The 57,671-nt window shown below is 37.1% G+C and carries 46 protein-coding genes (2 of these 46 cut by a window edge); 24 read left to right on the top strand and 22 right to left on the bottom strand.

The window, feature by feature from the left end:
* Positions 1-713, top strand: partial view of a PAS domain S-box protein gene (locus tag FNN09_RS01285; protein ID WP_143299656.1) — the final stretch only. It extends 2,272 nt beyond the left edge of the window; 713 of the gene's 2,985 nt are visible here — the last part of the coding sequence; its start codon lies off the left edge, out of view; the stop codon is at positions 711-713.
* Between the two features lie 56 nt (positions 714-769).
* Here FNN09_RS01285 and FNN09_RS01280 read toward each other — a convergent pair whose 3' ends face one another.
* On the bottom strand, positions 770-1,291 hold the full coding sequence (locus FNN09_RS01280; protein WP_143299655.1) for a CvpA family protein: 522 nt from the start codon (positions 1,289-1,291) through the stop codon (positions 770-772).
* Positions 1,292-1,436: 145 nt separating this feature from the next.
* Positions 1,437-2,105, bottom strand: a complete 669-nt coding sequence (locus FNN09_RS01275; RefSeq protein ID WP_143299654.1) for a Crp/Fnr family transcriptional regulator — start codon at positions 2,103-2,105, stop codon at positions 1,437-1,439.
* A gap of 224 nt (positions 2,106-2,329) precedes the next feature.
* On the opposite strand from FNN09_RS01275, the gene FNN09_RS01270 reads away from it, so the two are divergent.
* From FNN09_RS01270 to FNN09_RS01250, 5 genes are all read left to right on the top strand, one after another.
* Positions 2,330-3,742 carry an alginate export family protein gene (locus FNN09_RS01270; RefSeq protein ID WP_143299653.1) on the top strand — a complete coding sequence of 471 codons (1,413 nt, stop codon included), beginning with the start codon at positions 2,330-2,332 and terminating at the stop codon, positions 3,740-3,742.
* Between the two features lie 91 nt (positions 3,743-3,833).
* A complete protein-coding gene (locus FNN09_RS01265) occupies positions 3,834-5,321 on the top strand; it encodes a 4Fe-4S binding protein (protein ID WP_143299652.1) in 1,488 nt (495 codons plus the stop codon).
* A gap of 826 nt (positions 5,322-6,147) precedes the next feature.
* A complete protein-coding gene (locus FNN09_RS01260) occupies positions 6,148-6,618 on the top strand; it encodes a T9SS type A sorting domain-containing protein (protein WP_143299651.1) in 471 nt (156 codons plus the stop codon).
* Positions 6,619-6,782: 164 nt separating this feature from the next.
* Entirely contained in the window at positions 6,783-7,406 is a 624-nt protein-coding gene (locus tag FNN09_RS01255) for an outer membrane beta-barrel protein (protein ID WP_143299650.1), read from the top strand.
* Between the two features lie 114 nt (positions 7,407-7,520).
* Positions 7,521-8,735, top strand: coding sequence for a hypothetical protein (locus FNN09_RS01250; protein ID WP_143299649.1), 1,215 nt, complete (start codon positions 7,521-7,523; stop codon positions 8,733-8,735).
* A gap of 265 nt (positions 8,736-9,000) precedes the next feature.
* Here FNN09_RS01250 and FNN09_RS01245 read toward each other — a convergent pair whose 3' ends face one another.
* The gene (locus tag FNN09_RS01245; protein ID WP_143299648.1) at positions 9,001-9,492 is read right to left on the bottom strand and encodes a hypothetical protein; all 492 of its coding nucleotides are present in this window, start codon (positions 9,490-9,492) and stop codon (positions 9,001-9,003) included.
* A 459-nt stretch (positions 9,493-9,951) separates the two neighbouring features.
* On the opposite strand from FNN09_RS01245, the gene FNN09_RS01240 reads away from it, so the two are divergent.
* The gene (locus FNN09_RS01240) at positions 9,952-10,680 is read left to right on the top strand and encodes a TetR/AcrR family transcriptional regulator (RefSeq protein WP_143299647.1); all 729 of its coding nucleotides are present in this window, start codon (positions 9,952-9,954) and stop codon (positions 10,678-10,680) included.
* 244 nt (positions 10,681-10,924) lie between these two features.
* Here the strand turns inward: FNN09_RS01240 and FNN09_RS01235 are convergent, their stop codons facing one another.
* The gene (locus tag FNN09_RS01235) at positions 10,925-11,629 is read right to left on the bottom strand and encodes a DUF6261 family protein (RefSeq protein WP_143299646.1); all 705 of its coding nucleotides are present in this window, start codon (positions 11,627-11,629) and stop codon (positions 10,925-10,927) included.
* 886 nt (positions 11,630-12,515) lie between these two features.
* Between FNN09_RS01235 and FNN09_RS01230 the strand changes: the two genes are divergently transcribed.
* The 12 genes from FNN09_RS01230 (at position 12,516) to FNN09_RS01175 (ending at position 24,582) form a co-directional block, all read left to right on the top strand.
* Positions 12,516-12,710 (top strand): hypothetical protein, encoded by a 195-nt coding sequence (locus FNN09_RS01230; RefSeq protein WP_143299645.1) that lies wholly within the window; start codon positions 12,516-12,518, stop codon positions 12,708-12,710.
* 38 nt (positions 12,711-12,748) lie between these two features.
* Positions 12,749-14,317, top strand: a complete 1,569-nt coding sequence (locus FNN09_RS01225; RefSeq protein ID WP_185968809.1) for an NACHT domain-containing NTPase — start codon at positions 12,749-12,751, stop codon at positions 14,315-14,317.
* A 269-nt stretch (positions 14,318-14,586) separates the two neighbouring features.
* On the top strand, positions 14,587-14,988 hold the full coding sequence (locus FNN09_RS01220; RefSeq protein WP_143299643.1) for a hypothetical protein: 402 nt from the start codon (positions 14,587-14,589) through the stop codon (positions 14,986-14,988).
* Between the two features lie 302 nt (positions 14,989-15,290).
* A complete protein-coding gene (locus FNN09_RS01215) occupies positions 15,291-16,547 on the top strand; it encodes a phage integrase SAM-like domain-containing protein (protein ID WP_143299642.1) in 1,257 nt (418 codons plus the stop codon).
* A 741-nt stretch (positions 16,548-17,288) separates the two neighbouring features.
* On the top strand, positions 17,289-18,158 hold the full coding sequence (locus FNN09_RS01210; protein ID WP_143299641.1) for an FRG domain-containing protein: 870 nt from the start codon (positions 17,289-17,291) through the stop codon (positions 18,156-18,158).
* Positions 18,159-18,434: 276 nt separating this feature from the next.
* On the top strand, positions 18,435-19,661 hold the full coding sequence (locus FNN09_RS01205; RefSeq protein WP_143299640.1) for a site-specific integrase: 1,227 nt from the start codon (positions 18,435-18,437) through the stop codon (positions 19,659-19,661).
* Positions 19,661-20,110 carry a hypothetical protein gene (locus FNN09_RS01200; protein WP_143299639.1) on the top strand — a complete coding sequence of 150 codons (450 nt, stop codon included), beginning with the start codon at positions 19,661-19,663 and terminating at the stop codon, positions 20,108-20,110. Before FNN09_RS01205 ends, FNN09_RS01200 begins: the two co-directional genes overlap by 1 nt.
* Before the next feature lie 281 nt (positions 20,111-20,391).
* Positions 20,392-20,679 carry a helix-turn-helix domain-containing protein gene (locus FNN09_RS01195; protein WP_143299638.1) on the top strand — a complete coding sequence of 96 codons (288 nt, stop codon included), beginning with the start codon at positions 20,392-20,394 and terminating at the stop codon, positions 20,677-20,679.
* A 128-nt stretch (positions 20,680-20,807) separates the two neighbouring features.
* Entirely contained in the window at positions 20,808-22,328 is a 1,521-nt protein-coding gene (locus FNN09_RS01190; protein WP_185968808.1) for a phage/plasmid replication protein, read from the top strand.
* A gap of 130 nt (positions 22,329-22,458) precedes the next feature.
* Positions 22,459-23,127 (top strand): serine protease, encoded by a 669-nt coding sequence (locus FNN09_RS01185; protein ID WP_143299636.1) that lies wholly within the window; start codon positions 22,459-22,461, stop codon positions 23,125-23,127.
* Between the two features lie 6 nt (positions 23,128-23,133).
* Positions 23,134-23,577 (top strand): hypothetical protein, encoded by a 444-nt coding sequence (locus tag FNN09_RS01180; protein ID WP_143299635.1) that lies wholly within the window; start codon positions 23,134-23,136, stop codon positions 23,575-23,577.
* Positions 23,578-23,682: 105 nt separating this feature from the next.
* A complete protein-coding gene (locus FNN09_RS01175) occupies positions 23,683-24,582 on the top strand; it encodes a DUF4062 domain-containing protein (protein ID WP_143299634.1) in 900 nt (299 codons plus the stop codon).
* A 513-nt stretch (positions 24,583-25,095) separates the two neighbouring features.
* Here the strand turns inward: FNN09_RS01175 and FNN09_RS01170 are convergent.
* Positions 25,096-25,293 (bottom strand): hypothetical protein, encoded by a 198-nt coding sequence (locus tag FNN09_RS01170; RefSeq protein WP_143299760.1) that lies wholly within the window; start codon positions 25,291-25,293, stop codon positions 25,096-25,098.
* A 195-nt stretch (positions 25,294-25,488) separates the two neighbouring features.
* Here FNN09_RS01170 and FNN09_RS01165 point away from each other — a divergent pair, with 195 nt between their 5' ends.
* The 4 genes from FNN09_RS01165 (at position 25,489) to FNN09_RS01150 (ending at position 27,939) form a co-directional block, all read left to right on the top strand.
* On the top strand, positions 25,489-26,244 hold the full coding sequence (locus FNN09_RS01165) for a hypothetical protein (RefSeq protein WP_143299633.1): 756 nt from the start codon (positions 25,489-25,491) through the stop codon (positions 26,242-26,244).
* 155 nt (positions 26,245-26,399) lie between these two features.
* On the top strand, positions 26,400-26,594 hold the full coding sequence (locus tag FNN09_RS01160) for a hypothetical protein (RefSeq protein ID WP_143299632.1): 195 nt from the start codon (positions 26,400-26,402) through the stop codon (positions 26,592-26,594).
* Between the two features lie 120 nt (positions 26,595-26,714).
* Positions 26,715-27,197, top strand: a complete 483-nt coding sequence (locus FNN09_RS01155) for a hypothetical protein (RefSeq protein ID WP_143299631.1) — start codon at positions 26,715-26,717, stop codon at positions 27,195-27,197.
* Between the two features lie 271 nt (positions 27,198-27,468).
* On the top strand, positions 27,469-27,939 hold the full coding sequence (locus FNN09_RS01150) for a DUF5675 family protein (RefSeq protein WP_143299630.1): 471 nt from the start codon (positions 27,469-27,471) through the stop codon (positions 27,937-27,939).
* A 46-nt stretch (positions 27,940-27,985) separates the two neighbouring features.
* Here the strand turns inward: FNN09_RS01150 and FNN09_RS01145 are convergent, their stop codons facing one another.
* The 10 genes from FNN09_RS01145 to FNN09_RS01100 all read right to left on the bottom strand — a co-directional run bounded on the left by FNN09_RS01145 (position 27,986) and on the right by FNN09_RS01100 (position 45,960).
* A complete protein-coding gene (locus FNN09_RS01145) occupies positions 27,986-29,056 on the bottom strand; it encodes a Fic family protein (protein WP_143299629.1) in 1,071 nt (356 codons plus the stop codon).
* 849 nt (positions 29,057-29,905) lie between these two features.
* Positions 29,906-30,094, bottom strand: a complete 189-nt coding sequence (locus tag FNN09_RS01140) for a cold-shock protein (RefSeq protein WP_143299628.1) — start codon at positions 30,092-30,094, stop codon at positions 29,906-29,908.
* Between the two features lie 1,068 nt (positions 30,095-31,162).
* On the bottom strand, positions 31,163-31,390 hold the full coding sequence (locus FNN09_RS01135; RefSeq protein WP_143299627.1) for a hypothetical protein: 228 nt from the start codon (positions 31,388-31,390) through the stop codon (positions 31,163-31,165).
* 86 nt (positions 31,391-31,476) lie between these two features.
* Positions 31,477-33,291: a family 43 glycosylhydrolase gene (locus tag FNN09_RS01130; protein WP_143299626.1), complete on the bottom strand. Its 1,815-nt coding sequence runs from the start codon at positions 33,289-33,291 to the stop codon at positions 31,477-31,479.
* On the bottom strand, positions 33,288-34,667 hold the full coding sequence (locus FNN09_RS01125; protein ID WP_255433924.1) for a glucoamylase family protein: 1,380 nt from the start codon (positions 34,665-34,667) through the stop codon (positions 33,288-33,290). The genes FNN09_RS01130 and FNN09_RS01125 overlap by 4 nt, the downstream gene beginning before the upstream one ends.
* A 62-nt stretch (positions 34,668-34,729) precedes the next feature.
* Entirely contained in the window at positions 34,730-37,105 is a 2,376-nt protein-coding gene (locus FNN09_RS01120; protein ID WP_143299625.1) for a glucoamylase family protein, read from the bottom strand.
* A gap of 82 nt (positions 37,106-37,187) precedes the next feature.
* A complete protein-coding gene (locus FNN09_RS01115) occupies positions 37,188-38,918 on the bottom strand; it encodes a LamG domain-containing protein (RefSeq protein ID WP_143299624.1) in 1,731 nt (576 codons plus the stop codon).
* A 51-nt stretch (positions 38,919-38,969) separates the two neighbouring features.
* Positions 38,970-40,511 carry a RagB/SusD family nutrient uptake outer membrane protein gene (locus tag FNN09_RS01110; protein ID WP_143299623.1) on the bottom strand — a complete coding sequence of 514 codons (1,542 nt, stop codon included), beginning with the start codon at positions 40,509-40,511 and terminating at the stop codon, positions 38,970-38,972.
* A 44-nt stretch (positions 40,512-40,555) separates the two neighbouring features.
* Complete coding sequence (locus FNN09_RS01105) at positions 40,556-43,639, bottom strand: TonB-dependent receptor (RefSeq protein WP_255433923.1); 3,084 nt, start codon at positions 43,637-43,639, stop codon at positions 40,556-40,558.
* Between the two features lie 68 nt (positions 43,640-43,707).
* Entirely contained in the window at positions 43,708-45,960 is a 2,253-nt protein-coding gene (locus tag FNN09_RS01100; RefSeq protein WP_255433946.1) for a glycoside hydrolase family 3 N-terminal domain-containing protein, read from the bottom strand.
* A gap of 833 nt (positions 45,961-46,793) precedes the next feature.
* Between FNN09_RS01100 and FNN09_RS01095 the strand changes: the two genes are divergently transcribed.
* A complete protein-coding gene (locus tag FNN09_RS01095; protein ID WP_143299621.1) occupies positions 46,794-49,640 on the top strand; it encodes a triple tyrosine motif-containing protein in 2,847 nt (948 codons plus the stop codon).
* 49 nt (positions 49,641-49,689) lie between these two features.
* Here FNN09_RS01095 and FNN09_RS21540 read toward each other — a convergent pair whose 3' ends face one another.
* The 7 genes from FNN09_RS21540 to FNN09_RS01065 all read right to left on the bottom strand — a co-directional run.
* Positions 49,690-49,914 (bottom strand): hypothetical protein, encoded by a 225-nt coding sequence (locus FNN09_RS21540; protein ID WP_185968807.1) that lies wholly within the window; start codon positions 49,912-49,914, stop codon positions 49,690-49,692.
* Positions 49,915-49,988: 74 nt separating this feature from the next.
* Positions 49,989-51,515 (bottom strand): class I SAM-dependent DNA methyltransferase, encoded by a 1,527-nt coding sequence (locus tag FNN09_RS01090; protein WP_143299620.1) that lies wholly within the window; start codon positions 51,513-51,515, stop codon positions 49,989-49,991.
* A 97-nt stretch (positions 51,516-51,612) separates the two neighbouring features.
* Entirely contained in the window at positions 51,613-52,668 is a 1,056-nt protein-coding gene (locus FNN09_RS01085) for a hypothetical protein (protein WP_143299619.1), read from the bottom strand.
* Entirely contained in the window at positions 52,658-53,368 is a 711-nt protein-coding gene (locus FNN09_RS01080; protein ID WP_143299618.1) for a hypothetical protein, read from the bottom strand. Before FNN09_RS01080 ends, FNN09_RS01085 begins: the two co-directional genes overlap by 11 nt.
* A gap of 2 nt (positions 53,369-53,370) precedes the next feature.
* Complete coding sequence (locus tag FNN09_RS01075) at positions 53,371-54,939, bottom strand: restriction endonuclease subunit S (protein ID WP_143299617.1); 1,569 nt, start codon at positions 54,937-54,939, stop codon at positions 53,371-53,373.
* A gap of 4 nt (positions 54,940-54,943) precedes the next feature.
* On the bottom strand, positions 54,944-55,294 hold the full coding sequence (locus FNN09_RS21425) for a helix-turn-helix transcriptional regulator (protein ID WP_143299616.1): 351 nt from the start codon (positions 55,292-55,294) through the stop codon (positions 54,944-54,946).
* Positions 55,295-55,460: 166 nt separating this feature from the next.
* Positions 55,461-57,671: the 3' portion of a DEAD/DEAH box helicase family protein gene (locus tag FNN09_RS01065; protein WP_143299615.1), read on the bottom strand. It continues 603 nt past the right edge of the window; only the last 2,211 of its 2,814 coding nucleotides appear in the window; the start codon falls outside the window, past its right edge — the gene reads right to left on this strand; its stop codon occupies positions 55,461-55,463.

The following is a 57,671-nucleotide window of genomic DNA, read 5'->3' as shown; positions in this document are numbered from 1 at the left end:
TGCAGGCAGAGAGCATACGCTTTTTTGTGCGCGATACGGGCATTGGCATACCAGCCGATAAGCAATCATTTATTTTTGAGCCTTTCAGACAGGCAGATGAAAGCACTTCGAAAAATTACGGTGGAACAGGCTTGGGATTATCCATTTGCAAACGTTTGGTAGCTGCTTTGGGTGGTGATATGGGTTTGAAATCAGAACAAACAACTGGCTCTGAATTTTATTTCAACATACCACTTACTTCAAAAATTGCATCAAACAATAACGTTAATGGCAATGGGGCCAGTAAAAAACTTTCCAGTGCTAAAGTAGAGATGTCGGCAAATTACACCTGGCCTAATAAAATGATGTTGCTGATTGATGCGACCAGCACAGCACAGCTTCAAATGCGCAAGGTATTGGACCGAACCAAAATAACACTGATATCGGCACGAACACAAAAATCAGCTCGTGAATTACTGCTTAAGCGTAACGATATTCATATTGTGTTGCTCGATTTGGAAATGCCTGGCTTGGAATTGGATGAATTCATCCCAAGCATTCGACAAATGGGAATATATGTGCCATTTATTGGGCAAACCAGTCAAAAGCTGACGGATGCCGATAAAGAAAAGTACCGCAAAATGGGCTTTAGCAACATCTTTGAGAAACCAGTTAATAACAACGAGCTACTGCATGCTTTCAATGATTCACTCAATGGCGTTTCGGTTGAATAACGACGATACATATCCCTTTACCAAAAAATGATAAAAAGATATAAACCAGATCAGGATTAGATATCAATACCTTTCTTAGCCTCATCTATTTGCCCTCGAAGCTCATCAAACTGCAAATAAGGAAAAATAGCTGGAGCAATGGATTTGAGTGGTTCATACAAGTGAGACGACTCTTTCTGATCCTCGGGAATTACACTGTAGGTACGTTCAAAACTACCCAAAATAGCAATGATAACACTGATGATAAAGGCGTATTTCAGCAAACTAAAAATTGCTCCCAGTACGCGATTTATCATACCAAGTGCTATGGCCGATACCAGCTTATCAACGGCTTTAGCCACCAAATGAACTCCAACAACAATGAGGGCAAACGTGGCAATAAAAGCAACAATGCCAATATACGATGAATCGATATACTCAATCAGATAAGATTCGGTTATACTACTGAATTCAATAGCGCCATACAGACCTAACACAAGAGCTGCCAGCGATGCGAGCTCAATGATTAATCCATTTTTAAAACCTTTTATAATGGCCAGTACTAAAAGTATACCCGTAACAATGTCGAAATAATTCATAGTGATGTGCTTGGCAGAGCTCCCCTTGATGTTCTGCTTTTGAGTTTGTCAAAAATAGAAAAAGAATTGAGTATAGCGAAGACAATTGCTTTTTCGATTTTGGATAGCTGTGCTTTTTCAATCAATGTGCATTGTAAAACTAACACTAACCAACCCTGCTTACCTCTTCCAATCCTTTAGTGCTCTTTATTACAATTTTCTTATTCTCGATACTTAGCAGGTTTTCCTTTTCAAACTCCTTAATAAACTTGATGGCACTTTCTATGGTGATGGAGGCAAAATCAGCAATCTCCTGACGCGTGAGGTATTCAAACACATCTTCATCGTGAAACTGCTCTGAGGATAAATACAATAAAGCAGAAGCCAACTTACCACGCATCTGTTTATAGGTCAGATCATAAATTATATCCAGGTAACGGTGCTCTCTTTTATAATTGCGCGAGGTCATCTCAAGGGCAAACAAAGGATTTCGAACCAACAACTCCTTAAACGTAAGCTTATCAATCATGCACACCTTTGTTTCTTTCAAGGCAACAACAGAATAGGGATAAATATTTTCACCGAAAATGGTAAAATAGGCCAGAAAATCACCTTTTTTAATCAGGCGTAAGTTAATTTGTTTTTGTAAGCCCTTTTGATTGTACTTTCGGGCAAGACCATCGTTAACAAAAATAACATAATCGGCAAAGGCTCCTTGCTTTATAATGGTTTCGCCCTTGTAATAAGTTACCTGTGTTTTCTGATCATTAAAAAGTTTAATGTCTTCTTCCGACAGGTTTTTAAAACACTCGTATGAATTAAAAAAATCTTCCATTGCTATTTGCTGTATGACTGCAAAAGTATGCATTTCAATTAAAACCACCCATTGTGCTACTGACTCGTTTCCATGCTAATAGATGCATATGCACCAAGAGCGTTATTATTTTTTGTGTGAAAATTCATATAAAATTATACAATTATATAGGTTTTATCACAACTCTTTTTGTTTTCTGGGGATAAGAGTACAATCTACTTTTGTAACCTCATAAAACAGACGACATGAACAAAAGAATTCTGACCATTGCACTGCTCCTTAGCAGTATAGTTACCATAAGCACTGCACAACTAAACATTAGTGGCGAATTAAGAAGCAGAGGCATAGTTGATCATGGCTTTAAAGTGCCAGTTTTGAAAGACACAGATGCCAAAGCTTATTTCGATCAACGCACACGCATTAAGTTTGACTACAGCAAAGACAGATATTCAACATGCATTACCTTGCAAGATGCCCGAATGTGGGGCGGCGACGACATTGTCAACAAGGTTGGAGCCTTTGGTAATTCAAGTTCTTTCGGGCTATACGAAGCATGGGTTAAACTAAATATAAACGACCAGTCATCACTTAAAGTAGGGCGTCAGGAGTGGAACTACGACGACATGCGCATTTTAAGTTTTCGCGATTGGTTAACAGCAGGACAGAGTTACGATGGATTACTGTATGAATTGAAGAGCGGCAAAAGCAAGCTGGAAATTGGCTTGTCGTACAACAACGATGGTAACCGACAAGGCATACCCGATAACTCGGACTGGGACCCACTGAAGCTAAAAACTATGAACTTTGTTCGTTGGCACCGCATGCTTGGACAAAAAACCAATATAGCGGCAATTGCTACTTTATCGGGCAAAATGGATACCACTAAAGACAATCTGTTAGCAACAGGCACACACGGCATCAACCTATTACATAACTATGGTAAAAAAGGCACGGACGGCTTTTTAATGCGTGCATCGGCCTATTACCAGCACGGAACAGATGTTAACCGCGGTTCGGATAATTCATACAAAAGTATTTCGGCCTACCTTATTTCGTTTGAAGCAGGACTGCGCACCTTAAATAAAAAGCTGGAGTTAAAAGCTGGAGCTGAAATAATATCAGGACACGATTACAAAAATACCGATGGCGATTACAACAATACGCGCCACACTTTTGACATGCAATATAGTGCCATACTTCCGTATTATGGTGGTAACATGAATCATTTTGTTTTTCAGGAGAGTTACAAGTTAGGAACAAAAAGCGGCGCATATTTCGATCCTTACATCAAGGCAAAATACCGTTACAGCAAAAAAGGCTTTGTTGAAGCAGCTTTCTTTCTGCCCTACTTAACAAGCGATGTTAGAGCACATACCGCTATTGACCCAGTAACGAAAAAGCCCACAGGTGGCGAAGTAGACGAAAATGGCAATCCTGTATTCTGGAAAGGTAACTTAGGTCAGTATTTCGATGTGAAAACTGTATATCAATTATCGCCCGATATTAACCTAAAGGCTGGTTTTAGCTATGGCGCTATTACCGACATTAAAAACCAAATGGTATATGGTTATAAAGATGCAGCCAACAAAGAGTTGTACGAAGCAGGACACAACTATTTTGGCTGGATTATGCTAACGGTAAAACCTAAATTTTTATAAGCAAGTAACTACTTGCAGTATCCTCATCATCTGAAAAATCGCAAGGCTCCTGCTTTAAAAATTTTATAACATTTAAGTCAATCGATTCATTATGGCACCAACAATTAATTATTCAACACTAAAGCCAGCATACAACATAAAAGCGAAGAGAACTTTTACTGTTGTAAGAAAATACTCCTTTATTTTTACGCTGGTAGTGGCTCTTGCAGGGCAGTTTGAGCCAAAACTGGGTTTACTGGTCATCCCAATTATGATTGGATTATTGATCGCCTCCTTTTTTAAAGGACGTTATTGGTGTGGTAACATTTGTTCGCATGGCTCCTATTACGATTCCTTGCTTTTGCCTTTTAGTCGCAACAGTAAAATTCCAAAATTTATGCAATGGACAGCCCTTTCGCTAATTGTATTGGCATGGTTTGGCTTTCGCATGGGATCGGGACTAATGCACGCCGCCGAATCGTATGGCACAGCCAATTTTTGGGACAAAACAGGTGTTGTATTTGTAAATGCTTACATGATGGTGGTAATAGTAGGCACCACGCTCAGCCTGTTGTTTAGCCCACGCATGTGGTGTAACGTATGTCCAATGGGTTTGATGCAAAAGATGTCGCACTATGCAGGTAAAAAAGCAAAAGTGACTCGAAGCACCGAAGAAAAAGTAACCATCTCTGATGAAAACCAATGCCATAAATGCGCCAAGTGCGCGCGCGTGTGCCCCATGCAGCTAACGCCTTATAATAGCTTTAACGACAAGAACCAGCTCGACAGTAACAACTGTATTAAATGCTCCACTTGTGTGGGCAACTGCCCAGCTGGCATCCTTACTTTTTCAAATGAAAACACGGCTCAATTTATCACGAAGCATGTGAAAAAAGAAGCAGGCGAAAATCGTCAGCGATACATCACAAAAGTTCATCGTATTACGGCACTTAAAGAAGATGTGAAAGAGTTTATTTTTCAGCTGCCCGATGAAGCAATAACCTTTAAAGCTGGTCAGTTTATTCTTGTTAAAATACAAGATGAACCTGAAATGTTCAGAGCCTTTTCTGTGTCGCATTACGATGAAGCGAACAAGCGCATAGGTGTTACCGTAAAAAAAGCACCGAACGGTTATGGTTCCGAAATTTTGTTTAACGATTTTAAAGAAGATATGACCGTGGTACTTGAAGGACCACTTGGCGATGAGATTGTGATTGACGAAAAATCGAAAAAAGCCATTTTTGTTGGTGGAGGAATTGGCATTACCCCTTTTGTTCCGCTTGTTGAAGATGCCATTAAGCGTGAGCAAATAGAAGAAGTGAAACTTATTTACGGCGTAAATAAAGAAAGCGAGCTTATATACATCGATAAATTTAAAGCCCTGGCAAAAGAACATGCCAAATTTGACTTTATCCCTGTTATTGCCTTTGACGATAACTGGCAGGGCGAAAAAGGCTTTGTGACCAATGTACTTGAGAAGCTAGACCTAAGAGACAACACCATTTATATGTGTGGGCCTAAGCCGATGATTGATGCCTCGCTATCGACCCTTAATAAGTTGGGCGTTGATGACAAGACCATCCGTTACGAGAGTGCTTAACAGCGGGCATATTATTACAGAATAAGTATTTGGCTGGTGAATGGGCCTTATACTTTTACTATTTGAATTTCGAGTGGTAGTGTTTGTTTATAAGTTGAATGAGAAAAAACCTGAGTTGGTAGGCCTCAGGTTTTTTTTGCGTTAAAAAGGATGCACCAAAAGCATGACTTGTAAGAATTAAAAAGACATCGAGAACAAGGCATGCATTGACTCCAAAGCTGTGCGAATGCAATATTCATAATATTAATTAGCGTTATGCGCAAGCAGAGTAATCATCTGCATCTCAATTATCACACTCGAAGTTTAGGTATAATAGTTAGATCATTTTCTTGCTAACAGCAAATAAAACAACAAAATTAGCTTTTCAAGTACTTCAGAGCTGAAAAATAGTCAACTTACCTTGTAATCGATGTTGCTTTGATAAGAATAATGTAAATGTTATTGCAATATTTAGTACACGTTAAAAAAGAGATGTATTAAATAAGTTAGCATAATTGACTTATGCATGCCTAAGGGCGGAACTTGGCTTAAATAGTGCGAATTATATAACTCAAGTAGCAACTTACGTTATACGCAAACCAGTTAATACGCAGAACCACAAGTTAAGAGGAATAGTCAACTGCATAACAGTTGATATATTTGACTTTTTTATTTCAGCTGTGTCTATCAACTAAAAAATAAGGCTGAAAAAACAAATGTTAGTTGTGCGCCTTGTCTCATAAAGGCTTGCGGCTTCCTTGTCTCATGCCAAAATTGAGAAAACATATGTAACCCAATGTACGATACTGCGTAATAATGGCATTATAAATTACCTAAACATCACAACATGTTAAAAGTATCATTTTTTATTATTGCATTTATCATGATGCATAATCTTGGCTTTGCCCAAACAGTTGTACGACAATCCATCGGCACAATTGGCAAATCGATAAATACGGATGAGATTAGCGTGCAACAATCCATCGGATTGCCATACAGTACATCCAGAACATCAGGTGTAAAGCCAGGCTTTATTCAATCCTCACAATTCGAAGTAGAAAAGTTGTCATCAACATTTAAAATGGAGCTTCAGGTATATCCAAATCCGGTTGGTCAGGAGTTGAATATCAAAGCGGGTACATCATTAAAAAATGCCCATATTAAAGTAATTGACATGAGTGGTTTGCTGATTTACAGCAACACTCAATCGTTATTGAATAAATACCAGTTAAACTGCAGCAATTGGCCTGCAGGGATTTATTTTGTCATCGTTTCCGATGGTAAAAACACACATAAATCAAAAGTTGTAAAGAAGTAAGCACAGAGGGGTATGGCAATCCATTAATGTCGTATTTATAATGGATACAACCTTGGTGTGGTATAGCTTAATAAGCAGAAGTCACCAACCTGAATATTCAGTTGTGTTATGACTAATCTGGTTATTAGCTTGACTCATTTATTTATCTAATAATTAAATTAACAATGAAATTAATTAATAAAATACTTGTTGGCATTTGTTTACTGGCAGGTGTATCAACAGCATCGTTGGCACAACATAGTGTTACAGTCGATGTTTCTCAAAACATTACTAACTTCAGCTTTACTAATAGTGCAGGTGAAGCCATTAAGGATTATAATCCTGCCTATTCAGGTAGTTATGCATTGGGCTATCGTTACTCAATGGAAAACGGATTGTTTTTCCCTGCAAAACTAGGTATGCGTAAAGCAGGTGCTTCTTATATTTATGATACATCAAATTATATATGGGATTTACGATATGCCGATGCCCGTTTGGGAGTAGGATACAATTATTCGTTTGGCGAGTTTGCAGTTCATGCATCTGTTAGTGGGTATTATGCCTTTCTGTTAAAAGCTAATCAGGTAATTAACAATGAACATTACGACATCAAAGAATCCGGACAGATTAGTAATAATGACTTTGGTGTATTTATCAGCCCAGGTGTCAACTATTCGGTGAGCGAACACATCTCGCTATTCCTCGATTTAAATTACATGATGGGCTTGCAAAATCTGGAGACCAGTGGTGAACAAGAATCTGCCAATAAATTATTTGGTGCTTCTGTTGGAGTGGCCTTTACATTGTAATTGGCGAGCTTAAAAAAAGGTAGGACACCAATGTGTTTTGATTCTTCTGCATGGACAAGAGCGACAAAAAACCATTGCGTGTTACACGAAACAAACGAAAATAAATTTGAAGAGATGAATAAATATATAGTTTTAATAGCAGTTTTCTTATTAGCCGGATTAGCTGTAAAGGCACAGGATAAAGTGGCTAACCTGGAGGGAATTAATTATCAGGCGGTTGCCTTTGATGATGAAAACCATGAAATAGTTGGTGCTGATGTGGTTAATAAGCCATTATTTGAGCGTGAAATTGGCATTCGCTTTACAATTACAGATGGTCCTTCGGGGGTGGTGACCTACTACGAAGAGGAGCATATAACTACCACAGATAAATATGGAATGTTTGGAGCGACGATAGGTCTTGGAACAGCAGTGGGTGGCGACTATGTCAAGTTATTGGATATTCCATGGATTAACGGCGATCAGTGGTTAATGGTTGAGGTATCTAAAAATAACGATGGCTCGTATAAGCAGGTTAACTACGACAAATTAATGGCCGTTCCGTTTGCTTTTTATACCGATGATATTGCAGATAACTCCATTACTACTCATAAGATTGTAGATGAGGCAATTCTAGCACAGGACATCAATACGGGTGCCGTTGAAACGTCAGAGATACTTGACGAAACAATTCAAGCCCAAGATATTGCGACCGGTGCTGTTGAATCATCAGAGATTTTAGATGAGACTATTGTGGCTGGTGATATTGCAACAGGAGCTATCGAAAGTGCAGAGATTTTAGATGGAACAATTTTAAATGAAGACATCGCAAATGCTACTGTTGATTTAACATCAAAGGTGACTAATATTTTACCAGTGGCAAATGGTGGTACCGGTTCTGATGGTTCCAATGTAGTGGATGGTCAGATATTAATTGGGGATGCAGCCAGCGGTCGTTTTGTGCCTACTAAGATTACACCGGGTGATGGCATTCTAATTACTGAGACGGCAGGACAAATAACCATTGCATCGCCACCTATTTCTGCCAGTGTGGATTCAGATGGTACTTTTACAATTCCTGTAGGAAGTAATGGTGATATATCGGCGGGTCAATCGTGGGAATCACCGGCGAGTCTTCAGATTCCTCCTATAGAAGGAAAGCCTTTCGAAATGGGCGACCTTTTTCTGGCATCAGCAAATGTTGACCTAAAGGGTTGTTTGCTGTCTGTTTACCTTCAAAGCGTTGCCGGCGGAGGAGATGCCAAATTAAAGGTTATTCTTTTTAACCCAACAAACAATACAGTAACACTGCAAACGCCTGTTACCTTTAAATTCTTATTAGTTAAGTAAGTTTTGGTGTTTGGCACATTTGTGTCATTTTTTACATATGAAGAGCTGCAGATATAAACCTGTGGCTCTTTTTTCATTAAGTAAATATGTAGTTAGCCACTATTCATTCGTTAATCCAAATAATAACGGCTTTAAAATCACCAAAAAAGTCCATAAGAAACATTTCTTATGGACTTTTTACTGTGGGAATATAGAGGGATCGGGAATCTATATTTCTATTTATGATTTCAAGGATCTGCATCGCCTGCATCCCTTTGAAAATCATTTAGTCAATTTGACGAGTAAAAACCTGTGGTTCTTCGCCTTCGAAAGTAACAGTCATCTCATCGCCACTTACCTTATAAGCAGCTGTAACAGACTCTGCCATTTCAACCTCTTCCAAAGCCATAGCCCAGTTCTCATCACCTTTATTCACATATGTTAGTAAACCATTTTCTCCCTGATAACCAATAACGGTTGGGCTTAGTGTTAGTTCGCCATTATTTACCGATAAAGCTCCAGTGATATCACTTACTGTTGTGCCTCCCTGTATGTTCGACAACAACTCAAATGTAGCTAGATCTAAACCTAAAGTCGTTTCAATAGTAATGTTTGTATTTTCATTTATTGGAATAACACTTTCTGTATTCCAGTAACCAATATGCCCAACGGCATCGTTCACTTCGTCTTCAATTTTATCAGCTATTCCGCAAGAACTAAACGTCATAGAAACACTTGCAACAAATAATAAACCGATTAAAAAATAATTCTTCTTCATTTTTAATTTAATATAAATTGTTAATCATCAGTTATCGATAAAGATCACACATAACAATACACTTCATCAATAACTAGGTTAATATGAATAGGAATTAGGAGGGGTTAATACGGGAAATTATTGCTTGATATCACTCTTTAAAATCCGCGACAAATGTAATTCATATTTCCAATAAAGCACCATTCAGTTCGATATAATTATTACTCAAACACATCCTCAACTCACTATCTATCTTAATATCTGCTCTTTATATTCTAATAAAAATCTTTAAAACACCATATAGTACAAAACAAAACCGATAACTCACTTATACAAGAAATAAAATAATTATTACTTTCGCACAATAGCAATTTCTAACCTTTGAGAGCTAAGCATATAAAATTTCAATCATTTAGTCCCAAATTGCCACATAAAACACATTTGAATTACCTTTATACCTCGTAAAATATTTTTTCAGACATGATAAGTTCAAGAGAGAAAAAGGCCATTGCATCAAAAATGGCCTTAATGAAAACAATTGGTAATGTACTTAAAGAAAAGAGCTTCTCTAAGTTAAGCATCAATGTTATATCAGAAGAGTCAGGGGTTGATAAGGCTTTTATCTACCGACACTTTACCGACTTTGAAGGCCTCTTGAAAGCATACATCGAAAAACGGGATCATTGGTTGATCAACCTGAAAGAGATTTCGAAGCATCCAATTTCTGATCATCGAAATTTTATGAAAGAGCTCTTAAGCGCTCAGTTTAAAGAAATTTATGCCAATGAAGAGTTCCAACAGTTTCTGGTTTGGGAATTGGGCGATAAAGTTGGATTTACATCTAAAGTATCGATAGAACGCGAAATACTGGCGCAACCTATATTTGAACAATGCAAAGATGTATTTTCCAGCTATCGCATTGACCTCAACGTTATATACGCCTGGTTTGCAGCAGGCATTTACTACCTTATTTTACACAAGGATGTATCTACTTTTTGTGAATATGACTTTACACAAAAACAAGATGTTGATGAATTTTTAAAAACCCTTAATTGGGTTGTTGATGTGCTATTTGATAAACTTGAAGCTGACGAAAAGCTTGATCAAATAGCCATTAAAGCACACGCCAAAGGCCTTAGTGTTGACGACGTAGCAGAAATAACAGGACTCTCTAAAAACAGAATAAACGCCTTAGTTCATTCCTTTTAATAAACTGACATTAAAAGAACAAAGGTGCAATACCATTTAGAATACATCAGATAATTAATCAAAACCTACAAACTCACAATCAATTCTTTACAAACACACCTCCATCTGTACAAATAAACCTTTTGGTACGCTTAGCCATAGATACCAAAACAGGAACCTATTTTTTTACGAATTAACACGAGGCAAAAAAGTCCATAAGGAACTTCCCTATGGACTTCTGAAAACAAACATTGTGGACAATTATTTACTCAGCTTTATTTGAGCGTTTCTTTACATTAATATTATTGACTTCTATTATTTGAGCCATGGTATCGAACAAATCACGATACCTTGCCTCGTCTACCTGTATCATGGCACGCAAATACACCACCAACTTATCGTTAATGTTGTTTAGTAGCTCCTTCTTAAGTTCGGTGGCATTGGCCTGGTTCTCATCACTGGCCTTATTGGCCAGGTAGGTAAGGTTGGCCTTCTTAACAACCGCTTGCGAATCTTCGAGGCGCGCTATTAACACACTCAGGCCCGAAAGAGCATCAACAGATGCTTGGACATCTGTTGTCTTCAGGTCTTTTAATAAAGACTCAGTCAACGACGACTGTATCGCATTACTTTTTCTCACCATTTCAAGCGTGTACTTGTCAAGCACCGCCTGCACCGTCTGAGCAGCTTGCTGTGTGGCTTCGTCAGGATGATGCAAAAAGCCCCTGGTGAAGTAAAACACATCTCTGGTATCTGTGTCGCGCTTGTCGTCGTTACTGTCCAGTTCTGATTCTGACTTATCGCGTTTTATGGCCGTATTCAAAGCCTCTGAATTTTGGCTAAGTTCCACCTGCAAGCTACTCAGGTGAGTGTCGGCCGACCAGTCGCCTTTTTTTATGGCATCCAGTATTTGTCTGCCTACACTGTCCACCTCGGTGGTACGGCTCGATGATCTTAATTTTTCAAGCATAATTTGAGTTTTTAAAGGTTTAATATGAATAGTACAATGTTTGTGGCATTACAAGTTGGTATCACCATGATACTGGCACAAATCGTTTTTCTCAGAATCATGGTGACGTTTGGTGAAACAGCAGCGCGAAGGCAAATGTCATGATGACATTGGGCCGCGCGTCGTCGTTTCTTCAAATGTCATGATGACGTTTGAAGAAACGGTGCGTTTTTAACATTTGTCACCATGACAAAGCATAAAACGCGACCGTTCGGCCATTTGTCACCATAACGATGCTTCAAACGCTATGAAATTGCTATAAATCTCTTTGTGAATCAACCAGAAAGCTGCTGTACTGGCCCCAATGGGCTTATATAAACGTGGCTGATGAGTAGTGATGCACCGATAAGCACTGGCGCTATAGTGGGTTTAGGGGAAGTGCAATAATACATGATTAGGTTAAGCTGTTATGTGTTTAGTTGTTTGATTTCAATTGACTAATGTAAATATAGTATGAATGATAATAATTATTGATAATAACAAGTGATTTTTTAACGGAAAGTGGGTAATAGTTGGGTTGGTGTTATTGATTATGCTTAGGAAAGGATACTAAAGAAGACAAAACACGCATATCTGAAACCTACATAAACTCTATTCTTATGTTGTTGCAAACTCATTCATTTGATGAATTGATACAAATAAAAATAATATCAGCACGCACTAAGTATAATTATATTAAGGGGCTCTATAAGATAGGATTAAGTAAAAATCATTTGGCTGTTGATAGTGTGGAAATTGAGAAGAGTGAGGATTTTGGGATGTATCATAACATAATATCATAATTTTGTATAAAACGAAAAAAAAATGATTATTTTTCAAAAAATAGAAATTGCAGAAATAATTATCTATGAACGAATCTACAAATACTGATTTTGATATTAATAAAGTTGCGGCTGAGTTTGTTAGCCTTAATTTAAAAGAGATTTTTGAGTTATCAGCAGATGTTTATATGGGTGCTAAAAAAGGTATGCAACAAAAGCTGAAGACCATATATAAAGGATACCTAATGAACGTTATGGAAAGTCAAAAACATTCTTCATAAGAGATGAGCCCCAAAGGCTTGATACATTTTATGTACCAGTGGGAATAAGTACAAGTAAGATAAATATAAACACTGTTAACCTTAGAGCGATACTTAGTCACAACAATAAGTCAGTTATTACTGGTACCGCAGGTGCAGGGAAATCAATACTTCTTAAATATTTATTAATTGATGCACTTAAAGAAAAAAAACAAGTTCCTGTTTTTATTGAACTTCGTCATGAAGATGGCACTGAAATGTCATTGATGGATAGTGTTTCTTCTAATTTGGAATGTTTTGGTCTTAATCTTGGGCAAAAATATATTGAAAAGGCATTTAGAACTGGCCAATTTATTTTGTTCCTAGATGGATTGGATGAGGTGAATTCCGAAAAAAGGGAACAGATAGTTAATGAATTAGATGAAATTTGTAAAGAATATCCACTAACAAGTGTTTTGATTACATCACGTCCCGATGGATATCTTGCTGAGCTTCAAAATTTCACCATCTATAAAACTCAGCCTCTGTCAAAAGACCAGAGTATGTTGCTTGTTGATAAATTACCAGCAGATGAACTGATAAAAACTAAGTTCGTAGGAGATTTAGAAAGTGGGCTTTACGAAGAGCATACATCTTTTCTCTCAAATCCACTGCTTCTTACGATTATGTTATTAACATATGGTTATAGTACAGAGATTCCAAACAAACGTACTGTATTTTATAATCAAGCCTTTGAGGCATTGTTCCAAAGGCACGATACAATGAAAGGAGCTTACAAGCGCAGACGTGAAACCTCGCTTGATATTCAGGATTTTGGAAAGATTTTGAGCGTTTTTTGTATACAGACCTATGATGATGGAAAGGTGCAATTTTCAAAGCAAGAAGCCTTGAAATATCTAGATAAGGCCAAAGAACTGATTAATATTGATTTCGATAGTGATAATTATCTTAATGATTTAGTACAGTCGGTTTGTATAATTGTTGAAGATGGATTGTTTTTGACTTTTTCACACCGTTCTTTTCAAGAGTACTTCACAGCATTATTTATTACCAATGCAGATTCGAAAATGAAACAGAGACTCTTAGAGAAATATCGTGCTGAGATCATTGATGACAATGTTTATGAATTGTGTCACGAGATGGACGCAGAATTCATAGAGTATGATGTAATATATCCTTTTCTTTTAAAGTTATTTGAAGATTTAAAAATTAAGAAAAATATTGGTATCACTCATTATGCTAGGTATATCAAGCTTATGTGGACTAGGATATATTTTAGGGACAGTCTCGTATTCGGAACGATTAATCGAAGTGGTGATACGAATAGAGTTATCAGATATATCTATAATTACATTGCCAAAGATAGTGATAGAGAAGGTAGTGCGAGAGGTACTGGAAAGTCTCATTACTTAGAGGAGCTTAAAAAAGAATCTAAAGAGCTAAAGACTGAAATTATATTTCCTATCAATGAATTAAACTCTAAACATCCCTTAGTAATAGAATTGTACAAAGGTGGTAATTATTTGTCAGTAAAAACATTGAGGATAATGATGAAGGTTAAGAAGGAACTTGAGCTTAAGAAGTTGAACAGAACGCAAAAGCTAGAAGAGTTTCTTTTTAACAAATGACCTATAAATTGACACCACATTTGACACCTCAAAAATACAAAAGCCTGCTAATCGAATGATTGCAGGCTTTTTAGTAGTCCCAACCAGCCTAATGCCTGTAGTTTCAATCGAATGTATCGTAAAGCATTACAAAAACTCTCTAATGAGTTTATTAAATAGTACCTGTATTGTATTTTCAGACCACCCCTGACTGTGCCCTTTCACAAAGAACTGAACAAACACACATAAACTGGGTTCTATATAGAGTTCTAACTCTAAATCAATTAAGCATGAAACTATTGCTATTTATTATTGCATCGGCCTTATTAAGGGGATGTGCTGGATCTAATTTTGATGTGATTGTTGAAGATACTCCTTTGGTGGGTTTTGAACACCAGTATAAAAGCGAAGAACATGGCTTACTGCTCAATTTGTATAGCGGCAGTAGAGACGAATTAATATTGTTTCAGAAAGGACTTACTTTCAATGCTAAAATAGAAAGTATTAAGGGTAAACTTGAATCTCACCCACTCCAGAAACTAAATGGCAAACGGATGCACTATCCCTCCTTTAATGTATTTCAATCGGATAGTATCAGCATCATCTTTGAACGGCGGCAAATGAATGATAAAATGTACGTTGTAAATGAGCAGCGTGTTGTAGATTATTTTGAGCAAAATCAGCTTGAATAATATTGGAAACGTGTATGAGTGCCTTGTCGCATAGAGAGACTGAACAAGACGAACAAAAATACAAAAACCTGCAAATCAATTGACTGCAGGCTTTTTAGTAGTCCCTACGGGAAGACGAATGCCATTTTAGTAACTTTCTCATCCACTTATATTTCCAAAAATAAATCGTCACTAAGCCCTGTTTTACTGTACATTAACAACGTCTACTTACGACAAGAGAAGACATTAAATGTCAAAGTACGACAACTTTTCAGGACAAATACAGACCATTTTTTTGTATATTGTTGGAAAATCTTAATGCGATGGCCACATTCAAAAATTTAATTAGAGCAAAGGGAAGTGCTGTTAATATTTATATCCGAGTTACCGATTCATCAAAAGGCGTTGACCTAAAGAGAAAAACAGGATTTGTTATTAATTCAGATCATTGGAGCAATAGCAAAAAGGTCGTTAAAGCACTTATGGTTGAAAAAAACAATGAATTGCAGAAGGATTTACGCAGGCAAAAAAGCTACATAATTAATGAGTATAATAAACTTACTGCAAGTGGCAGGGTCGCTTCCAATGAATGGTTGGAAAAGACTATTCGTTCATTTCTTGGGAATCCTCAAAAAGACACTGATTTATTCCTTAATTACTTTGAGTATTACATTAAGTCTATAATGCCATCAAAACTCAATCTATCAGGCTCTAAGGGCTTAAAACAGGGCACTGTTAAGCAATACAAAACCGTATATGCAAAGTTTAAATTATTTGAGAAACAATCTGGGACAAATCTAAGAGTTATTGATGTAGATGCTAGTAAGATAAAACAATTTGAAGGCTTCTTACTCAATAGTGAAAGGCTATCTAATGGAACAACTGGTAGGTATCTAAAGTATATTCTTACAATTATTCGAGCTGCAAGAAATGAGGGCAGAAGAGTCTCTAATGATATCAACTCCGTAAAGGGCTATAATGAGAAAAAACAATACATTATTACGCTGTCATTATTAGAACAAAAGAAAATCCATTATACACCAATGCCATCAAAGCAATTACAAGAGGCAAAACACTGGCTAATAATAGGTTGTAACCTAGGACAAAGAGTCTCTGATTTGCTATTGCTTACAAGTAAAAATATTTATCATGACAAAGGCAAGTCCTATTTACAATTAACGCAAATGAAAACTGGTAAAACAATCGCTATACCGCTTTTTAAGCCTGTTTTAAGCGTTTTACAAAGTAATGATGGATGCTTTCCTAGCAGCATGAATTCTGTGACCTATAACAAGCTCATAAAAGAGGTTTGCCAAGTTGCAGGCCTTACACATTTAGTAAGAGGTAGCAAAATAGTAGATAAGAGAAAAACTATTGGTTATTACCCTAAAAACGAACTTATTGCCTCTCACGTGTGCAGAAGGTCATTCGCAACAAATTTTTATGGTCAAATACCAACTGCTTACTTGAAGGATATAACTGCTCACAGCACAGAAAAACAATTTCTAGAGTACGTCGGAAAGGCACCTACAGATTCTGCTGTTGAGGTCGCTAAAATGATGGAAACAATAGATTACTAGCTAGTTATACCACTTTCAAAACCACTACAATTACTACTTGACATATAAAAGAATTGAAGAATGTTCGTTAAGCAGAATGATTCTAGATAACACTAGGGTTTTTCTGCTTTTTTGTACGATATAAATCAACGCTATTCACTAATTAAATTAACCCTAAAATCTATTTATTTAACACTATGACTACCAAGCACTTTGATTAAGGTGTAAAATCCTATTTATTACTTTGATGATAGATATGCTAGAAATATAAAAATACACAACCAACACTTAATAACTGATTTTGAATACTTTACGGAAAATGTGCCTAATGTTTATAAACTCTTGTTTTATGGATATATATGGTGCTTTACCCCTCATCATCAATTATCGTAGTGAGATAAAAATCAACTGTGGGAGGCAGGCCAGATGAGTCTGTCTAATCGATTGAAGTTTTACATGTTGTATGCTATTTTTTTAAATCCTTGCTCTGACTACGCCGTCAACTAGGTAACCGACTAGGTATACAAAATGTGTCAAAACGTAATGCAGAAGTGCATATACTACCCAAATGGGTCGGGAGGACTTTCAAAACTAACAATCAGTAAAAGTAATTTGCTTTTAAAACTCTTAATTTAGTTCTCTAAGTCGGGAGTAAAGGGCGAACTATGCCTAGCTGTTTTCTTTCTTTTAGTGTAGCATAAATTAGTAATGTTTCAGCCTTTTATTAAATTTATGATCAATTAAACTTATAACCATTTGATTATGCCATTATTGCGTATTGAATCAGTGTCTCATGCATTAGAATTTCGTTATGAACTAGGATTGACAAACTCAAATTTTCGTTTTAGGGGACAAGCGGATTATTCTTGGACATTGATGCCATCTATTTACCGATATTCTAACTTTAACCGTTTTCAGACAGTCGTATTCGAGCATAATCTACTTAACTCAAAACCAAACCATCCTATTCCGCCAATTACTAATACCAATTATGATATTGAATGGATTATGCTATGTCAACATTATGGAGTACCAACAAGACTATTGGATTGGTCACAAGACATTCATATCGCTCTATATTTCGCTTGTTGTGAGAAAAAGTTCAAACACAAAGATGCTGCACTATACATCTGCAATAATGATGACTATAATGCTTACGGTAGTTATGAACAGGATTTAATGGATGTACAAGAACTGTGTTTTTTAGATACTTGCATTAAGAATCCTCGGATGAGGACGCAATCTGGTAGTTTTATGCTTTGGGGACACTCTCCACTTCAAACTGATGTCACTGAAAGTTATGATTTATGGGATTTTTATAAACAAGGCAAAACTGAATCGTACATCAAAAAAATCACTATCCCAAGACAATTTAAAACTAAAATATTAAAAGAACTGAGTAATGATTATGGGATTGACTACAACTCACTATATCTTAAAAGCACTACATTTGATAAAAGAATAGAATTCAGCAAGTTAAAAGATCGCATTCAATTACAAACTCTTTTTACCACTGATTCGAGTAGACTTAGTATAGTTGACAAAAGAAAAGCACGATCATATTTTAATGCTAATGTAGAAGATGCTTATAAGGGTTGCATTAGACTAAGCTCTATAAAAGGTAGGATTTAATGTACAAATGAAAAATACATAAAAAAGTCCATATTCAGACCAAAAAGAAAGTCAACCTCATCTAAGAAGCTGACTATCAGGTGTTTTGATTTTGCCAATGTAGTCCCGACGGGAATAATATTAAACCTACAATAAAAATTAATTAAATTTTAAAAGCATCTCAAAAGCCCTATTAATAAAGGAATAGCTATATTTGAGTTTCAATGTCATTTATTGCAATTCAAATGAATTAAGTAATATTTGCCACCACATTTGCCACCACTTTAAATATGGGCTATGAAATATAAAACTAACTCACTTGTAAAATTCAACCTTAAAAAGGTGCCTAATTCAACAAAGCCATGTCAAATATTCTTAGTTGTCGTATATAAGGGCAAAAGATTACGTCATTACATAGGTAAACGTATTGAGGAAAAAAACTGGTTACCTTTGAAGCAAAGAGCAAAAAGCCAATATTCCAATGCTACCACTTTTAACGCATTCCTTGATAAGTTGGCATATTATACAGAGGATGAATACAACAAGTACTTAGTAGAAGGTGAGGTGGTTAACCTTGATAAACTGAAAGAAAAAATTAATGATTTCCTAAATCGTGAAGATTCGGTGGATGTTATCACACATTTTAAAGAATACATTGAAGTATCTAAGAATAGTAAAAAGCCCAACACAATAAAAAGCTACCAAACCACACTTAGTCACTTAGAGGACTTTGTAAAAGACACCAAATATACTTTAGCTTATAATTTAATTGACAACTCGTTTCATGAAGTGTATGTGGACTACTTGCTTAATAACATGAAGTTAGCAAATAGCACCATTGCAAAAGATGTGAAGAAGCTAAAAACGTTTTTAAATTGGGCAACTGAAAAAGGCTACAACAAAAACACAACTTACTTAAAGTTTAAGAACGTATCTAACGAAGGGCAAATATTCTTCCTGACTTGGGATGAATTGATGCACCTAAAAGATTATGACCTTTCAGATAATGATAGACTGCGAAAAGTAAGAGATGTATTTTGTTTCATGTGTTTTACTTCTATGCGGTTCTCGGATGCGATGAATCTTAAACATGAGAATATTAAGGATGATTATATATTTGTTACCACCATTAAAACGAGTACACCTGTTGCCATACCGCTAAATCAGTATTCAAGAGCTATTTATCAAAAGTATGAAGGTGAAAGGGGTAATGTATTTGAAGATATAACTAACCAAAAATTCAACGAGTACTTAAAAGAATTAGGTCGGCATGTAAAACTAAACACGCAAGTACAGCTTGTAAAATACAAAGGTGGAATACGAGAAGAAAAGATGGTTGATAAAAGTGAAATATTATCTTCGCATATAGCTCGAAAAACCTTTATCACAAATGCGATTGCAAGAGGCATGAAAACAGAAGTGATAATGGATATCACCACACATAAAGATTACAAGGTATTTAAACGTTATTTTGAAGTTGTGGATGAGCATAAGAAAAGTGAAATGGACAAAGTATTTGGCTAATGGGTTGGACAAGAAAACTAGGAAAATACAAAGGCGATATATTTAAGGCGTTTGAGGAACATAAATTTGAAGAACGATTAAAAAATCTTGAAAATAGGGAGAAAACTAAACCCAAAAATACTAACCAGGGCACTACACGACAAACCACCCTTGCAACTCATTACATGAGAAAAGCAATGCGCTTTCCAAGAACAGAAGGTACACACTCCGTTGATGCTGGGTTTATACAATTTTTGACAGGTCGTAACAAAGATGAGATTAGAAAACTATTATCTAATCCGTTAAAACGTTCGGACGAAAAAGATGGAAAAGCAACTTTAGCACTCATCAAAGATTTAGATGTGGTAAAAGAACAATTTCAAGCTATCGGCTTTTTTGATGGAGTTGATTTAATAAATGATGATATTGAAGTTTTACAAAACGACCTTAAGACCTTCAAAGAGGTTTAGGCTACTACATTAATCATTTTTCTACGTCTTGCCCTTACCCTAAACAACCTCTCGCGATATTGCATCAAACCGAAGGTAGGCCACAAAGAAGGGCAGGCCTAAGTTATGCTCTTAAATTTCTGTTTATGTTCGAGTTAGTGCTTTGCCTAACGAGAATTTCACATTAAAGATTTCATCTTAAGTACAGATTATTTATAGCCTTGGGGGTACCCAATCGACCTTACCCAAGCATGGTTTCGCAATGAATTTTGACTCAAAATCATTAAAAAAAAGAGTCAGAAATGAAACTAGAATTTACTTTAACACAAGAGTTTAAAGATGAGATTAGAACTCTACTGAAAGAAACAATCAAAGAAGAACTTAATACTATAAGTTCGCCACAAGAAAACAAACAGGCAGATGAAAAAATGCTGTCACGTGAAGAAGCAAGTCAATTCTTAGGCTGTTCACTTACTTCGTTATGGCATTATCAAAGGAAGAACCTAATTCCTTATCATCAGGTAGGACGAAGAATTCTATTTAGCAAATCCGATTTAGTTAACCATTTAAAAGTTGAGGCAATCAAGTAAAGGACTTCTGCGAGCTTATAACATAGCAGAACCTGTGCAAGATTTTCACTCAAAGAATAGAGGGAGGATGAGCAATGGTAGATACAATCGTTTTAAGAATAAACAACTTGCACCAATACCCCAAAATATTGGAAGCATTAAGAAAAGAAAATCAAGGACAATATTCATATGTAAAAGATAGTCCACATGACCAAGAAGTAGTTGACATTGAAACCGGAGAAATATGTAAAGACCGGTTCTTACAAATTAAACAAGTGCATTATGCTGATACAGGTAAGACATTCACATCATATAGAAACAGGGTACTTACACCTTCATATTATTACTTAGTTTATAGCGTAAGAGTTGACCGAGATTATGTAGAAATGAATTTTTCTATTCCAAAGTATATATACGGAACTAATATCATGCAGTTCGTACCACACAATTTTGAAGAGCATCCATATAGCAATGAAGACTTAGATTCTTTAGAATTCAATGCTGATATTACTTATGAACGGCTGATGGTATTCATTGATAACTTTATGAATCATTGGTTTAAGGATATTGAAATCGACAAAGAAGATATTGAGATAAACGGTCTTGACTTGTGTTATAATCAATATTTTAAATCAACGGAAGATTCACTTAAATACCTCGATTATCAAAAACGCATAAAGAAGAAATACTTAAAAAAGACTACTAAAAATAAGGTAGATTGGGAGACGTCAATTTTTTTGTCAAATGCACGCTATGCGGCAAAGATATATCATAAAGGCTCTGAATACGCAAAACCAAAAGGTGATCGTCAACACCATTTAGCCATGAATAAAAAGTTAGGTAAGGAACATTTTGAGGTTGAAAGTAAGTATGAAGAAGGTGTTATGGTTCGTGAAGGATTGGAAGATACAGCCAATAGAATACTGCGTTATGAAATATCCTTTAAAAAGTCCTATATAAGTTACTTATTTAAAAAGTATTTATTTGCTCGTGATTGTACAGCATGGCAGCAGGCACAAAAGGATTACAAAGAAGTAAATAGGGTTGTTAAAAAAATAAGAGAAAACAGGATTAAAGGCTTAAGCATTTACCATCTTGAAAAACAGTATCGCAACTTTTCACCTGAAAAGCGAGTGTATCATAAAGCTTATTCAAAGATTCTTAATCGTAGTAATACATTTAGATTGGCTATTACTGAAACAGATAGGAGGGAGAATGAATCACTTAACGCTTGTTTAAGAGATAACAAAGGCAACTTTGAACCACCTAAAGCGGCTTTATTCACAAAAGAGCTATTGAATGAGATGTTTAAAGTATTTCTCAATTTTAAAGAAGAGTTTCGTATTAGTTCAATGGATAAGTTTACCGACACCACTAAAAGAGTGATTGCCTACAATAGCGATGTGGAGAAGTATAACAAAAACCTACCAAAAGGTTCAAAAGAACGTAAAACGCGAATATCAGAAACTTACATAAATGGGATTCTTATGTTGTTACAAACGCATTCGTTTGATGAGTTGGTACGGTTAAAGATTATATCAGCTCGAACAAAGTACAATTACATTAAGGCACTTGATAAAATTGGATTAAGCAAAAACCATTTAGCTGTTGATAGTGTAGAGATTGAGAAAAGTGAGGATTTTGCAGAGTATCATGAAATGTTAAATTAGATAAGTTGAGTATATATGAAATGTAAAGTATTTGGATAAATATATATTTAATATAAATTTGATATGCTTTATATTGTGCTAATGTAGTACGATATAAAGCATATTACGTTTTACGTTATAAAATAATAATATGTACAGAGAACTAAACAAAAGATTTGCAGGAGCAGTTTTTATGCTCGCTAAAAAAACAGAAACAAATGTCGAATTCCTTGGAACAGGTTTTTTGGTTTCACGTCAAGGTCACATTATGACATGTTCACATATTATAAACCCGATTGATTCAATAGTAGCTATAAAGGTTGGAGATGGACAAACATTTAACCCAATGACTCTTACTAGGGTGAATTTCTATGAAGTGACTTTAGTTCAAAATGATGCTCAACATGACGTTGCGTTACTTAAGTTGAAGAGTGATATTGGTGCACAAGTGCCTGATGATATCTTTGGTGATACCGATCAAATTGAATGTGGCTCCAGTGTTGCTTTAATTGGTTTTCCTTTTGGTGATAGGGGGTTACACGTACAGACGATTGCTCATGGAATATTAAGTTCAAAGGTAATTGATTCTTCTAACGTAAAGTTACTACAATTCGACTGTATGATTCATGAAGGTAATAGCGGTAGTCCCTTATTAGATTTACGAACAAATAAGATTATAGGTATCGTTACAAACAGGTTTAACCCACTTGGTGGAGGTGGTGGTATTTCTATTGGCAATCGTCAACTGGGAGTTGATACAAATATATCATACGCTGCATCAATCGAATACGGCATAGAATTATTGGAAAACGAAAAATAAAGTGTAATGTTAACATTTCAAGACTCAGAGATTAAAGATTTTATCAATACAGATATTCCAAGTTATCAAAGAGGAACTTTACTAGAAGCAATTAATGCTAATTCAACAGAAGCTGATTTTTATGATGTAATTGGCCGTCAATTAACAGGAGAAGGTTCTAGTAAAACTATGTTGCTTAATACAGGTCCAGCTATTAGCAAATCAAGCTTTTGGGATAAGGTAAAAAAGGAGGTGTATATTTTTATTTGTACGAGTGACAAGAAATATAAAACTGAAAGGAATTTAATAGGTAAGAACTTTAAGGAAGTTGCAACAATAATTGCAACTGCAATTGCTGGAACTTTCTCATTAGGAACTGGAGTTGTTGTTGGTATTGTAACTAATATTTTAATATCGATAGTTAAGGTTAATCAAAACGCGTGGTGTGAACTGCAAAAAGAAAATCAATAACACCCCATTATAATGGCAAATAAAGCATGGGCTTGTCGCAGCTGCAATACAAGCCCACGCTTCATGGACGAGTGGTCAACTTCCATTAAAAATAAGAAATAGCATATGGCAAAAACAGTTTTTATATCATCAACATATCGAGACTTAATTCCTCATAGAGATGTGATTTGGAAAGTTCTGCAAAACTTCGATGTTAAGATTACAGGAATGGAAGCTTTTGGGGCAAGAAGAAGTAATCCTTTAGATACTTGCTTTGATGAAGTTAAAAGCAGCGATATCTACATTGGTATAATTTCAATGTGCTATGGAAGTATTGATGATTTAACTGGTAAATCTTATACGCAATTAGAGTATGAAAAAGCAAAAGAATTAGGACTTGAAATATTGATTTATCTAATAGATGAAAGTCAAGGAGTTATTAAAACTGGTAATATTGATTTTGGTGATAAAAGTTTAAGATTAAATAGTTTTAAGAATATTCTAAAAAAGAATCATACTGTAGATTTTTTTAATAATGAAACTGACCTAGGTAGTAAAATTAATAATAGACTTGAAAAACTTTTACCTACTCCGGGTCAACTTCTCACACGTCCAAAATCTATTGAGGCTAAGGTGAATAGAATTAAGTTGGATAATGAGAGTTGGATAATCTTCATTGGTTATTATAATGGCAGACCATTTGAAGTTTGGTCTGGGATGGCTGATGATATGGATGGCATATTATTGCCAAAATCAGTTGATAAAGGGCTATTAACCCAAAGGGATTATAATGGAGTTACTGACTATGATTTTACATTTCAAAACCAAAGAGGTTACAAGACGACAATTGAAGGGATTAGTCATATGTTTGATTTTCAAATTAACACCTATGACAAGGTAGTATCAAATTTATTGCGAAGTGATGTGCACTTATCAGTTATTACGAGTACTATTCAAAATTTAACAATAGAAAATAAAAAGCATAGGTCTTGGAATGAAAAATTAATTGAGATATTGGAAAAATAAAAAAAAGTCCAATAACTCGTATGATGCCCTTGTTTCATGTTCTGACCAATAAAAAACAAACAATCATTTGCCACCAAGTTTGCCACCTTAAAAACACAAAAGCCTGCTAATCAAAAGATTGCAGGCTTTAAAGTAGTCCCTACGGGAAAAGTATCATAAGTGTAAATCACATCTAAATCAATCAGTTACAACATGGTGTTTTTCATGAGGTCATTAAATAGGTCACGTGTTAAATGAAGTGACATGGTGCTGATTGTTGTCCTTCGACAGTTACAAAGATACGGAATTGTATAGTTTGAAGCTATTTAAAATAGTGTAAAGCAAGTCAAATATTATTAAGTGAGGTGACCTAAATTGTGCCTCAGCTGTAGATATACACCCTAAGGTTAGTGATGGTTAAAGTATGTTGGTGTTGTTTGAATAAAAATATATTGATACAGGCTATTTGAGGGAGTATAAATTTAATGGGGAGTGAATGTACTTTGCCTGTTAAACTAGTGAAATGACTAGCCCTTAATCGGTGATGTACTGAAGAACCAACTCTTCTTTAATCCCTGTATGGCTAGCAAACTCATCAGTAGTTATAAATTGATGCTCTTGCTTGCCAAGTGATGCTTTAATCCTATGCAGTAAGCGCCGGCTTGCCTTCTCACTTTTTCCAGTGATGCGTTGTACATCTTTGGGGTAAATGCATAGTCGTGTTAATTTCATTGTCATAATACTAGTTTACTACTGTATCTATACTTCATCCTTACTTGGACATTACTTCTAATATACTAAAAGCCTACTTTACTTTATGACTGTTTACGGTCATAATTACCAACAAGTGCCATAAGGGACATGCTTATTTGAATTGCCATTAATGGGATTGTATTTTGAGGCTATTAATCCATAAAAAATGATGTTATGGCAAGGCAAAAAGGAGTGATTAAGTTGGAAGGGCGCGTTGGTGATTTGTCGTTTTACAAGAGTGGCAATGAGTACCTGGCTCGTGAAAAAGGTGGCGTTGATGGTGACCGTATTAAAAAGGATCCTGCATATGCCAGGACGCGAGAGAATGGTGCTGAATTTGGTCGTGCCGGTAAAGCTGGCAAAGAGTTGCGCAATGCTTTGAATGAAGTATTGGTGCGATCAGCTGATAAACGAGTGTCTAACCGTTTGGCTTCGGCGATTTTGAAAGCTATACAGGCCGATACGACTAACCGACGTGGTGAGCGTAATGTGCTAGATGGTGATTTGACCTTGTTAAAAGGTTTTGAGTTTAACAATGTTGCATCACTGGAGTCTGTATTGAAGCTTAGTTACACGGTAGCTTTTGATCGTGCAGCAGGCGGCTCTCAACTCGCTATTGAGGCGTTTAACCCAAGTAAGGAAATTCCAAAGGTAGAAGGTGCGACGCATGTGCGTTTTATCCTGGCAACTGCTGCTGTTGATTTTAACAATCAGAGTTACGAAGTGGATGTACAGGAAGGGGCCGATGTTGAGATTACCGCTTTGGAACAAAATGCTCTGAATGTTGACTGTGCTATTTCAGCTGATTCACCTCATCCAGTGTTTATTGTTGTTGGTGTGGAGTATTACCAGGAAGTTAATGGGCATATGTATGCTTTGCAGACGAAGACTTATAACCCAATGGCTATTGTTGAGGTGAGTAAGGTGTAGGCTCACTAAGCGGTGAGATTTGAGCGATGAGAAGAGAGGGAATTAGCAGCATGGTAGTTTTCTCCCGCTGATTGCGCTGATTGGCGCAGATCTAAAATTGTTTGGTTTAGGTCAAATTGATTTACAGCATGGTTAAGTTTTAAAAGTGCAAGATTATGAGTGATGCTTCATTAAGTGGTAGTGGAAAAGCGGGATTTTTAGGAGGTACTTTGATTAGTGTGCTGAATGGTATCTCATTTGAAGGCATGATTGAGACTGTGTTTTACACGATTCTTGGAACAGTGGTGAGTTTCATTGTGTCTTGGTTACTGAAGTATTTTGTGAGGCATCACTCAAGGAAGGACTTATAGTTGGTTTTGGTTTGTGACAGCAACGGCTGTTGATATGTGTGTTGATGAGCCCTTGGATTGTGTGTTTCCAAGGGCTCTTTTCATTGAAGCGCGAATTGCGCTATTGAATGCGAATTAAAAATGGTGATTATGAAGTTATTTGAGAAGATACAGGCATTGCTTGGGGGTGGTTTAGTTAAGGATGTGGGTGATCTCGTTGACCGATTTGTGACGACTGGTGCTGAGAAGCAACAGATAAAAGCGGAGCTGATGGAACTGAAGCACCGGCATGAGGTGGACGCTTTGAAATTGACCATGGAGGCAGAGCAGGAATTTAATCAGCGTATTAAAGACTTGGAAGGAACGGCTAAAGACTTGCACCAATCCGGCTGGATGGGTAAAGCGGTACTATTTATGCGTGGTGCTCAACGGCCTTTGTGGGGTTATTTTGTGGCGTACATGGATTTTATGGTGTTTGCTGGGCGTTGGAACCTCAACAACAATGAGCAGTTGGAATCGGCCTTTTGGATTATTAATTTTTTGGTGTTGGGTTTCTTGTTTGGGGAACGGGCGGTTAAAAATGTTGCGCCGTTGGTTGGGGAAATGATGAGTAAGAAGAGATGAGATTAGAGTTGTGAGAAGTGAGACTTGGATATAGATGATTGACATCTTGGTATTCGCTTAAGCCGCGAGGGCTCAAACTTTTTCCTTGATGAAAAAGTTCGCAAAAAATCATTGACTACAGCACTCGCTGACCCACTAAAATTCATTGATGAGACAAAAAGAACTCGCTACGCTCAGACAGCTTTTTGTCTTTGCATCAATTTCATTAAGTGGGTGCCCAGCTACGTTGCTGAGGTCAGGGTGATTTACATGATGGTTAAAATTTGAAATAATGGAATTGAAAGTAGTAAGATATAGTAGTTCTGAGGAGAGTACTTTGGGGCTGTTGCTTATTGATGGGGTGTTTGCTTGTTATACTTTGGAGGATGAGCATCGAGATGTGAAGGTGGCAGGTGAAACGCGAATACCTGCTGGGCGGTATCGAATTCAATTAAGAACCTTTGGTGGTCATCATTGGCGATACATGAAGCGATATGGTGCAGAGTTCCATAAAGGGATGCTGCAGATAATGGATGTGCCAGGCTTTACGGATATTTTGATTCATAAGGGCAATGACGATGACGATACGGCTGGTTGTTTACTTGTTGGTGATAGTGCTACTAATAACCAGGTAAAGGATGGTTTTATTGGGAGTAGCACGGTGGCCTATAATCGGATTTATCCTGTTGTGAGGGATACTATTTTAAAAGGAAGTGAAGTGTTTATAGAGATGAGAGATGAGATTTTAAAAAAAAGGCACTGATTGCAAATCAGCGCCAGCGAGTAAACGATCGTTCATGCTTAATGATTTATCGTTTTGTTAAAAGCTCTACTAATTCAATATTTATATAATAGTTACCTGTTCCAAGCTTCTCTTTTTTTAATATGCCGTCATCGGTTAGCTTATTTAAATAATTTGAAGCTGTTAAGCGTGTTACACCTAAATCTTTTACAATAAATTCAATTTTTGTATATGGGTGTTTAAAGAGGTTGTTCAATAAATCTTGACTATAAAATTTGTAGTTATCACGTAAGCGATGCTTGAAGTTGAGCATTAACTTTTTCATGCTAAGAATTAGGTCAGTGATTTCTTTTGCTGTTTCTTCAACTCCTTTAATCATGAATAGAATCCAGTCTTCCCATTGATTCTCATCTCTAACTTTTTGTAAGAATTCGTAGTATTCGGCTTTGTGTTTGATGATGTAATTACTGAGATATAGAATTGGTAATGCTTGTAGGTTCTCAAGTATTAAGTACAGGATATTGATTATTCTTCCCGTTCTTCCGTTACCATCATAGAATGGATGAATGCTTTCAAACTGAAAGTGGATGATTGCCATTTTTATTAAGGGGTCAATGTCTTGAAATTCGGACTCATTGATGTACCGCTCAAGGTTAGACATTAAGTTTTGGATTTCATCATTGCTTTGTGGAGGTGTGTAAACAACTTCACCTGTTTTAGCATTCTTAAGTTCCGTGCCAGGTAGTTTTCTATATCCTGCTTTATTGTCTTCTAAGGCTTCTTGTATTTCGAGAATGGTTTTGTTCGTAAGGAGTCCACTAACTTTAATTAATTCAAATCCTTTCTTTAATGCAGTGATGTAGTTTTGAACTTCTTTGGCATCGAGAGACTTCAGTGTATCTAAATTCAGTTCGGACTTATATAAGTCATCGTGCGTGGTTATGATGTTTTCAATTTCAGAACTATCTTTTGCTTCTTGTAAACCTAATGTGTTGATTAATATGCTTTGGTTGGGTATTGAAGAGGCTATTCCTTTTAATTCAGCCAGAGCAAAGTGTGCCTTGGGAAGCGCCCTTAAAATATTCCTTGTTTCAAAGTCTACGTCTAATGGTAAAGGTTGAAGCTTCCAGCTATTCATATGTATAGTTTTTATAATTTTCTATACAAAGTTATCCTATAATGTATAGAAATCAAGAAAATCTATACAAAGTATCCTTTTAATGTATAGATTTTAATGGAGATGACACATTGCATGAATGTGATAGAAGAGAATACTATTAGCCTTAAACCCTTAAACCACCTTTTTTCCAGACTGGCAAATGAAGTCAAGGTTGAGGAGCCGTTTAAGAGATGAGTTATGAGAAAAGAGAGGAGAGAAACAACTTAAGTAAGAATTAGCATCTGAAACCTTAGGAATGCAATGAGTTGTGTGGATTAAGATGAAGCAGATGGCTCAAATTATACGGAGCCCCGAACCCGCAGGGCCTGACCTTTACTATTTGCCAGGCTGGGAGATCTTTGTTTAAGGATTTGGAGGCGGTTAGGGACGCGAATTTTCAAATTAAAACGAATGGTGCGAATGATTTGGGGGATGCACAAAGTCAAAATATAAACGCGCATTAATAGAGATAAGGGGTATGAGGTGAAAAACGAGCTTTGTAAATGTAACTATTTGACAGTGCAAGCGTAATGGGTGTTGGTTTATAAAGTTAACATTTACTGATAAGACAGAATTCAGATCAAAAGGTGATGCAAATGTGCGTTACCTTTTGTTGTTTTTACTACCACATAAATCCCCTGCTTAGCTAATCGTTATGAATTGAGTAAGCTAATACATGGAGCTCAACAGGGAATAATAATCAACCTCATCAACGCATAGCATATCGTCCAGCCAAGTTAATGCCCAGGAATATTGCTAGCTTATAGAGCAAAAAAAAGCCTATCAAAAATGACAGGCAATTTCTAAATTGTAAAATATCGTGTTGGATTACAATACTTTCACATTAACAGCATTCAATCCTTTTTTACCTTCTTGTAAATCAAATTCTACTTCGTCACCTTCACGGATTTCATCAATTAATCCAGTAACGTGTACGAAGTGCTCTTTACCATTGTCTTCTGCAATGAAACCAAAACCTTTTGCGTCATTGAAGAATTTTACTTTTCCTGTACTCATCTTTATTCTTATTGAAATTATTAAATATTAATGCAAGTGTAGTGAATATTCTGCACATAATCTGATATTTAGAACTAAATCACATAATTAGGCCAACTAATTTATTATTTAAAGTGAATGAGGGGCTGTGCTATGGATAAATACGAATGGTTCGGATCTAATGGAATAGGGACAGGTGCCGCTATTGATTTGCGATTTACGATGATGGATATATGAAGGAAGATATTTACATGTTAAGATTATGAAGGTTTATTCTAAAAGGGACAGGTGCCTACAGCTAGCGATGGATGGAAGCGCAATGAGCGAATGAAGTTGACGTAGCGGGACGCTACGATTAACGAATGAGTGGTTTGCGGTGGAATGGCGGGTCGAGCCGACTGCGAGTGGAGCAAGGGTGTTAGATTGAGAGTGACCATCGGGAACGGGAAATGGCATATGTTTTTTACACGAGGGATGGCGGATTATTTGCTCTGAGACGTAGTGAGACACTACGCCTAGCGCAGTGGGGAAAAATAAAGGTGCGAGAATGGTAATAAGTCTTAGCTCGTAGGAGTTAGGCTTTAGTGGTAAAAAAGTTAGTGGAGCACTTTTATGCGGGGTGACGAAGTTGCAGTGGTGAGATGTGAGATTTTTAGAATTGAGATAAGAGATGATTTTCAGCTTGGTTTGGTATAAGTGAAAAAGAAAAAAACTGCTACTGCAGGCACTTTGGAAGCGGAGTGTGAACGGAGGCCATGCAAAAAATGTGACAGCCCGCAGCCCGCAGCGACTAGCAGGCGAGCCAAACACTGGCAGCGGTTGTGCTTTTTAGTTTATTGGATGAGGTGATGAAGCGGTACGCGAGGCAGTGAGTACAATGTGCTAAAAACACAAAGGAGCTGCCGTGACGAAGACCGTTGGAACTGCAAAGGGCATGACAGGCTCATTTTTATTTGATGGGTAATGGAACGCGAGAGGACTCGCGCACCAGCAATAGTCGAATTGATGAACTTAGCCGACGTAGCGGGACGCTACGCCCAACGAAGGAACGGACATTACCCATGAATAAAATGACTTTAGTGAGCAGCTCTATTTGAATACCTTGGGAAACAAATACTGAAAATAGGGCTGCGAAAGCCTGGCGTGACCTTTTGCTGACGAGGAATGAGGAACACCGATGGACCAATCGTTAATCTCATCAGTTCTTCCATCGTAACGCATATTAAATGTCATCACTTTTATTTCGTCACTTCTAATACATGATGAAAGAATGAATATGGAGATAATCAATAGAATATAATATTGAAGATATTTCATTGGCTTCACCTATTGAATTTTATTGCTAATAAACCCGGAAAAAGTCAGTACGTTTACTAACCTTTTTCCGGGCTGAAACATGTGCTTTATTTAACCAATACTGGTTTTGTCATTTTTGAAATACCATTCTCATTAAAAGCCTCAATAGAGAAATAATAGGGTGTATCGCGATCCAGACAACGCATGAAGTGTTCGTTAACATCATATATCATCCACGATTGATATAGTTTATCGGGTGCAATACCCCAACGAATATTATATCCCTGAGCGCCTTTTACGGGTTTCCACGAGAAAGAAATATCTCGTCGATCATCATTTCTGTTAATTGTTAAACCTTTCACCATAGATGGCAATTTGTCATTTCCACGTCCAAATATTCTGATTTCTGACATGGCTAGATTTTTCCCTGGCACTTCGATGTTTAGGTAACGTACAAACTTAGCCTCCATCGGCTCCTTCAGTACCATGTATGCGTTGGGAGAATCTTTAAAGCTATTACTTCGGTCAATAATATTCTTCCAATTTTGCCCATCGTCCGATACCTCAATCAAGAAGCGGTGACATAATCCTTCAGTACGCGTATAAATTCCTGATTCTTCATCGTGATAATTGAGTTGAATTGCATATATTTTTCCCGGAGTTAATAGTTCCACTTTAATCCACTGATTGGCATCGTTCTTATCAGCCACCCAATAGGATTTTGGGCTTTCATCGGTTAAAACTTCCGAAATAAACCCTCCGTTAACAGCTTTCTGTATAGGCATTTCAGTAATTTCGTATGCATCATCGGTTGATGTACTTTTCTTAATCTGCTTTTGTGATGAGGAAACAGTAGTTTTTCCCTTGTAAGACAATAACATCCAGCCACAGTGTTCACCGGGATGATAAGGGTGATCTGGTGCATATCGAGGATAATCACCATAGTGCGTAGAGGAATACATCAACCCTTCGCTATCGAAATAAGTAGGAAACATACATAAACGACGTTCCCAATGGGAATTTGATGCCAATGCCATTGTTGCAAAGTGCCAATACTGACCATTGGTTTGCTTAACGGTAATGCCATGACCGGCTCCATTGGCAAAACCACCTGGCTTGAAGCACATTGGATTACTCTTCATGTATGTAAAAGGGCCTGTTGGTGAATCGCTGATATAAACTCCATCTGCGTAAACATTAAACTGAGTACCAGGAGCTGCATATTGTAAATAGTATTTACTTTTATGCTTGGTCATTGATGCTCCTTCCATATACCCTTCCTTAAGAGTTGGATGAAAATTATTTTCACCGAAACGCTCCCAACCATGTTCTTCTTCCACAAGATTTATTAATTCTTTCGGTTCTCCTAGTTCTAAAAAACGATCGTCTCTATTCAGCTGCTTTACTTTTATTGGATAAACATTTGAAGAGCCCCAGTACAGGTATGCTTTGCCATCATCGTCGATGAATAATTCTGAATCCTGAACATTATTGGTGATTGACGCTGTAGGGGTCCATCTGCCACTTTGCGGATTATCGGTATATAAGATACTACCATATCCAGCAGGGTCGCCGGCAAAATATAATAGCGAGTCTTTATAATTAAAAGCAGTTGGTGCATTACAGCCTTCAAAAAACCATTGCTCAGGTCTTATAAATCTCCAATTAATCAAATCAGTAGAATGCCAATATCCAAAGGAGCGTGTTACAAACATATAATACTCACCTCTGAACTCAACAACAGCAGGATCGGCACCAGAGCGATATGATATATTCCTACTGGAATTATATACCATATAGGTATAATCTAAATCGATTGGATTACAATACGTTTGTGGAATTATTTCTTGTGCATCAGCCATGCCAACATGGCTGAATAACACAACTATCAACACGTTCTTAATTATTTTTAAAAACTTCATTTTTCTGCGTATTTAAACCCTAGTTTCTGAAGACCATTTTTTACATCATCATTCTTCATAAAAAGATTCCAGAGTAAACCTGTTCGGTAATTTTCAATCATAACAGGAATTGGTCCTTGATCAATGGCCAGATATCGAGGCAAATACCAATTATGACTATGGCTGTAAGCATCATATGGTCCATATTTACCAACTAATGAATCAGCCTCTGTATACAGGTATTTTAAGAAGCTCATAGATTCAGCAGGAGTATATGGAAACGAACTCAAAGCAGCCGTTGGAGATATCACGCCCAAATCCTCATTACCAGGGTGATGACCTGCATAACCTTTCATGGAGTAACTTGATGTTAATCCCCATTGATTTGGACCATAACCTTTAAAACCACCAGGGTTATCAACACAATAGCGATAATGGATTTTTGCATGATTAGTTGTTAGTTCATCGTAATCAGCGTATTTATCTGAAAGTCCCTGGGGGTTTAAACCCAAATATGAATAATGAGCCCAAAACAAAGGTCCTATGGCATCATCGTTATGCTCAAAATAATTTAAGACAGTAGGTAATTCATAGTAGATGGTATCCTTTGTAATTTGGCCATTGACTGTCCATCCTTGATGATAAACTTCTGGCTTAATTGGGTATGTTGGTGAAGCTGCTGCCAATACATACATAATCAGACACTCATTATAACCTCCTACGGGAAAGTTCATTTCCCAGTTATACTCAGGCGACCAATGCCAATACAACACATTTTCGCCCCCTTTCGTGTACCAGCTCCATTCTACATCGTGCCACAACTTTTCAATATCCCTGACTAGTTGTTGCTCTGCTTCATTGCCCCCTTTAAAATATTCGGCAACAGTCAACAAGCCTTGAATCATAAAAGCTGATTCTACTAAATCACCACCATTATCTTTTTTTCCAAAAGGCACTACTTTTCCCGTTCGGCCATCCAACCAATGTGGCCAAGCTCCATGAAAACGGTCTGCATTACCCAAAAAATCAACAATCTGTTGGTAACGCACAAGCGCCTCACTTCGGCTAATAAAACCACGTTCAACACCCACCAAAATAGCCATTACCCCAAAACCAGAGCCTCCCAAAGTGACCACATGTTGGTCGTTTTGAGGGTATATTTCATCCATATGGATGCGTTCACAAGCCATACCTGAATTTTTCTCAGCACCTGACCAAAAATATTGGAATGTCTGATATTGAATAGTATCCAATAATTGTTCATCATTTAACTGTAACTTGTTACTTGCCTTGACAGATTTGTTATTTGTCTGTTTGGATGAGGGCCTACACCCCATTATTAAAACGAATGCAATACTGTAAATCAGTAAAATGCTATAATTTTTGTATTGGTTCATATTCTGTTTTCTAATATTATTAAACTAGTAACTTATTATTTAAAGAATGAAGCTGCCAAAACTTATCTAACCAATATTTTAGCAGCATAAGTATCATGATCAGTAATGACAGTAACAATGTACCATCCGGGTTCAATATCCATTACCTCATATAGCTGCTGGTATGACGATGAATGCATGGTTTTCGTGTATGTTTTTTGTCCCTGAATGGTGTAAATTATAATTTCTACTACTTGCGGTTCTAACTCTGGAAGTTTCACAGAAAACCGACCTTTATTTGGGTTTGGAAAGATATCCAGAGACTTAAAATGCTTCGGTGTAAAAATCCCAACATAACCGTCAAAATCAAGGTTACCCAAACCAAGCTGTACCTCTTCATCCTTCATAACATTATTCCACAATAAAGCAGAGCGATGATTTTCAATCATAACAAGGATTGGCCCTTGGTCGATACCGATATAATCATGTTTTACCCAGTTCTGATTATCATTAAAAGCATCGTAAAAACCATATTTTCCAAATAACTGTCCGCCACGTTCCCTGTAGAAATATTTAATTGCCTTCATTGATTCTTCAGGGGTATAAGGTATAGATGCTATTGCTGCTGTAGGAGCAATAGTACCATTATCATTATACCAAGGCTGATGGGCTGCATAACCTTGATCAGGATCATCACTAGCTGTTAAGCCCCAACATTTATCACTGTAATTTAAATGACCTTTGGGGTTATCTACCGCATATGCATGATGTATCTTGACTGTATTGACAAGTTCTGTCCAATAATTAGCATATACATCTTTTAATTCACGCGGATCAATGCCTAAGTGTGTATAGTGAGTCCAGAAAAGTGGCCCACCATAATCGGGCGAAAGTGAGATATTAAAGTCATAATATGAGCGAGGATTTACCATGTTGCCATTTGCAGCCCAACCTCTATCATATACACTTTGACCAATGCTAAAATCAGGTGATGAAGCTGCCATTAGATATGTAATCAAAGCTTCGTTCCAACCCTTTATTTTCATATTCATTTCAAAGCCGTAATTTGGCGACCAGTGCCAATACAATTGATCTTCACCATTTTTCTGATACCAAGTCCATTCGATTTCACGCCATAGCTGCTCGGCTTTCTCGCGTATCTGTGCCGCTTTAATATCCTCACCGGAAAAATAATTTCTTAAAGCAATTAACGCAGCAGCAACAAATGACGTTTCGACCAAATCTCCTCCATCATCTTTTGGTGAAAAAGGTTTCGTGGTACCATCAGAATTATACCAATGAGACCAGGCACCATGGTAACGATCACAATTTTCCAAAAAAGAAAGCATCATTAAGACCCGATCCTTGATAGCATCCTGCGCATGTAAATTTCTTTCATGCGCAACTATCATCGCCATTAATCCCATTCCACTGGCACCTGATGCAATTACATTGCCACTTGTTCGCTCTTTTGCCATTCCCGTATTTGAATCAGCCCCTTCCCAGAAGTAACGAAATGTGTATTCCTGAATCATTTGCAATAATTCCTCATCAGAAAAATCACGGACCTCAACCGTAATTGTTTCTCCTGCAGAAGTACTTTCACCAATGCGACTGATAATTTTATATTGGATTGTTGAGTTACGAGCTGATTGAGGAAAGAAGTGTAAGTATGAGGTATCAGAAGTAGTCGTCAGATAATTATAAACATTACCTCCATCTACTGAAGCTTTAATGTCAAAATTCATATTCGGCCATGGCGATTGCCAGCGTAATTCTACATGTGAATCATAGCCTAAAGCTGATAAATCTTCTACTTCGGGCACCTCATCAACCTTAGTATAAGTTGAAATTTCATCAACATAGAGTGTTCGTTGCGTATTAGTAGTTTCTGATTGACTAAAAACAATTCCTTTGGTCTCAGTGAAGTTTAAAGATGTATTTTGAGAATCGTCAAAAATCGGTTGTAAAGGAAGGAGCACCTGAGTCCATGTTTCAGCAGGTATTACGGGGTCATTTGTTTCAGGTGTATAAAATGGAGTTATTTGGTCTCCTGAAGCAGCATCCAGGTTAGCTTTAATAGCAATAAGAGGTAAGCTGGCAGCATCTAACTCTTCTGTTGCATATACAAAAAACGAGAGAAAATCTGAGGTTGTAATGTCTGCTGTTGACCAATCTTTACGATACACGGAAGCCATCCAAGTTCCTGCATCCGAAGAGAAATAATTAAATACCAAGGCAGTATTGCCTCTATAAGCACTTGTAACGCAAGGAATCTTATCATTATATTGGGGTGCCCCAGGAGGATAAGTATGTTCAAAGGTACTACTTCCCATTTCCCCTACATTAACAATACCTTGATCGTAATAAGTATGATTGGTTCCTTCATCAAAGAAGATTATCTGGCCACTAACTGTTGTTGCACATATTGCAATAATTAAAAGAAAGAATGTCCTCATAATCTTCTATTTTAACCATTGGTTGCCCTCTAAAACGAGGGCTACCAATGGTTTTTTAGTAATATTTATAATTTACAATCCATTACTTCATGGTTGCACGTACTTCATCTGCAGAAAGAGCTTTTTTATAGAACCTCAGTTCGTCCATAATACTGGCATCATATTTATGCCCCCACTCATTAAAGTAAGGATCACCTGACATGACAGAAAGTATTTCACAATTTTCCCAACTTACCCCAGTAATATCATTGGTATTGACAGCTACTCCGTTGATATAGACTACGCTATTTGTTGCAGAAATTGTAAACGCAATATGAACCCATTGTCCATCCACATCAATTTCTCCTCCATCATTCCAAGCATCACTCACTCCGTTTCCAACATTCAGTTTAATACGTTGTTTTTCAGCATTGCCTTCACGGAATAAACGGAATCCAAAATTTCGGTTGTTTTGTGCATCTGCAGGTTTACCTGTATCCGGAGCACCTACAACTAAAATACCTGAGCGGTCAGGAGTAGCATTTACTTTGTACCAGAATGTAGCTGAAACCTCACTCGACAAGAATCCAAGTGTTGGAACAGTTAAGTATGAATCTGCTGCCCCCTGGTAAGCTTCTCTTGAGTAACCGTCAGTTACATATGCTGGCATCCCAGTAGTTGTAGCCGCCATTTCTGGCAAATAGTCACCATCGAAGGCCATATAATATGTCTCACTATCCAAAACATCCGGAATATCAGCCATTAAACCACTAATCTCACCAGCTGTAAGCGCTTTATTGAATAGTCTTAATTCATCCATTAAACTATTATCAGACTTATGACCCCATTCATTAAAGTAAGGATCTCCAGCCATAATCGACATTACCTCACAGTTGTCCCAACTTACACCTGTAATATCGTTTTGATTGACAGCCTCTCCATTGATGTATACAATTGAACTAGTATTAGAAATTGTAAAGGCGATATGAACCCATTCATCATTTACATCAATTTCTCCTCCATCGTTCCATGCATCGCCTTCACCGTTTCCGACATTTAATTTAATACGTTGCTTTTCTGCATTACCTTCTCGGAATAAACGGAATCCAAATTGGCGGTTATTTTGTGCATCTGCAGGCTTTCCCTGATCAGGTGCTCCAATTACGAGAATGCCAGAACGGTCAGGAGTTGCATTGACTTTATACCAGAATGCAGCTGAAAATTCATCAGAAGTTAAGCCATTTACCGGCACAGTTAAATATGAATCTGCGGCACCTTCATATGCTTCATTCATTTTTCCATTGTCATTAAAGACAGGAGTTCCAAAAACAGAAACCATATCAGCTCGATAGATAAAACGATCGATATTCTCTCCATCGAATGGCATGTAGTAGCTTTCGTCTGGTAATGGCCCAACCATACCAAGATCTGTTACTCTTAGGAAATTAACTGTTGATGTGGCTGTTTTATCAGTCATATCGGTTGCCGTCACAGAAAGAGTATGAGCTCCAACCTCAAGAGTCGGGTAATGAACATCCTTTTTAACAATCATGTAGTCAGTAAAAGCTGTATATCTCTCAATCTCTTGACCATCTAATTCTACAATTACCTCTTTCATTTCTACATCATCGAGGGCTGTTAGTTTGAATACTACTGGAGCTATCTCCAAAGAATCTTGCACCAAATCGCCTTCTTGAGGATAATTAATCGTAATTACAGGAGCTAATTCATCTACCCCTTTCGGAACATGTGAAATAGGATCGATTCCATCCTCACAAGCTACTGCTATCAGGATAGTTAATCCAAGTAATATTATATTTTTAACGCTCTTCATATTTGCATTTTTTTATATTCTACATATGATATTTAAACCTGAATCAAGTAACTATTGCTGTTCCGTTTCTTTAAGGATTGGTAAAGCATCGGATTGCTCGAGCGGATAAGGCAAGTAGACTTTATCTTCAGTAAATGTTCGTCCATCATAACTTAATTCATCATGACGTTCTAAGCGCACCATATCATAAAAACGGATTCCCCATTCCATTGCCAGTTCAGCAAACTTCTCATCCATTACCTGATCAAGAGTTACCCCTGAAAGATTAGCTAAGTTGGCACGATTACGAACCGTATTAATGGCTTCATCTGCAGTCATTGTATTACTTGAGGCGCCTTGCACCAAAGCTTCGGCATGCATTAATAGAACTTCAGCATAGCGAATAGCGGTGTAGTTTTTGTTAGAACCATATTCTGTTCTACCCGGAATTAACTGAACTGATGGCAGATAGTGCTTACCACTTGCAAAAAATGCACGAGCATAATCATTTATGACATCACCATCTCTTGTTGTATTACTCACAAATGAAGGTAAACTTGAATAAGCTGGATCCTTTTTAAGCTCAGCAATACCTCTGTCGGTAAACAATACACTGGTTTCTAACCTAATCGTTTCACCCCTATCAAGCATAAACTTAATATACTTAAAGCTGGGCTCATAAAATCCCCATCCAGAGCCTGCACCTTCAACCGCTGGCGTCCAGTTTTGAGAACCATAAAAACCAAATAGATGTCCGATCCTATCACCAGTACCTTCATTAAAATCGGAATACTGTAATTCAAGAATATTCTCTTTGTTTAGTTTACCAGGCGTTTTAAATAATTGGTAAAAATTATCTTCAAGTTCGTAGACCCCATCACTGATAATTTGGGTAGTAGCATCTGCAACACCTTGGTAATTTTTCAATTCTAATTGCGCAATTGCCTCAACCGCCAATGCAGTATATTTATTCACTCCTCCAGGGATATCAGCACGTTGACCAGGGTGAGTAACTTCTAAGTTATTCCTCACAGCTTGCATTTGAGCAACTATATACTGCATCACTTCGGCCTTTGTCTTTAGTTCTAAGCCATAAAGTTCACTCGGCTGTGATGTTTCTGGTGTCATTATGGTACCAAATGATCTTGAAACCTGAAGAAGACAGAATGCCCTGAGTACAGTAGCTTCGGCGATGTATTGATTAACGAGACCTTCAGAAACACCCGCCTCTTTATATTTTTCAAATTCTTCAATGGCACCATTAAATTTAAATATATCACCATAAAAGTTTTTCCAAACAGAATTAATCATCCAAAAACCTTCGTCGTATTTGAAGTTATCCATGTCTGCAAATCCCTGCTGATCTCCTTCTCCTCCATGATTAACATCATCACCACGTACCGCGACAGCAGGAATGTCTTCCCAGCCTCTTGACGCGAATTCTGAATAAACACCAACTAAGGATGCATACATGTTTGATGCGTCTGAATAATCAATTTCTTCTACATAGGTTCTGTTTTCAGGTAACTCATCAAGCAAATCGTGACAAGAGGTTCCCCCTATTGCGATTACCAAAAACAGTATTCCAAATTTGATTTTATGAATTGCTTTCATTTTTGTCATTTTTAAGTTTCTCTTAATCATTTTCCTTGACATCATTAGAATTTAATATTTAATCCTAGCGTATATGAAGAAGGTATTGGATATGTTTGTGTATCAATACCATTAGATACTTCTGGATTAAATCCATTGTACTTAGAAAACGTAATAGGACGATCAGCTGTAAAAATGATTTTTGAATTTGGCACCTTCACACCAAACAGTGATTTATCATTCAATGTGTATGATAGTTGTACATTCTGAATTCTAATGAACGAAGCATCTTCAACAAAATAATTACTCATTTTTTGATTCCACCCTTTTCGCAAACCGGCAGAAGAAACATATTTGTTGGAAGTACCTTCACCTCTCCATAAGTTATTTGCCAATTCAGCATCCATATTTACATCGGATGTCCAAAGAATCTCACCTCGTTTACGATTTAAGACCTTATTTCCTTCCTGCCCATAGAAGCTTGCTGAAAAATTCCAATTTTTAAATGCAACTCCAAAATCAAACCCATACGTAAATGATGGGATATAAGCTCCTAAATAAACCCGATCCGTATCATCAATAACATCATCTCCATTCTGATCGACATAACGATAATCTCCTGGTTCCAAGCTATTAGCAAGCGCTACTGGATCTGAATCTATTTCACTCTGATTTTGGTATACACCAGCAATTTTCCAACCATAAAATGACATTAAAGGTTCACCTACTTCACTTCTCTGTCGAAATTCAGCCTTACCTGAATCAATATAAGGTTGACCAAATAGATCTCGAACTTCATTAGTAAGGGTAGACATGTTGGCATTTACCGTATAACTCCAATTATCATTGATTCTATCATTCCACCCCAAAGCCAACTCAAAACCACTGTTTCGAATCTCTCCAACATTTCTTAGAATTCTAAATTCAGTAAATGGCTCCTGAACCTCGATGGCTGCATTTTTTGTATCTCTCACAAAATAATCTGCATCCACAGATAGACGTGAATTGAACATTTTAGCTGTTAAACCAACATTTGTTTCTGAACTTACTTCCCATTGTAAGTATGAGAAGATATTTTGCGTTACTATTCCAGGTATTCGTTGGTCACCAAGGGCTGCTTCTACAACGGATGCTGTAGCAGTGCCATCATTAGCTCTTACATTGTTATTACCTAGTTCACCCCAACTTAGTCGTAATTTCAGGTATTCAATAAGTGATACATTATTAAAAAAGTTTTCTTCTGAAAGAACCCAACCAGCACCTATCGTAGGGAAATAGCCCCATTTTTCTTGATATTTTGAACTGCCATCTGCTCTATAGGTTCCATATAGCAAGTATTTATTATCAAAACTATATGAAATACGTCCAAAATATGAAACTCCATAAAAACTATATCCCCAATCTGTGACAGAGCCTTCATCAATAGTACTGCTCTGTGCTAAATACCATGATTTCTCATCTTGATAAGGAAAATCAAGACCAGTAGCAGAAAAGCCTACAGAACTTTCACTTCGATATGAATGACCTGCCATTACAGTAAGGTTATGCTTATCAAAAGTATCAGTGTAAGTTAATACGTTGTCCAGTGTTTCATTCGAAAATTTATTATCTACTCTGCGGATTGAAGACTCTTCAGGAAATCGCTGTGTTTGCCAACCAATATCGTATGGTAAACGCACGTAACGTTCAGCCATATTTGATGTATTAGTGCTATAAGCAATTTTGAAATTTAATTTCTTTGGGATAAAGTTTAACTGAGCATAAAAACTAGCCATTGTTTTCTGAATCTCTAATTCATTACGATTATAATTCATTGCAACAAATGGATTTTGATACCCTCTATATCCCAATGCTTTAGCATTTGCTAAAGTACCATTCATTTCATCATAAACAGGCATTGTTGGAACTGCATAATATGCTTCACGCCAAGCTCCTGATTCTGGAGCTAACTTTTCCGCATCACTGATAATCATGTTACCACCTACGGTCAACCAATCCCTCACATCATAGTCAATTTTTGCTCTCAAGTTTAACCTACTATACTCATTTGGCATATCCAAAATACCTTCTTGATCGAAATAGTTTATACCTAGTGAATAAGTTGCATTTTCACTACCTCCTGCGACATTAAAACTATGGTTTTGGATTGGAGCAGTACGCATAACTTCGTTATACCAATCTGTATTTGTAGCTGGCACATTAGGATTAACATGACTTCTTCCATAGCGTTGCATTGACTCGTAAATTTTAGCTATATCAGCTTCAACACCTGATTCCATTATCATTTGTGTGTACTGTTCAGTATTAGCCATTTTAAGTACATCCGCTGCAACTTGAACACCATAGTAACCATCGTAAGTGACACTGGCTTTTTGATTTTTCTTACCACCTTTTGTTTCAATTAAAACAACACCGTTTGCTGCACGTACACCGTAGATTGCAGCGGAGGAAGCATCTTTTAAAATTGACATTGAAGCGATATCAGCTGTATTAAGAAAGTCTATGTTATCGTATAAAACCCCATCTACAACAAATAAAGGATCTTCACTATTATTACCAGGAAATGAACCTACACCACGCACTCTGATTGTAGGCGAATCGCCTGGAGCTCCAGCACCAACGATTTGAACACCTGCCACTTTTCCTTGAAGCGCCTGAACTGCCTGACCAGACGGAGTCTTGAGTAGCTCCTCTGACTTGACTGTTGTAATAGCGGATGTTAAGTCTTTGACTTTCATTTCACCATAACCAACCACCACTACTTCGTCAACAAGTTCTGAGTCTTCTTGCATAACAACATCAATCTGTAATCTACCATTTATAGATTGAGTTTGTGATTCGAGTCCAATAAATGAAAAAAGTAATACTCCATCAGATGGAACATTCGGCAGTGCATAATTTCCATCAACATCAGTTATTGTTCCTGTTACCGTTCCTTCCAGAACCACATTAACACCAATTACCGGCTCTCCACTTGTGTCATTTACCTTGCCACTAACAGTAATATTTTGAGCACAAATTGTTGATGATGATATTAGTAACATAATAGCAGCAGCAAAAATTGCCCTTCTTTTTTTTATAGCATTCGATGTTACCAATTGCCTTAACAATGGTTCATAGATGCAATTAAGGATTTGTCCAAAACTCATAAAATTAAATTTAGATTATCGACTGAATATTAAATTTTATCTAGTATTTCACCATCGAACAATGGTGTCTAATTATTATTAAGCAGCTCAAATTCGGCATTTAATCGCTCATCGGCCGAATGTTGGCCTACCCATAAACGAAATTTACCAGGTTCTACAATGGGTGTTTTATCCTGTCCAAGAAATGTAAGAGACTTCTTATTTATTGAAAAAGTAACATTTTTAGATTCTCCTTTTTCGAGGTGGATTTTCTTAAAATCTTTTAATTCTTTAACAGGTCGCGTTACAGATGCTGCTACATCCTGTATGTAAAGCTGTACTATCTCTTCACCAGCCATACCGCTTTTATTTTTTACTTCTAAACTGATTTTAATCTCACCATCGAGGAAAATTGTATTTGTACTCAATTTTAGATCACTATATTCAAATGTTGAATAACTCAAGCCATAACCGAATGGATATAAGGGTGAGTTTTGTACATCACGATAGGATGAGCGATAGTCTGCTCCACTACCCTCAACATAAGGACGTCCTGTATTCTTATGGTTGTAATAAATTGGAATTTGACCAACATTTCTTGGGAAGGTCAGTGTTAGTTTCGCTGAAGGGTTGTACTTACCAGATAACACATTTGCGACAGCCTCTCCTGCCATCGTACCAGGGTACCATGCTTCAACGATTGCCTCAATATTATCATCCTCCCATGATAGGTTAAGAGGTCGACCATTGAAAAGAACTAGAATGATTGGTTTATTCGTTTTTTTCAGGGCTTTCATTAATTTTAACTGAGGTTCAGGTAGCTTAATATTGGTCCTACTCGCAGCTTCGCCAGACCAGTGATAATTCTCACCTAAACCAAGTAGTATTACATCGCTATTTTGAGCTATACGAATGGCTTCGTTCAAGCCCTTCATATCATCTTCATCTTCAAGTCCACAACCTTTTGCATAAGAAAAGGACACTTTGCTTTTAGAATATTCCTGCATAAGACCTTCATAAAGAGTGATACTTTCATTCCTATCACCTTTTATTGCCCATTCGCCATTTAAGCTGCTACGTTCTTTAATCATTGGACCGATCAATGCAACTTGCTTCATTTTATTAGGCAACATTGGTAATATATGGTCATCATTTTTTAACAATACGATTGAGCGTTTAGCAGCTTCAAGCGCAAGCTTATAATGGTCGGGGTGAGATACCCATTTATTCGCTCTATCGTGGTCTAAGTATTTATAAGGATTATCGAACAAACCAAGTAGAAACTTCATTTCCAAAACCCTCGCTGCAGCCTGATTAATAGCTGACTCAGGCACTTTTCCCTCTTTTACCAATTCTGCCAGGTGCTTTGAAAAAGCCATACTCTTCATATCCATATCAATACCTGCATTGATCGACTGCATGGCTGCTTCCTTAAGATCTTCAGAAAAACCATGATCAATCATCTCCAGAATAGCGGTATAATCTGTAACCACCATACCTTTAAACCCCCATTCGTCACGCAGAACATCTGTATATAGATATTTACTACCAGTGCATGGCACACCAAAAACTTCATTAAATGCTGTCATAAATGATGCTACACCTGCTTCAACAGCAGCTTCAAATGGAGGGAAATACGTTTCACGTAGTCGATGGTCAGAAACATCAACGGTATTATAATCTCTACCTGCCTCTGCAGCACCATATGCAACAAAATGTTTTGCGCAAGCCATCAACGTATTTGGATCTGAGAAGTCCGAATAATCCTTAATGCCCTGAAATCCTGTCACTCGAGCAGCCGCAACCAAACTACCTAAATAAGTATCTTCACCAGCCCCTTCCATTACACGCCCCCAACGAGGATCTCTAGCAACATCGATCATAGGTGCAAAATTCCAACTTATGCCATCAGAGGTAGCTTCAAGAGCTGCCGCCCTAGCTGTTTTTTCCATTAATGCGAGATCCCAAGAACAAGATTCTGCTAATGGAATTGGAAAAATTGTTTTGTAACCATGAATAACGTCAGCTGCAAATAATAAGGGAATATTTAAGCGTGACTTTTCGATAGCATGCTTTTGAATTTGCGTCAAAGCCTCAACCCCAAAAACATTAAATATACTACCAACCAAGCCCTTATCAACATAAGTTCTAAAGTCATCACCAGTGGCTGGACCAGTTAAATCGGTATGACCTGAAAATTGACCAAGTTGCCCAACTTTCTCTTCGATTGTCATAAGAGATAGAATTGAATCCACTTTATGCTCGATCACGGGGTCTTGACTATAACTTTCCCATCCTCTTTTTGAGGGTTCTTTTTGTGAGTCACATCCTAACAAAGACATCCCAACAATTATTAAACAGTACCAGGTTTTCATTTTTATCATTTCTTACATTTATAATCTTTGAATGGCAGGCTACTTAAAAGCTATAACTAAGTGTTTTATTCCCTAAAAGTCAAGTCCTTAGATCTGAAAGAAATATTAGGTCTTGAAATTGACATTCATCTTCATCATCTAACACACTTCAGATCTCTTGCTTCAAATTGTAGATCCAAAAAATTAAATAATTCTCTAACATCTTTATAAACTTTAGGTATGTCACAATTTGTTAGATTCACTACAGCAACTTTAAAGTCTAAACCTTGGGTTAATTCATTAATCAATTTCATTAATTCATTGCCTGAATAAAGATTAGAACTTCCATCTGTAAAGTGTAAAGAAATTCCATCTATAGTATATCCAGGTATTTTCTCAATTTCATAGATTACTACTTCCTTTAAAATTTACAGACTGATTGTTTCCATTTTGATCACTTATTCGGGATACACGAGACATCTGTAATTAATCTGAATAATAAAATCACGAAAGCAAAAGAATGGTGCCAACCTAAATGATTAGATACACTCTAAAACATTTTTTAACAAAACTACTCTCCTATAAGTACTTTGTCAATAAATCGGCCTCATACGAACCAAACATCGACACAAGCACCACAACATAACCACAACATAAAAACTCTAATCATTGATTAATTGCTAGTTATATCATGTTATTTTGCTTATATATTTTACTTTATACACCTGTTGCTACTTGCCATTAATGTCAATTAACCCCAAAAATTTTGCGTTTAGAGTAGAAACAACTAGGTTCGTAAATGAATAAAAAAGTAAAAACCCGTGAAAGCTCGAATTACAGATAAATTATTAATCATCCTTGTTATAGGATTTCTTACTGTAGATAGCATTGCAAAAGAATATAGCCCTGTTGTTATCTTTTACCCACGGAGTGAATACAAGTCTAAAAGTCAAAATTGGAATGTTAGCACGGATAACTATGGAAATGTCTTCTTTGGCAATAATGATGGACTACTTGAATACGACGGCTTCAACTGGACGGTTCATAAACACCCTGATGCAGTCAATACCCGGTCTCTTTATTACGACGAAAGTAGTGAGAGAATCTATGCAGGGTATTACGAAGAAGTTGGTTATTGGCAGCGAAATAAACATGGAGAGCTTTATTACACTTCTTTAGTTAGCAAATTCGATAAAAAACTACTTAAAGACAATAGCATTTGGTCAATTACCAAAAAGGATTCTACACTATACCTACAATCTTTCTCATCAATTTTGAGTTACAACTTAACAAACGAAAAGAGTAGTGTTGTTGCGAGTGCGGGTAGCTTTCTCTTTTTAGGGCAAACCAATGGCAATATATATTCACGATCAAGTGAACAAGGGCTTATAACACTGGAGAGAAATGGTTATAAAACTGTGATGCAAAAGGATAGCATATCCAGTTCAACGATCAGATTTTACCTATACCACCCCGAAGGAACCATTTTTGGTAGTGGAGAACATGGTTTACTACTATTGACGGGTGATAATGTATCTGAATGGAATAGTACATCGAATCGCATTTTAAATCATCAAAATGTCAATTGCGGCGTTAGGCTAAGTAATGGAAATTATGCCATAGGAACAATTTCTAATGGTTTGTACATTTTGGATCCAGACGGTGAAATATTACATCATATCAATCAACACAATGGGCTTGAAAACAATACGGTTTTAAGTCTGACACATGATAATCAGGATAATTTGTGGCTAGGACTTGATAATGGCATTGCACATATTATAATTAATTCTCAACTACACTATCGGGTTGATAAAAATACAATTCCATATTCCATATATTCTGTAATAGAACACCAAGGCTATTGCTACCTGGCAACCAATAGTGGAATAATGTATGCCAAAGCACAAAGTGCAAAACAACTTAATTTTAAAGACCTAAAACAACTCAGTGGAATAAATGAACACATCTGGAAGTTAGACATCGTAGAGGGGGAACTGCTTTGTGGAGGAAATAGTGGCTTGTACGTTATCCACAACAACGAAGTCATGCAGTTGTCCAGTAGGTCAGGCGTCACAGACTTCACAATAACCAGAGGCAAAGAAAAAAAGCAATTAATCGCTTCGACTTACAGTGAACTCATTGTGTTTGAAAAAGAAAAAGAAAGATGGAAATATTCGCATTTTATCGATGGCTTTAACGGAACTTGTCGCTTAATTGAAATAGACTATTTTGGATATGTATGGTTAAGCCACGAAGTAAAGGGTCTCACTCGATTACAGCTCGATGAAAAAAATAAAAAAATTATCCATTCTAAATCATTCGGCAAAAGTGATGGGTTACCAAATGATTATCACTTAGATATTTTTAAGGCAGGACAACACATTGTGATTTCGACAGATAATGGTTTGTTCACTTATGATAATATTAGCAATCGAATTGTATCTTTTGAGAAACTCAACCATGCCCTTTCCTTAACTGGTCGAGCATCAAGTATAGTAACAGAAAACGACCAATACTTCTGGGTTGTAACGGGCCATAAAATTGCCCAGGTTAACAATAGCGCTGACAGCCTTTTTGTTGAGCAGTATTACACGGTAGGAGAGCACTTTAGCTTAACTGATAAATTTCAGAGCTTGTCAACCGGAGGTAGTAATACCTACTTTTGTCTTGACAACGGCTTTGCCAGTATAAATAAGGATTATCATGAAAATATCACAGAGGAAAAAGCTTTCTTTACAAGAATTGAAATCCAACAACCTTCTAACTTAAAACCAATTCTTCTACCCCTTGATCCCTCTTCTAAAATTAAACTAAAAAAAGGGAAGAGTACAATTACCTTCACATTTAACACCAATTTCATTAACACCCACAAACCTATTTTTCAATACAAATTATCCCCAATCCAGGACGAATGGATTAATCTGACAGATGACAACAAGCTGACATTGCAAAACTTAGATGCTGGGAGTTACACCTTACTTTTGCGATTTAAAAATGAAAAAGGAGGCTTTTCCAAAGAAATCAAATACGACTTTACTGTTTTACCTTTAATGCTATCATATATATATATCCCCATAAGTCTATTTTTCATCATTTCATTAATTATCTTAATCTCAATAATATCATACAAAAAACGAACTACAAAAATAAAGGTTAAACACGATAAACAACTTAAGAACAAAGAAAAGCTAGTATCTGAACTTAAAGAAGAAATGAAAAGAAAGGAGCTTGAAAACCTTGAGAACCAATTAACCCTATCAACTAACGAAATACTTAAACGCGATGAAGCAATTGGAACGATCAAACAAGAGCTAACAAAAACCTATACCGAGCTAAAAGGTCGCTTCCCACAGAAAAACTATAAGCGAATATTAGAAACTATTGATATGCAAATAGCCAATAACGAAAAGGATAGAGCTAACTTCGAACAACATTTTATGGCTTCCCAAACCCGATTTTATGAAAATCTAAAAAAAGGTTTTCCAAATCTAACTGTTAGCGACCTTCGCTTATGCTCGCTACTGAAGATGAACCTAAGCTCAAAAGAAATCGCATCATATCTAAATATTACACATCGAAGTGTTGAAGTGAGTCGGTATAGACTTCGAAAAAAGTTAAATCTTTCATCCGATGACAACTTAGTGGATTTACTCATAAAATATTAATATCTGACTGTTGTCAATTGATCAAAATTCATTTTCTTTTATCCACACTTTATAGATCCCTAGGGTTATGTAGATTATAAACTGAGAGCAAGCTAAAAATAATAAGATATGCCGAAAACACGCTGATGCTCAAAAAGGAAAAATTATTTTGGGCTTTTAAACGTTCACTTGCTTGAAAACGACTACCCCGTGTGGACCATAATTTATGCTTTAGCTCCTCCAAAAAATCTTTATCGAGGTGTGACTTACCGGTTCCTTTGCTAAATTTAGACATTGTTGAAGTTCATCTGTTCCAAGTACTAACAATCGTATCGTTTACTATTGTTAGTACTTGGTGTATGTTTATTTTTAATTGTTATCAGTCCCATTAATTGTTTCCATAATCTCGCGGAAGCTATTGAGGCCAGATTCCAGGTTTTCGATTATCTCACCTGCCAGAATATCCGGGTCGGGGAGGTTGTCGAGGTCGGTTAGGCTATGGTCTTTGAGCCAGAAGATATCGAGGTTGGTTTTGTCGCGTGCCAGGATATCTTTGTAACTGTATTTGCGCCAACGTCCGTCGGGGTTCTCTTCGCTCCAGGTTTCTTTTCGCTTATAGATGTTTTGAGGGTTGTACAGTTTTACAAACTCGGCTAAGTCGGCTGTTGACATAGCCTTTTTCTTAAGCGTATGGTGAATGTTGGTGCGGTAGTCGTAAATCCACACTTCTTTGGTGTGTGCTGTTTTGCTGGCAGGCTTGTTATTAAAAAACAAGACATTGGCCTTAACACCATGGGCATAGAACAGCCCTGTTGGCAAACGCAGTATGGTGTGTAACTCGGTTGTTAACATCAATTGCTTACGTACTTCTTCACCGGCACCACCTTCGAACAAAACGTTATCGGGTAGAACAACAGCTGCCTCTCCTGTTACTTTTAGCTGTGTTTTAATGTGCTGCAGGAAGTTCAACTGCTTATTGGATGTTGTTTCCCAGAAATCCTGACGATTATAGCTGAGGTCTTCCTTTTGTATCTCCCCGGCTTCATTGGTAATGGTCATGGAGCTTTTCTTGCCAAATGGAGGATTGGCCAGAACGTAATCGTAGCGTTTACCATCATCTGAAATCAGTGCATCGGCTGCTGACAGGAAGCTTTCGCCATCAATCTCGCCTATGTTATGCAGGTACATGTTCATGAGGCACATGCGGCGTGTATTGGCCACTATCTCATTACCATGAAAGGTTTTGTTTTTCAGAAACTCCTTTTCCTCTCTATCGAGCTGGTTATTGGCTACAATGTGGTCGTAAGCTGCCAGGAAGAAACCACCAGTACCACAGGCCGGGTCAGCAATGGATTTTAATGGTTGGGGTTGCACACAAGCCACAATGGTTTGAATGAGCGCCCTGGGTGTGAAGTACTGCCCTGCCCCACTCTTGGTGTCTTCGGCATTCTTCTCCAGCAGGCCTTCGTATATCTTTCCTTTGATATCGGCTCCCATCATTGACCACTGCTCCTGGTCAATCATGTTAATAACCTTCAGGAGCTTGGCGGGGTCTTGTATCTTATTCTGACTCTTGGTAAATATTTGGCCGAGCATCCCTTTTTCGGAAGACAAACTGCGTAGCTGTTGCACGTAGAATGATTCGAGGGCTGCCCCTCGCTTGCTCGATAGTGTTTGCCAATCGCATGTTTCACCACCTTCTATCTCCTTGCCCTCCGTGTCTTTAATACGAGGGAACTTTAGGCCTTTGTTATAGGGCGGTTTGTTGAGCTCATCGGCCATCTTTAAGAATAGCAGATAAGTGATTTGCTCCAGATAATCGCCGTAACCTACACCATCGTCGCGAAGGACATTGGCCAGGTTCCATATTTTTGATATTATTGATGCGTCGGTCATATTATTAAGATAATAGATGATTAGATTTTAGACTAATAGATTTACCCCTCAGTCCTACGAACAGCTCCCCTGTATAGGGGAGCAAGGGATGTATGTTTTACTTTTCTATGAGAAACTTTTTCTCTATTTGTATTTCATTTGACTTATATACCCAATACTCAAGCTTAATATTTACCATACTCTTTAGTCTGGTGAAATATTCTCTCTCGAAACTTCTTAATTCGGCAGGTCCTATTATTATTAAGCGACTGCAATTAAGTTCAGCATCTAATAAAGCATATTCTAGTATTTGACCAAGGGCTTGTCTGATATTTTTGAGGGCTGAATTACTGGTTTTCACTTCAAATAAATCAAAACGATTGCCATGCTTTACGACAACATCAATTATAGCACCACCAATTCTTGTTTTCTCAACAGAAACATCTTCTTTTTTATTGCCTAATGATAAAAGGAAGTCGTACAAATCATCTGTTATTTCTCCATGTCTTCTTTTAACTGTTGTTACTTTTTTAAGGGAGGATTTTGAATATTCACTAGTATTGGATGCCTTTCCATTTTGAAAACAAAAGGTCGCTTTTTTATCGAAAGCCTTTGCAATCGGTTCTATTAATTCATCTTTGAGGTAATAGGCTTGAAATCGATTGAATTCGGCACCATATAGAAAGTTTACCGGCATGGGTTGATGAAAAATATCTGCTTCATCCCACTTAAACTTTACGTTCGGTAATAATTGATCGTGTTTAAAATGTTCAAAATCAGCATTCACATTCTCCAACTCTTCAATCATTGATGACTTGTAGGAAGTTATTAAGGCTTCTATCTTTTTTTGCTCCTCTTCAAAGCCTTCAATTATCTCTACATTGAAGAGATTGCCTACCAAACACCTTTGTTTATCGTCGCGAATAGTATAAAGTGTTATTTGATTAATTAGCTCCGTTTCACTTGAAAGATTGTTTACACCTCTTATGTAACCATATTGATAACCATCGATTCGAAAGCGTTCATTAAATAACCATTCTTCATGACCATAGCCATACTGATGCTCATAAGCTACATTTCTATTGCCTTGAGATTTCTCTCTCCATATATGACCAGTAGGCAATTCCCAATTATTAGGATTCCACGTTAAGCGCATTATTCTCCTATCTGCCATATGGAATTTCTTTATAGATTATGGTAAGTGCTTTCCCGCTAATATCAATTCTGTTAGCATCTGGAGTAAGATTTGTTGCATTTGATTTGTTTATGAACTTAATCAAATCCATATAATTTTTTTGTCCTTTAGGTATATCGTAAGTCTCGGTTTTAAATACCAAAATAAGCATGATGTGAATATCAGCTTCGATGCACAAAGTGCCAGCGGTAGAAAATAATAACTGATATCGTAATTGAAGATCTTCCTGATTTACCTCATCAAAGTTGAAGGCTAATAACTCTTCAATACGTTTAAGAGCGTTGGTATTTTCACCACGTGCCAATTTTGCATTGGCTTTACGCTTAGCTGAGGCTATGGTATCGCCAAAGGATTCATCAACTTTTGCTTCGATACCAATAAAAATTTTTTTACCGGAAGCTGTTGTGCCAAATATGCCTAAATCATGTTCGCGACCATGACCGTAAGTGTCGAAGCGAGCTTCAAACTCAGGATGGGCGCGTACCAAATTAAATTCTTCATTGATAAAAGGAGAAATGATTGTGGCAATGTGCTTAGCTCCGTTTTGATTAATTATATAATCGGCCAGACTATATGCACTACGCCCTTTTTTCCAGTGTAATGCTTTTTTACCAGAGAAAATCAGCTTCTCCCACTCACTAAGGTTAGAAATAGTATGTCCTTTAAATACTATATGCATGGCTATTTCTTTTTACTGGTTTTTACCTTTTTGGTTTGGCGGGGTGCGGTAACCTTTTGATTATATTTAATACGCTCTAATAATACACTTGCCGGTTCGTAATCGGCTTCTTGTTTGCAGGCGTTTATTTCGGCATCGCTCAGCAGCTTGCTCTCAAAGGCTTTTTTGAGTATGCTTTGACGCAGGGCTTCAGATTTATTTAAGGCCTCGCTAATGTTTTGCTCTATTTTATCACAAACGGATAAGCGGGATTCGATTTCGCGGACGATTTGGTGTTGTTCTTGGAGTGAGCATAAAGGATAGGGTAATTCTTTAATACTCGTCAAATTCAAAACATCCATCGTCGTTCCATGATTCTTTACCTTGTATAGGCTTTTTAGAAAAGAGCTTTCGAAGTAAAACTTGAAAAATATTGAATCGTAAAATCCGTTCAAAGTAATCTTCACTAAACGAGGATTAATAACCCCCATTTCAGCATCCTCGGGTAGAACCAAGACTTTACCTACAGTGCCAACTAAAGAAATAAGTATATCTAAAGGAAAAACAGCACAGTTTATCAGATCTTTGTATTTCTCTTCATTTACATAGTAATCACCAAATTTTGAATCGCCAGAAATAACTTGTTCCTGTCCATATATCTTATAACCGTGCGGAGTATAAAACTCTTTTTTTAATGAAGATCCAAATGGACCTGCTTTCAACGCATTCGCATTGTGTCCAGCAATTTTATCAATCTTACACCAATGCCAAGATTTAGAAGTTTTAGGTAAGTTATTTAATTCTTCTTCCGAGAGAGGTGGCAATTCAATTGTCGTTTTTGGCTTACTCGGTTTCTTCCCCTCTTTCCCATTATCTTCCCAAGCTTTAACTGCTTGTTTCCAGTTGTCGAGTTGTTGCTCGTAATGCTTTTGGCGTTCTTGTTTTATTTGTTCTAAGAGTTCATCGGCAGAAGGCAAATCTGTTTGTTGCTCTCTCCATGTTTTGGTTAGCTCTCCTTCAAAGGCTTTTTTAAGCACCGCCTGGCGGTATATTTTGAGTTGCTCTTGTGCCTTTTTAAGGTCGGCAATGCCATTGTCTAAATCAGAGAAGAGGGTTTCTATTTTGAAGACGATGGCTCGTTGGATGGGGAGGGGGGCGAGATTGTAATTAATTGCACGTAAATTATTAAGGTTTACACCGAGAACAGTTGTTCCACTTGATACTTTTATAATATCCTTCTCTAAACTTTTTAAACTATAAAAGAGAAATTTAGAATTAATATCAATCTTTGTTTTTACAACCTTTAAATCTTGATTTATTGCTGTCTTTATCTTTGAAATAATAGGTTTTCCAGGGTTAATTCTTGTCGCAAGTATAATCTCATTTGGCATTGCAAGGTTTGCAGAACTATTTATTAATCCATCTTCAGTAATAAAGTCTTGTGTTGATTTTAAAAAATCACCTTTAATATCCTTAATTGAAGCCCATGGTAATTCTCCATTCCAAAAATTAGGATTTCTTTTACTTGGTGTTCCTCCTCCAACAAAATCACAAATGTCTCCTAACTTCACCTCTACCCAATCTTCTCTCATATAATTACTCAATCTCTAATGTGATACTATTTTGTTTAAAAAACCCTGGCACCTCCATTAGCTCAATACCTAATACCTGTTCAATTTTTGAAATTGTTTCTAAGGTCAAGTTTTCTTTTCCCTTAACTACTTTGTTGATGTATTGCGGTGTCACACCCATCTTTTCTGCTAGTTTCTTTTGCGTCATGCCATTAATGGCTTTCTGCCTACGGATTTCTCTAAGCATACGAATGGCAATTTTAATCGATTTATCCGACCAGGCTCTGTTCTGCTCTCTTTCTTTGGCATCTTCCAACCAGCTTGATTCTTCATCGCTGATTAATTTTTTGAAATTCTCCAGATTAGTTTTGCTCATGTCCTTAATCTTTGTGTCACAAATATAAGGACTACCTATGCAAAATCAACTTATAGGTTTATTTATTTTAATGGTTTTATCAATATCTTATATCATTAATTTTGTATAGTCAGATGGAGCACCAAACAGGTTTTAATCACCTGCTGCATATTATTTGAAATATCGCTTAAGCAATTAATTCTTCGTTTAGCTCTTCTATTATTTCATTCATCTGGTCGCCAAACAATTGATACATTTTGCCTTTACCTCCTTGTGCATCGAAGGGTGTATAATCCAGGTCATCCATTTCAATGTGATAGGAACTCACCACGTGGTCTTTAAGCATGCGTAACCAATCCATTTGCTCTTGTGTGAAACGGTTGTGCTGGCCGGCGTTCTGCTTAAATATCCATGTTTTAAAATTTTCATCAATGGTCTTGTCAAATGCTTTCAGCTCACTGTCTATGCCACATATTCTTCTGATTAAAGATACCAAAGCGGTTAACTCATCTTTGGGCTGCTTGCTTTTCACTTTTTCAATGGCTACATAGGCATCCCACACATAATCGGGCGCTAAGATTGGTTTGTCCAGTTTGATTTTCTCCATCACCTCTTGAATCATTTTAAAGGTTATGGTGCGCCTTAGATATGGTTGGTTATAAAAGATGCTGAGCGCCTTAATCTCATCTTTATGCGTTGCGAGATAGCTGGAGAAATCCTGTATTATTTCATGTGCCTTATCAAGGGATGTCTTGTCCCATTCTGATTTGGTTACCGTATCGATGTTTACACTGTCAATGATTTGATCGTGCTCCTTGCGCACATTATCCAGGTATTCGTTGAGCTCGCCATTAAAAGTTGATGCTGCTTGTGTAATCAATTCTTGTTGTGCCTTTTGTTTGGCATCTTCGATGAATGCTGGTGTTCTGTTTTCTATAGGTGCCGCTTCTATCTGCAGCCGGGCTTTATCATCAATGACATCAGCATCAAAAGCTGTAATTAATTCTTTGGTAATTTGCTTCAGGTTTTTACCCCCAGTATGCTCAAGTAGCCTTTCCTTTTCTTTATCGGTCAGTTGCTTTTCGAGTCGAATAAGTCTATTGGCCAAGGAGAGAAATAAATCTTCATCTTCGACACCCATGGTAATAGCACCCAGCAAGTCTTTTAACACAACTGTAGGTTTACGCTCCAGCGGGCGGCTGTCGGTTTTCTTGGATTTGGTGGCACCTATGGCATCCACAATGACAAAATGCGTTTTACTTTTGGCGGTGCGTGTTACCAGTTGTAGGGAGTCTTTATTGATGGTGCGTGTGCCCCGCCCTTTCATCTGCTCAAAGTAATTGGTGCTTTTGACATCGCGCATGAAGAGTAATACCTCCAGTGGTTTAACATCTGTACCTGTAGCAATCATGTCCACCGTAACGGCTATGCGTGGATAATAAGAATTACGAAAACGGTTCAGGACCGACTTAGGGTCTTCATCTATCTTATAGGTTACTTTTTTACAAAATTCATTTCCCTCATCAAACTCTTCGCGTATGATTTTGATGATGTCATCGGCATGACTATCCGTTTTGGCAAAGACAAGTGTTTTGGGTACTTCGTACTCTCCATCTTTATCGAATCGTTTGGGGAAGATATCACGTTTTAATGCTTTTTTATACTCACGGATGATATTGCGTATCTGACTCGGGTTTACCACCTTTCTGTCCAAATCATTTTTGACGTACTCCGTGTCCTCATCTTCTTGCTGCCAACGTTTTTTACGTGTTAATTTATCACGCCTATCGACGTACCACCCTGCTTTGATGGTGTCTCCTTTTTGTGATATTTCGGTTTCGATAGTATATACATCGTAGGGAACATTAACACCATCTGTCACAGACTCTTCATAGGTGTATTGACTCACCACATTCTCTTTAAAAAAGCCGAAGGTTCTTTTATCTGGCGTGGCAGTGAGGCCAACAAGGAAGGCATCAAAATACTCTAAGACCTGTTTCCATAGGTTGTATATGGAACGGTGGCATTCGTCAATGACAATAAAATCGAATTGCTCAATGGGTACTTTGGGTGTGTACTCAACCGGAACAGCTTTCTTTTTCTTCATCTGCTGCTGCATCCATGAGCTTTCATTGGGGTTTTCATCCTCAGCATGTTCATCAAGCTCTTCGCCCTTAAGGATGGAATACAAGCGCTGAATAGTGGAGATGCACACCTGACTATCATCAGCTATGTAACTGGATGAGAGCCGCTGAACATTATATAGTTCAGTGAATTTTCGGTTGTCATCATTTGGTTGATAATCCATGAACTCTTGTTCGGCCTGCTCACCTAAATTCTTTGTATCGACCAGGAAAAGTATTCGCTTGGCATCGGCATGTTTTAAAAGGCGGTACAC

The sequence above is a fragment of the Carboxylicivirga sp. M1479 genome (genome assembly GCF_007097485.1).
In the GTDB taxonomy this organism is placed as follows: Bacteria; Bacteroidota; Bacteroidia; order Bacteroidales; family Marinilabiliaceae; genus Carboxylicivirga.
The sequence above is the reverse complement of the archived record's forward strand: the minus strand, read 5'-3'. Positions and strand labels throughout refer to the sequence as shown.

Excerpts from the sequence above, each read along its gene's own strand:
- FNN09_RS01085 (WP_143299619.1), bottom strand. The coding sequence starts at position 52,668 with ATGGCAGATAGGAGAATAATGCGCTTAACGTGGAATCCTAATAATTGG.
- FNN09_RS01280 (WP_143299655.1), bottom strand. The coding sequence starts at position 1,291 with ATGAATTATTTCGACATTGTTACGGGTATACTTTTAGTACTGGCCATT.
- FNN09_RS01240 (WP_143299647.1), top strand. The coding sequence starts at position 9,952 with ATGATAAGTTCAAGAGAGAAAAAGGCCATTGCATCAAAAATGGCCTTA.
- FNN09_RS01100 (WP_255433946.1), bottom strand. The coding sequence starts at position 45,960 with ATGTCTTTGTTAGGATGTGACTCACAAAAAGAACCCTCAAAAAGAGGA.
- FNN09_RS01170 (WP_143299760.1), bottom strand. The coding sequence starts at position 25,293 with ATGAAATTAACACGACTATGCATTTACCCCAAAGATGTACAACGCATC.
- FNN09_RS21425 (WP_143299616.1), bottom strand. The coding sequence starts at position 55,294 with ATGAGCAAAACTAATCTGGAGAATTTCAAAAAATTAATCAGCGATGAA.
- FNN09_RS01150 (WP_143299630.1), top strand. The coding sequence starts at position 27,469 with ATGGAATTGAAAGTAGTAAGATATAGTAGTTCTGAGGAGAGTACTTTG.
- FNN09_RS01115 (WP_143299624.1), bottom strand. The coding sequence starts at position 38,918 with ATGAAGAGCGTTAAAAATATAATATTACTTGGATTAACTATCCTGATA.
- FNN09_RS01255 (WP_143299650.1), top strand. The coding sequence starts at position 6,783 with ATGAAATTAATTAATAAAATACTTGTTGGCATTTGTTTACTGGCAGGT.
- FNN09_RS01215 (WP_143299642.1), top strand. The coding sequence starts at position 15,291 with ATGGCCACATTCAAAAATTTAATTAGAGCAAAGGGAAGTGCTGTTAAT.
- FNN09_RS01200 (WP_143299639.1), top strand. The coding sequence starts at position 19,661 with ATGGGTTGGACAAGAAAACTAGGAAAATACAAAGGCGATATATTTAAG.
- FNN09_RS01180 (WP_143299635.1), top strand. The coding sequence starts at position 23,134 with ATGTTAACATTTCAAGACTCAGAGATTAAAGATTTTATCAATACAGAT.
- FNN09_RS01160 (WP_143299632.1), top strand. The coding sequence starts at position 26,400 with ATGAGTGATGCTTCATTAAGTGGTAGTGGAAAAGCGGGATTTTTAGGA.
- FNN09_RS01245 (WP_143299648.1), bottom strand. The coding sequence starts at position 9,492 with ATGAAGAAGAATTATTTTTTAATCGGTTTATTATTTGTTGCAAGTGTT.
- FNN09_RS01265 (WP_143299652.1), top strand. The coding sequence starts at position 3,834 with ATGGCACCAACAATTAATTATTCAACACTAAAGCCAGCATACAACATA.
- FNN09_RS01105 (WP_255433923.1), bottom strand. The coding sequence starts at position 43,639 with ATGAGTTTTGGACAAATCCTTAATTGCATCTATGAACCATTGTTAAGG.
- FNN09_RS01275 (WP_143299654.1), bottom strand. The coding sequence starts at position 2,105 with ATGGAAGATTTTTTTAATTCATACGAGTGTTTTAAAAACCTGTCGGAA.
- FNN09_RS01210 (WP_143299641.1), top strand. The coding sequence starts at position 17,289 with ATGCCATTATTGCGTATTGAATCAGTGTCTCATGCATTAGAATTTCGT.
- FNN09_RS01080 (WP_143299618.1), bottom strand. The coding sequence starts at position 53,368 with ATGCATATAGTATTTAAAGGACATACTATTTCTAACCTTAGTGAGTGG.
- FNN09_RS01110 (WP_143299623.1), bottom strand. The coding sequence starts at position 40,511 with ATGAAAGCAATTCATAAAATCAAATTTGGAATACTGTTTTTGGTAATC.
- FNN09_RS01075 (WP_143299617.1), bottom strand. The coding sequence starts at position 54,939 with ATGAGAGAAGATTGGGTAGAGGTGAAGTTAGGAGACATTTGTGATTTT.
- FNN09_RS01270 (WP_143299653.1), top strand. The coding sequence starts at position 2,330 with ATGAACAAAAGAATTCTGACCATTGCACTGCTCCTTAGCAGTATAGTT.
- FNN09_RS01155 (WP_143299631.1), top strand. The coding sequence starts at position 26,715 with ATGGTGATTATGAAGTTATTTGAGAAGATACAGGCATTGCTTGGGGGT.
- FNN09_RS01175 (WP_143299634.1), top strand. The coding sequence starts at position 23,683 with ATGGCAAAAACAGTTTTTATATCATCAACATATCGAGACTTAATTCCT.
- FNN09_RS01185 (WP_143299636.1), top strand. The coding sequence starts at position 22,459 with ATGTACAGAGAACTAAACAAAAGATTTGCAGGAGCAGTTTTTATGCTC.
- FNN09_RS01165 (WP_143299633.1), top strand. The coding sequence starts at position 25,489 with ATGGCAAGGCAAAAAGGAGTGATTAAGTTGGAAGGGCGCGTTGGTGAT.
- FNN09_RS01195 (WP_143299638.1), top strand. The coding sequence starts at position 20,392 with ATGAAACTAGAATTTACTTTAACACAAGAGTTTAAAGATGAGATTAGA.
- FNN09_RS01090 (WP_143299620.1), bottom strand. The coding sequence starts at position 51,515 with ATGACCGACGCATCAATAATATCAAAAATATGGAACCTGGCCAATGTC.
- FNN09_RS01130 (WP_143299626.1), bottom strand. The coding sequence starts at position 33,291 with ATGAAGTTTTTAAAAATAATTAAGAACGTGTTGATAGTTGTGTTATTC.
- FNN09_RS01120 (WP_143299625.1), bottom strand. The coding sequence starts at position 37,105 with ATGAGGACATTCTTTCTTTTAATTATTGCAATATGTGCAACAACAGTT.
- FNN09_RS01135 (WP_143299627.1), bottom strand. The coding sequence starts at position 31,390 with ATGAAATATCTTCAATATTATATTCTATTGATTATCTCCATATTCATT.
- FNN09_RS01260 (WP_143299651.1), top strand. The coding sequence starts at position 6,148 with ATGTTAAAAGTATCATTTTTTATTATTGCATTTATCATGATGCATAAT.
- FNN09_RS01140 (WP_143299628.1), bottom strand. The coding sequence starts at position 30,094 with ATGAGTACAGGAAAAGTAAAATTCTTCAATGACGCAAAAGGTTTTGGT.
- FNN09_RS01230 (WP_143299645.1), top strand. The coding sequence starts at position 12,516 with ATGAACGAATCTACAAATACTGATTTTGATATTAATAAAGTTGCGGCT.
- FNN09_RS01205 (WP_143299640.1), top strand. The coding sequence starts at position 18,435 with ATGAAATATAAAACTAACTCACTTGTAAAATTCAACCTTAAAAAGGTG.
- FNN09_RS01125 (WP_255433924.1), bottom strand. The coding sequence starts at position 34,667 with ATGAACCAATACAAAAATTATAGCATTTTACTGATTTACAGTATTGCA.
- FNN09_RS01220 (WP_143299643.1), top strand. The coding sequence starts at position 14,587 with ATGAAACTATTGCTATTTATTATTGCATCGGCCTTATTAAGGGGATGT.
- FNN09_RS21540 (WP_185968807.1), bottom strand. The coding sequence starts at position 49,914 with ATGTCTAAATTTAGCAAAGGAACCGGTAAGTCACACCTCGATAAAGAT.
- FNN09_RS01250 (WP_143299649.1), top strand. The coding sequence starts at position 7,521 with ATGAATAAATATATAGTTTTAATAGCAGTTTTCTTATTAGCCGGATTA.
- FNN09_RS01235 (WP_143299646.1), bottom strand. The coding sequence starts at position 11,629 with ATGCTTGAAAAATTAAGATCATCGAGCCGTACCACCGAGGTGGACAGT.
- FNN09_RS01145 (WP_143299629.1), bottom strand. The coding sequence starts at position 29,056 with ATGAATAGCTGGAAGCTTCAACCTTTACCATTAGACGTAGACTTTGAA.